General features: G+C 42.2%; 57 protein-coding genes (1 of these 57 running past the window's edge). 30 read left to right on the forward strand and 27 right to left on the reverse strand.

The features are described from left to right. Positions 1-248: 248 nt before the first annotated feature. The 4 genes from dusB to ACEYW6_RS24765 all read right to left on the reverse strand — a co-directional run bounded on the left by dusB (position 249) and on the right by ACEYW6_RS24765 (position 3,666). A complete protein-coding gene (gene dusB, locus ACEYW6_RS24750; protein WP_412981844.1) occupies positions 249-1,304 on the reverse strand; it encodes a tRNA dihydrouridine synthase DusB in 1,056 nt (351 codons plus the stop codon). Positions 1,305-1,381: 77 nt separating this feature from the next. Next, positions 1,382-2,218 carry an Rpn family recombination-promoting nuclease/putative transposase gene (locus ACEYW6_RS24755; RefSeq protein WP_412981882.1) on the reverse strand — a complete coding sequence of 279 codons (837 nt, stop codon included), beginning with the start codon at positions 2,216-2,218 and terminating at the stop codon, positions 1,382-1,384. 129 nt (positions 2,219-2,347) lie between these two features. Continuing rightward, entirely contained in the window at positions 2,348-2,725 is a 378-nt protein-coding gene (locus ACEYW6_RS24760) for a hypothetical protein (RefSeq protein WP_412981845.1), read from the reverse strand. A gap of 83 nt (positions 2,726-2,808) precedes the next feature. Then, the gene (locus ACEYW6_RS24765) at positions 2,809-3,666 is read right to left on the reverse strand and encodes an acyl-CoA desaturase (protein WP_190892989.1); all 858 of its coding nucleotides are present in this window, start codon (positions 3,664-3,666) and stop codon (positions 2,809-2,811) included. 172 nt (positions 3,667-3,838) lie between these two features. On the opposite strand from ACEYW6_RS24765, the gene ACEYW6_RS24770 reads away from it, so the two are divergent. Then, positions 3,839-5,068 carry a TetR family transcriptional regulator gene (locus ACEYW6_RS24770; RefSeq protein ID WP_412981846.1) on the forward strand — a complete coding sequence of 410 codons (1,230 nt, stop codon included), beginning with the start codon at positions 3,839-3,841 and terminating at the stop codon, positions 5,066-5,068. An 80-nt stretch (positions 5,069-5,148) separates the two neighbouring features. Here ACEYW6_RS24770 and ACEYW6_RS24775 read toward each other — a convergent pair whose 3' ends face one another. Further along, positions 5,149-7,056: a DUF1565 domain-containing protein gene (locus tag ACEYW6_RS24775; protein WP_412981847.1), complete on the reverse strand. Its 1,908-nt coding sequence runs from the start codon at positions 7,054-7,056 to the stop codon at positions 5,149-5,151. A gap of 791 nt (positions 7,057-7,847) precedes the next feature. On the opposite strand from ACEYW6_RS24775, the gene ACEYW6_RS24780 reads away from it, so the two are divergent. Together ACEYW6_RS24780 and thiS are read left to right on the forward strand one after the other, a co-directional pair. Continuing rightward, positions 7,848-8,903 (forward strand): thiamine phosphate synthase, encoded by a 1,056-nt coding sequence (locus ACEYW6_RS24780; RefSeq protein WP_412981848.1) that lies wholly within the window; start codon positions 7,848-7,850, stop codon positions 8,901-8,903. Positions 8,904-8,960: 57 nt separating this feature from the next. After that, a complete protein-coding gene (thiS, locus tag ACEYW6_RS24785; RefSeq protein WP_190893000.1) occupies positions 8,961-9,173 on the forward strand; it encodes a sulfur carrier protein ThiS in 213 nt (70 codons plus the stop codon). Here the strand turns inward: thiS and blaOXA are convergent. Beyond that, complete coding sequence (gene blaOXA / locus ACEYW6_RS24790; protein ID WP_412981849.1) at positions 9,170-10,072, reverse strand: class D beta-lactamase; 903 nt, start codon at positions 10,070-10,072, stop codon at positions 9,170-9,172. The genes thiS and blaOXA overlap by 4 nt on opposite strands. Positions 10,073-10,135: 63 nt before the next feature. After that, a complete protein-coding gene (locus tag ACEYW6_RS24795) occupies positions 10,136-11,353 on the reverse strand; it encodes a glycosyltransferase family 4 protein (protein WP_190898487.1) in 1,218 nt (405 codons plus the stop codon). An 859-nt stretch (positions 11,354-12,212) separates the two neighbouring features. On the opposite strand from ACEYW6_RS24795, the gene ACEYW6_RS24800 reads away from it, so the two are divergent. Beyond that, positions 12,213-13,196 carry a DUF1517 domain-containing protein gene (locus tag ACEYW6_RS24800; protein WP_412981850.1) on the forward strand — a complete coding sequence of 328 codons (984 nt, stop codon included), beginning with the start codon at positions 12,213-12,215 and terminating at the stop codon, positions 13,194-13,196. A gap of 449 nt (positions 13,197-13,645) precedes the next feature. Further along, positions 13,646-14,026, forward strand: a complete 381-nt coding sequence (locus ACEYW6_RS24805) for a calcium-binding protein (protein WP_412981851.1) — start codon at positions 13,646-13,648, stop codon at positions 14,024-14,026. Between the two features lie 3 nt (positions 14,027-14,029). Here ACEYW6_RS24805 and ACEYW6_RS24810 read toward each other — a convergent pair whose 3' ends face one another. The 3 genes from ACEYW6_RS24810 to folB form a co-directional block, all read right to left on the reverse strand. Further along, positions 14,030-14,590, reverse strand: coding sequence for a sugar O-acetyltransferase (locus tag ACEYW6_RS24810; protein WP_190898492.1), 561 nt, complete (start codon positions 14,588-14,590; stop codon positions 14,030-14,032). Between the two features lie 156 nt (positions 14,591-14,746). Then, positions 14,747-16,030: a diguanylate cyclase domain-containing protein gene (locus ACEYW6_RS24815; protein WP_412981852.1), complete on the reverse strand. Its 1,284-nt coding sequence runs from the start codon at positions 16,028-16,030 to the stop codon at positions 14,747-14,749. A 791-nt stretch (positions 16,031-16,821) separates the two neighbouring features. Further along, positions 16,822-17,190, reverse strand: a complete 369-nt coding sequence (gene folB, locus ACEYW6_RS24820) for a dihydroneopterin aldolase (protein WP_190898509.1) — start codon at positions 17,188-17,190, stop codon at positions 16,822-16,824. A 182-nt stretch (positions 17,191-17,372) separates the two neighbouring features. Here folB and menD point away from each other — a divergent pair, with 182 nt between their 5' ends. Then, positions 17,373-19,133 (forward strand): 2-succinyl-5-enolpyruvyl-6-hydroxy-3-cyclohexene-1-carboxylic-acid synthase, encoded by a 1,761-nt coding sequence (gene menD / locus ACEYW6_RS24825; RefSeq protein ID WP_412981853.1) that lies wholly within the window; start codon positions 17,373-17,375, stop codon positions 19,131-19,133. 38 nt (positions 19,134-19,171) lie between these two features. Here menD and ACEYW6_RS24830 read toward each other — a convergent pair whose 3' ends face one another. Beyond that, positions 19,172-19,825 carry an alpha-ketoglutarate-dependent dioxygenase AlkB family protein gene (locus ACEYW6_RS24830; RefSeq protein ID WP_412981854.1) on the reverse strand — a complete coding sequence of 218 codons (654 nt, stop codon included), beginning with the start codon at positions 19,823-19,825 and terminating at the stop codon, positions 19,172-19,174. An 83-nt stretch (positions 19,826-19,908) separates the two neighbouring features. Further along, the gene (locus ACEYW6_RS24835; protein WP_412981855.1) at positions 19,909-20,793 is read right to left on the reverse strand and encodes an Rpn family recombination-promoting nuclease/putative transposase; all 885 of its coding nucleotides are present in this window, start codon (positions 20,791-20,793) and stop codon (positions 19,909-19,911) included. 137 nt (positions 20,794-20,930) lie between these two features. Between ACEYW6_RS24835 and menB the strand changes: the two genes are divergently transcribed. Next, a complete protein-coding gene (menB, locus tag ACEYW6_RS24840; protein WP_163936219.1) occupies positions 20,931-21,764 on the forward strand; it encodes a 1,4-dihydroxy-2-naphthoyl-CoA synthase in 834 nt (277 codons plus the stop codon). Between the two features lie 127 nt (positions 21,765-21,891). Here menB and ACEYW6_RS24845 read toward each other — a convergent pair whose 3' ends face one another. Continuing rightward, positions 21,892-22,206, reverse strand: coding sequence for a hypothetical protein (locus tag ACEYW6_RS24845; protein ID WP_196513942.1), 315 nt, complete (start codon positions 22,204-22,206; stop codon positions 21,892-21,894). A 468-nt stretch (positions 22,207-22,674) separates the two neighbouring features. Continuing rightward, on the reverse strand, positions 22,675-23,214 hold the full coding sequence (locus tag ACEYW6_RS24850; protein ID WP_412981883.1) for a DUF721 domain-containing protein: 540 nt from the start codon (positions 23,212-23,214) through the stop codon (positions 22,675-22,677). A 167-nt stretch (positions 23,215-23,381) separates the two neighbouring features. Here ACEYW6_RS24850 and ACEYW6_RS24855 point away from each other — a divergent pair, with 167 nt between their 5' ends. The 7 genes from ACEYW6_RS24855 (at position 23,382) to ACEYW6_RS24885 (ending at position 31,076) form a co-directional block, all read left to right on the forward strand. Beyond that, on the forward strand, positions 23,382-24,749 hold the full coding sequence (locus ACEYW6_RS24855; RefSeq protein ID WP_412981856.1) for a hypothetical protein: 1,368 nt from the start codon (positions 23,382-23,384) through the stop codon (positions 24,747-24,749). A gap of 269 nt (positions 24,750-25,018) precedes the next feature. Next, on the forward strand, positions 25,019-25,774 hold the full coding sequence (locus tag ACEYW6_RS24860) for a PspA/IM30 family protein (protein WP_412981884.1): 756 nt from the start codon (positions 25,019-25,021) through the stop codon (positions 25,772-25,774). 162 nt (positions 25,775-25,936) lie between these two features. Continuing rightward, positions 25,937-26,713, forward strand: a complete 777-nt coding sequence (locus ACEYW6_RS24865; RefSeq protein ID WP_190898533.1) for a PspA/IM30 family protein — start codon at positions 25,937-25,939, stop codon at positions 26,711-26,713. 174 nt (positions 26,714-26,887) lie between these two features. Further along, entirely contained in the window at positions 26,888-27,223 is a 336-nt protein-coding gene (locus ACEYW6_RS24870) for a thioredoxin family protein (protein WP_190898622.1), read from the forward strand. A gap of 64 nt (positions 27,224-27,287) precedes the next feature. Next, the gene (locus tag ACEYW6_RS24875) at positions 27,288-28,490 is read left to right on the forward strand and encodes an LL-diaminopimelate aminotransferase (protein WP_412981885.1); all 1,203 of its coding nucleotides are present in this window, start codon (positions 27,288-27,290) and stop codon (positions 28,488-28,490) included. 412 nt (positions 28,491-28,902) lie between these two features. Continuing rightward, positions 28,903-29,844, forward strand: a complete 942-nt coding sequence (locus ACEYW6_RS24880) for an NF038130 family PEP-CTERM protein (protein ID WP_412981857.1) — start codon at positions 28,903-28,905, stop codon at positions 29,842-29,844. Between the two features lie 809 nt (positions 29,845-30,653). Beyond that, complete coding sequence (locus tag ACEYW6_RS24885) at positions 30,654-31,076, forward strand: response regulator (RefSeq protein ID WP_190898552.1); 423 nt, start codon at positions 30,654-30,656, stop codon at positions 31,074-31,076. Between the two features lie 21 nt (positions 31,077-31,097). Here ACEYW6_RS24885 and ACEYW6_RS24890 read toward each other — a convergent pair whose 3' ends face one another. Continuing rightward, a complete protein-coding gene (locus ACEYW6_RS24890; RefSeq protein WP_412981858.1) occupies positions 31,098-31,277 on the reverse strand; it encodes a hypothetical protein in 180 nt (59 codons plus the stop codon). Between the two features lie 637 nt (positions 31,278-31,914). On the opposite strand from ACEYW6_RS24890, the gene uvrC reads away from it, so the two are divergent. Then, positions 31,915-33,792 carry an excinuclease ABC subunit UvrC gene (uvrC, locus tag ACEYW6_RS24895; protein WP_412981859.1) on the forward strand — a complete coding sequence of 626 codons (1,878 nt, stop codon included), beginning with the start codon at positions 31,915-31,917 and terminating at the stop codon, positions 33,790-33,792. 643 nt (positions 33,793-34,435) lie between these two features. Further along, positions 34,436-34,618 (forward strand): replication restart DNA helicase PriA, encoded by a 183-nt coding sequence (locus ACEYW6_RS24900; RefSeq protein WP_190898562.1) that lies wholly within the window; start codon positions 34,436-34,438, stop codon positions 34,616-34,618. A gap of 77 nt (positions 34,619-34,695) precedes the next feature. Here ACEYW6_RS24900 and ACEYW6_RS24905 read toward each other — a convergent pair whose 3' ends face one another. The 5 genes from ACEYW6_RS24905 to lgt form a co-directional block, all read right to left on the reverse strand. Next, entirely contained in the window at positions 34,696-35,166 is a 471-nt protein-coding gene (locus tag ACEYW6_RS24905; protein ID WP_412981860.1) for a hypothetical protein, read from the reverse strand. 181 nt (positions 35,167-35,347) lie between these two features. After that, the gene (gene rlmN, locus ACEYW6_RS24910) at positions 35,348-36,442 is read right to left on the reverse strand and encodes a 23S rRNA (adenine(2503)-C(2))-methyltransferase RlmN (RefSeq protein ID WP_412981861.1); all 1,095 of its coding nucleotides are present in this window, start codon (positions 36,440-36,442) and stop codon (positions 35,348-35,350) included. A gap of 78 nt (positions 36,443-36,520) precedes the next feature. Beyond that, positions 36,521-36,874, reverse strand: a complete 354-nt coding sequence (locus ACEYW6_RS24915) for a phenylpyruvate tautomerase MIF-related protein (RefSeq protein WP_334770616.1) — start codon at positions 36,872-36,874, stop codon at positions 36,521-36,523. Positions 36,875-37,036: 162 nt separating this feature from the next. Further along, the gene (gene cobM / locus ACEYW6_RS24920) at positions 37,037-37,828 is read right to left on the reverse strand and encodes a precorrin-4 C(11)-methyltransferase (RefSeq protein WP_412981886.1); all 792 of its coding nucleotides are present in this window, start codon (positions 37,826-37,828) and stop codon (positions 37,037-37,039) included. Positions 37,829-38,050: 222 nt separating this feature from the next. After that, on the reverse strand, positions 38,051-38,926 hold the full coding sequence (lgt, locus tag ACEYW6_RS24925; RefSeq protein ID WP_412981862.1) for a prolipoprotein diacylglyceryl transferase: 876 nt from the start codon (positions 38,924-38,926) through the stop codon (positions 38,051-38,053). Between the two features lie 295 nt (positions 38,927-39,221). On the opposite strand from lgt, the gene coaD reads away from it, so the two are divergent. Both coaD and ACEYW6_RS24935 read left to right on the forward strand, forming a co-directional pair. Further along, on the forward strand, positions 39,222-39,773 hold the full coding sequence (coaD, locus tag ACEYW6_RS24930; RefSeq protein WP_190898571.1) for a pantetheine-phosphate adenylyltransferase: 552 nt from the start codon (positions 39,222-39,224) through the stop codon (positions 39,771-39,773). Further along, complete coding sequence (locus ACEYW6_RS24935; RefSeq protein ID WP_190898573.1) at positions 39,683-40,351, forward strand: DivIVA domain-containing protein; 669 nt, start codon at positions 39,683-39,685, stop codon at positions 40,349-40,351. The genes coaD and ACEYW6_RS24935 overlap by 91 nt, the downstream gene beginning before the upstream one ends. A gap of 176 nt (positions 40,352-40,527) precedes the next feature. On the opposite strand, the gene ACEYW6_RS24940 is transcribed toward ACEYW6_RS24935, so the two are convergent. The 3 genes from ACEYW6_RS24940 to cysS all read right to left on the reverse strand — a co-directional run bounded on the left by ACEYW6_RS24940 (position 40,528) and on the right by cysS (position 44,868). Beyond that, positions 40,528-41,874 (reverse strand): TldD/PmbA family protein, encoded by a 1,347-nt coding sequence (locus tag ACEYW6_RS24940; RefSeq protein ID WP_412981863.1) that lies wholly within the window; start codon positions 41,872-41,874, stop codon positions 40,528-40,530. A gap of 95 nt (positions 41,875-41,969) precedes the next feature. Then, positions 41,970-43,409: a TldD/PmbA family protein gene (locus ACEYW6_RS24945; RefSeq protein ID WP_412981864.1), complete on the reverse strand. Its 1,440-nt coding sequence runs from the start codon at positions 43,407-43,409 to the stop codon at positions 41,970-41,972. A 13-nt stretch (positions 43,410-43,422) separates the two neighbouring features. Then, positions 43,423-44,868 carry a cysteine--tRNA ligase gene (gene cysS / locus ACEYW6_RS24950; RefSeq protein ID WP_412981865.1) on the reverse strand — a complete coding sequence of 482 codons (1,446 nt, stop codon included), beginning with the start codon at positions 44,866-44,868 and terminating at the stop codon, positions 43,423-43,425. Between the two features lie 137 nt (positions 44,869-45,005). Between cysS and ACEYW6_RS24955 the strand changes: the two genes are divergently transcribed. From ACEYW6_RS24955 to ACEYW6_RS24975, 5 genes are all read left to right on the forward strand, one after another. Further along, positions 45,006-46,118, forward strand: coding sequence for a CobW family GTP-binding protein (locus ACEYW6_RS24955; RefSeq protein ID WP_412981866.1), 1,113 nt, complete (start codon positions 45,006-45,008; stop codon positions 46,116-46,118). A 249-nt stretch (positions 46,119-46,367) separates the two neighbouring features. After that, entirely contained in the window at positions 46,368-46,820 is a 453-nt protein-coding gene (dtd, locus tag ACEYW6_RS24960; protein ID WP_412981867.1) for a D-aminoacyl-tRNA deacylase, read from the forward strand. A 103-nt stretch (positions 46,821-46,923) separates the two neighbouring features. After that, a complete protein-coding gene (gene psb28, locus ACEYW6_RS24965; RefSeq protein WP_190898585.1) occupies positions 46,924-47,265 on the forward strand; it encodes a photosystem II reaction center protein Psb28 in 342 nt (113 codons plus the stop codon). Positions 47,266-47,369: 104 nt separating this feature from the next. Next, positions 47,370-47,879, forward strand: a complete 510-nt coding sequence (locus ACEYW6_RS24970; RefSeq protein ID WP_412981868.1) for a MogA/MoaB family molybdenum cofactor biosynthesis protein — start codon at positions 47,370-47,372, stop codon at positions 47,877-47,879. A gap of 191 nt (positions 47,880-48,070) precedes the next feature. Further along, complete coding sequence (locus ACEYW6_RS24975) at positions 48,071-49,825, forward strand: diguanylate cyclase (RefSeq protein ID WP_412981869.1); 1,755 nt, start codon at positions 48,071-48,073, stop codon at positions 49,823-49,825. 200 nt (positions 49,826-50,025) lie between these two features. On the opposite strand, the gene mraY is transcribed toward ACEYW6_RS24975, so the two are convergent. After that, complete coding sequence (gene mraY, locus ACEYW6_RS24980; protein WP_412981870.1) at positions 50,026-51,117, reverse strand: phospho-N-acetylmuramoyl-pentapeptide-transferase; 1,092 nt, start codon at positions 51,115-51,117, stop codon at positions 50,026-50,028. 79 nt (positions 51,118-51,196) lie between these two features. Next, the gene (locus tag ACEYW6_RS24985; protein ID WP_196513920.1) at positions 51,197-51,433 is read right to left on the reverse strand and encodes a DUF3134 domain-containing protein; all 237 of its coding nucleotides are present in this window, start codon (positions 51,431-51,433) and stop codon (positions 51,197-51,199) included. Between the two features lie 241 nt (positions 51,434-51,674). Between ACEYW6_RS24985 and ACEYW6_RS24990 the strand changes: the two genes are divergently transcribed. The 5 genes from ACEYW6_RS24990 to mdh all read left to right on the forward strand — a co-directional run bounded on the left by ACEYW6_RS24990 (position 51,675) and on the right by mdh (position 55,334). Continuing rightward, positions 51,675-52,259: a PAP/fibrillin family protein gene (locus tag ACEYW6_RS24990; protein WP_412981871.1), complete on the forward strand. Its 585-nt coding sequence runs from the start codon at positions 51,675-51,677 to the stop codon at positions 52,257-52,259. 307 nt (positions 52,260-52,566) lie between these two features. Next, the gene (locus tag ACEYW6_RS24995) at positions 52,567-52,782 is read left to right on the forward strand and encodes a photosystem I reaction center subunit IV (protein WP_069073932.1); all 216 of its coding nucleotides are present in this window, start codon (positions 52,567-52,569) and stop codon (positions 52,780-52,782) included. Positions 52,783-53,032: 250 nt separating this feature from the next. Next, positions 53,033-53,911, forward strand: a complete 879-nt coding sequence (locus tag ACEYW6_RS25000; RefSeq protein WP_412981872.1) for a DNA-formamidopyrimidine glycosylase — start codon at positions 53,033-53,035, stop codon at positions 53,909-53,911. A 122-nt stretch (positions 53,912-54,033) separates the two neighbouring features. Continuing rightward, positions 54,034-54,249 (forward strand): NAD(P)H-quinone oxidoreductase subunit O, encoded by a 216-nt coding sequence (locus ACEYW6_RS25005; RefSeq protein WP_412981873.1) that lies wholly within the window; start codon positions 54,034-54,036, stop codon positions 54,247-54,249. 113 nt (positions 54,250-54,362) lie between these two features. Next, a complete protein-coding gene (gene mdh / locus ACEYW6_RS25010; RefSeq protein ID WP_412981874.1) occupies positions 54,363-55,334 on the forward strand; it encodes a malate dehydrogenase in 972 nt (323 codons plus the stop codon). 318 nt (positions 55,335-55,652) lie between these two features. Here the strand turns inward: mdh and ACEYW6_RS25015 are convergent, their stop codons facing one another. Further along, the gene (locus tag ACEYW6_RS25015; protein WP_412981875.1) at positions 55,653-55,982 is read right to left on the reverse strand and encodes a translation initiation factor; all 330 of its coding nucleotides are present in this window, start codon (positions 55,980-55,982) and stop codon (positions 55,653-55,655) included. A gap of 93 nt (positions 55,983-56,075) precedes the next feature. Next, complete coding sequence (locus tag ACEYW6_RS25020) at positions 56,076-56,564, reverse strand: hypothetical protein (protein ID WP_196513915.1); 489 nt, start codon at positions 56,562-56,564, stop codon at positions 56,076-56,078. Between the two features lie 339 nt (positions 56,565-56,903). Here ACEYW6_RS25020 and ACEYW6_RS25025 point away from each other — a divergent pair, with 339 nt between their 5' ends. Continuing rightward, complete coding sequence (locus ACEYW6_RS25025) at positions 56,904-57,581, forward strand: hypothetical protein (RefSeq protein WP_412981876.1); 678 nt, start codon at positions 56,904-56,906, stop codon at positions 57,579-57,581. A 38-nt stretch (positions 57,582-57,619) separates the two neighbouring features. After that, positions 57,620-57,671, forward strand: partial view of a hypothetical protein gene (locus ACEYW6_RS25030; protein WP_412981877.1) — the 5' end (the start) only. Its footprint extends 1,823 nt past the window's final position; the window shows 52 of its 1,875 coding nt (coding positions 1-52); its start codon is at positions 57,620-57,622; its stop codon lies off the right edge, out of view.

Genomic DNA, 57,671 nt, shown 5'->3' on the forward strand with positions numbered 1-57,671 from the left:
GACCCTGGTTTCATACCTATCTTTACAGCAATACTAATGAATACTCACACCTGTGTAAAAAACCTACACCTGTCAGAGGGTTAGGGTGGGGTGACGCGGATGGTGATAAGAAGCCAGAGAACTGAATATCACGTCATTACAAGGGTTTCACGTTAAGTTGACACCCATGGGCACTGCCGTGCCCCTACTTTATCAATCGGCCATTGCAGATTTTAATGCTACATCAAGGCAGTGGTAATATCAATTTTTTAAAGCATCACCAAACTACCTTCTGCTTCTTCTTGTAGTTCATAACCATTAGCCAATTTTTCAATTGCTTGGTCAATCATTGCCAAACCCTGATCTACTTTTTCAACTAAACTTAGCTGTCCTCGGAGTTCGGCAGCACCAACGAAACCTTTAGCATACCAAGTCATGTGCTTACGGGCTTGACGCACACCGCGATCGCCTTTATATTCCCACAAGGCTTGTAAATGATCTCTTGCACATTCCAAGCGCTGAATCGGGGTTGGTGTCGGTAATATCTCCCCAGTTTTCAGGAAGTGATCAATTTCTCCCACCAAAAACGGATAACCCAAAGTCCCACGAGAACACATCACACCATCAGCGCCAGTTTGTTCTAAACATTTCACCGCCGCTTCAACGGAAAAAATATCTCCGTTCCCAATCACTGGGATAGAAAGCACTTCTTTCACACGGGTAATCCATTCCCAACGGGCATTGCCATTGTATCCTTGGGCGCGGGTGCGTCCGTGGACTGTGATCATTTTTGCCCCTGCATCTTCCATCCGCTTGGCAAAGTCGAGAATAGTAATTTCGTTGTCATTCCAGCCAATACGGGTTTTTACTGTCACAGGTACATCAACAGCTTTTACCACTTCCCGTACAATTGCCTCTGCTACTTCTGGTTGCCGCAACAACGAAGAACCACCACCGTTTTTAGTAATTTTATTTACGGGACAACCCATATTAATATCAACAGTATCAGCACCTTCTGCAACTGCCTTTATTGCTGCTTCTGCTAGGAAATCTGGACGGCAATCAAATAATTGAATGCTAATTGGGCGTTCGTTAGGGTCTACCTCCATGATTATGGGTAGCTCCTTGACATAATGCAACCCTGTAGCATTGACCATTTCGGTATACATCATCGAATCTGGCGCATAGCGACGCACGAGACGACGAAACACCATATCTGTCACCCCAGATAGAGGCGACTGGAGAACCCGACTTTTTACCTCGAAGGAGCCAATTTTTAAGGGTTGCGAAAGTCTAGCTTGGAGAATGGGAGAGAGCGAAATCATAGAAATAATTAAAAATTAATGGGAATGGAAAATAGCAGGAATATTTAGAGGTATCTGTGATAAATGCTAATTGTAGGTTACGTATCCTGACTTGGAGGCTGTTTTTGCACTTCTTGCTGAATCTCTTCTAGACTCAAACCTAACTCTTTCGCTGTTTCTTCAAAACTCAATCCCAATCTCAACAACAAAGGTATCATTCTAAACTTTTCTTCACGCGCTCCTTCTTGCTTACCTTCTTGATACACTTGTGTTTGTTTCAAATCACTTAACCCAAACATACCTTCAATCTCCTTTCGACTCATCGCCGGAAACTTGTAAACCAAAATTGTCTCTATCAATTCTAGTAACTGCCGCCGTTGTGGTTCAATGTTAATTTCTTGCTGGGTTCTGTCTATTAACTGTCTAGCAGCTGTAATTGCTGTCTCCTCTTCATCCACCACTAATTTCATCGTAGCAATTCCAACTGGCAATGATGCAGTTTCACCTAATTCATTAAGATAAACGCGACTGATACGCTGGCTAGTGAAAAATTCACTGTAATTCTTGATATCTGCTGTATCTAGGCTGCGATTGGGATAGATAACTACTCCTCGCCAAGAATTTTTAGGTTTATTTTGGCGTAAGTATAAATAAATTTCTGAAAATAAGCGGGAATAAATTTCTGTGTCGGTTTGAAACTGGACTTCAACAAAGTAAATCGGATTTTCTTCCCCTTGTGTTGGGATAAAAACACCATCTATACGGAATGCAGTTTGCTTAATTTCAATTGAGGAGAATTTATAAGCCTCTGCAATTTGGGATGGATTACCAATTAATTCAAACAAGATGCCAGGAAATTCTTGAAAAATGCGATAAAAAATACTATCAGTTTTGACGCTTGATGTATTGCGGTGATTTAAACCGTTAGATTTTATCGTGAAATAGCTAGTAACAGATTTTGTTCAATTATACTTAACAAAATGAGGGAAATTTCAGCGATAATTATATATATTATGTTATGTCAATTTGCAGTTGGTGTACTACGCTGCTCTTTCAATACAAGACTAGACCACAGCAAAAAAAACTATCAGTAACAGCCCCATAAATCCATCCAACCAAATTAGGCTATGCATTTTTAAAGATATGGGTGCAACCATCGGGAAGAGATAGTGGACTGGACTGGAGATACTGGTGATTGAGTATAAGGCTAATAAAAAGTACGCCAACCAAAACACGCCTTTAGTGTAAAACCAATATCCCAACAATCCGACTGGAGTCATCACAATCACAGTACTAATTACTCCAATAGAAGTGAACCACTGGGGGCCAGGATATCGACTCAAAAATAGTGCATTGTCTATGTAGTGTAGCCAAGTAGAAATGAGGTTGAGTGTGATGATAGCTAGCAGAATCGTCTGGCGAAACCGAGAAGTATTGATCATGATGTAAAGATGCAAGCAATAGCTTATTAAGCCGACTGCGGGAAGCAATCGGCATAACAAATTCATGATAATTTAGTTGCAATTTAGCCGTGATTTGCACCTTGAGGGGGACGCGAGACAACTTTTTTGGCTAAACCCAAAGTCTGCAAAACTAGGATGCTCCACCAAGTAACATCAATCTCCCACCAAGACAACCCAGATTTTGCCATGTGGGGATAAGTATGATGGTTGTTGTGCCATCCTTCTCCATAAGTTACGATGGATACCCACCAAAGATTACGAGCACCATCATTGGCATCAAAGGTGCGATAACCCCACAGGTGTGATGCTGAGTTCACAAACCAGGTTGAATGCCAAAGTAAGACACATCTGAGAAACACTCCGTAGAACACAAAAGACCATCCTCCTAAAGCATAAAGCAGCAGCCCGAAGGGTATTTGCAACAGCAAGAAGTAACGATCTAGCCAGCGATAATAGGGTTGTCTTGCTAGGTCAGGGGCATATTTTTTATAGGTGTCATAGTCAAAAAATTCTGGACGTGGGTAGAAAATCCACAGTATATGGCTCCACCAAAATCCTTTTTGGGCAGAATAGGGGTCTAGGTCAATATCTTCCGTGTGGGCGTGATGCTGGCGGTGTCCACCTACCCAAAAAATTGGCCCGCCTTGCAAAGCCAGCGCTCCAATGAGGGCGATCGCATACTCTAACCACTTGGGAACTTGGAAACTCTTATGGCTCAGTAATCGGTGATATCCCAAGCAAATACCAATGCTCCCGAATAACCAATGCAGAAACACTAGCAAACCTAATGCTGGCCAGGAGAAAAACCAAGGAGCCAGAAGTGCTAAGGCATGAAATACACCAAAAAATACCACATTTATCCACCTGAGTTGAGGTGAGTTGCCTCTCTCAGGAGCGATCGCCCCAAAATTTGCGGTCATAAAAATTCCTGTTGATGGATGAGAAAGCGATTTGCTTTTTCTTGGGCATAATCCCACAGGGATTTACCCGCCCTGTATACTAGTCCGTTACAGTAGAGTAAAGCAAGTATCACTTACATTTGTTATGCTAGCAGAACTCTGATACCCGTGCAAGTGCCACTTGCATTTTTCTATGTCATCTCAACTCATTCCTACTCGTCAACGCCTGATTCAAGCTGCACTTGAGTTGTTTTCTGCTCAGGGAGTCAGCGCTACCACAACCCGCCAAATTGCTGAAAAAGCCGAAGTTAATGAAGTGACGCTATTCCGCAATTTTGGCAATAAGCATGGACTGCTTTTGGCTGTGCTAGAAGAGTCCGCAGCCTTCAAGGATTTAGGTGAGTCGCTTGTGCGGCGGGCAACACCTCCCGGCAATGTCTACCAAGCTCTTAAAGATTATGCAAGTGATAGCTTACATGCATTAGAACGAGTGCCAGAGTTCGTCCGGTCTGTGGTGGGTGAAGCCGACCAATTCCCGGCAGAAAATCGCCGCGCACTAGGCAGGGGAGTAACAGAGGCAAACCGCTATGTAGCTCAGTATTTAGCTACTGTAATCCAGCAAGGGCACTTAAATACCTACTTACCGGCAGAAAAATTAGCCAGTTTGCTAAATGGGATGATCTTGGGATATGCCGTAATTGAGTTCACTAGCGAATTTCACGAACTTTGGGAAGATCGGGATGATTTTCTGGAAAATTTGGTGGAGTTATTTTTACATGGAGCCATGTCATCCTCAGCAGAATCAGCAATAAACTCCTTACAAGGAGGTTTTATTACCACAGAAGTAGCTGATTTGCCTGCTAGTTTAGTTCACGAAATTCTGCAACAAGCCAGAAAATGGGGAGTACGAGATTATGCCTTGGCTTATGTGTTATTTGGGGCTGGATTATCCGCCACAGAAATAATTAGCTTGGAGCGATCGCACCAAATATACGATACTCAAGGGCACTTCTTGCAAATCACGATTCCAGGATTTGTCCGTCAAGTACCTGTGAATCAGTGGATTCTGGGCAAACGCTACGGCTCTTTCACTAATAATCCTCTAATCAAATGGCTGAAAAGTCGTAAAGATGCTCAAACAGCCATGTTTTTAAATGAAACAGGCAAGCCAATCTCAGAATCAGAGCTTCAGATCCGTTGGCAAGCATGGAGTGAGGGACTGTTAACTCCCCAAGGACAAACGCCAGCCATAGCACAAGCACAACAAACCTGGCGTGTAGAAATGTTAATGCGGGGGATCAGCTTGGAAAACCTGATTATTTTAACAGGTTGCGATCGCGCCCAATTACAACCCTATGCCCGCCGAGCTAGAGAAAAAGCTGCCCTAGAGCAAGCCACCCGTTTAGATCACAAGCCAGGATAGGGTACGCTTAAGCAATTAAAAATTAAAAATTAAAAATTAAAAATGCAAGCGCGGCAAACATTTTGGCGCTGATCAACTGATTAATTCAACGGCTCCATAATGGCTCTTAAACCGTTGCTATAAAGTGTTTTGAGCATTTCTTTAGCGTTATATTCACTGTTAAATACTCCTGCTTGCATAACTCTTTGGCCTTGCCAAACCGTGGGAAACGCATCAGGAGCAAGGAATCGCACTAAATCTTGATCTCTATCAGTGAAGAGTGGAACTACCACGCGATAACGTACACCAAACTGTGTTGCAGAGTTACCACCATAAGGAATACTTGCAGAACTTGTTCGTATATTGCGAGTATTACCAATGGGGATATTGTTGTTAGGAACTGGTAAAAGTGCTGAAGCACCTGGGCCAGAAGCTTCTAGTATTGGTAATGGCTGCTGTGTTTGATCCCTCATACTTGGAACTGGTGGCTGTGCTACTGAATTGGATGGGTACTCAGGAGCAGTAAACTCAATCGTATTAGGATCAATCTGCACATAATTCAACTGTGGTGTATCAGGTGGCTGTGCTGGACTGGGAGTTGCAACTTGAGCGTTAGTTGGTATTTGTCTAGCCGACAAGCTGCTAGGAGTAGGAAAACCGGCAACTTTAGAGGTGGCTTGCTGTTGATTGGATCTGGGCACGGAAAGTGGTATATTGGCTGGCAACAATGGCAGCAGTTGACTGTTTAATTGCCCAGAAACAGGATTATTTGCTGAAATGGTGTTACTGGTTTGCCCGTTTGTAGTTTCAGAGATTTCGGGAGCCGAGAAGGTGATTTCCCCAGTTGGGGGTATTTCTCGTAACACATTGTTGGGGACAGGGGCGGGTTGAGAAGTTTGGGTTGCTAGTGCTGTTGTACCGTTGATATCTACCTTACCAGTGATGCGACTACTCACAAGGTTATTACCAGCAGCTGAAATTACCTGTTTGGAAGCGCTGGCGTTAATGTCGTAGCGGGCATTATTTTGAAATTGATTACCCCCAGGTTCGGATGCATTACCCAAATCTGGCATTGCTTGAGCGATCGCAACTAAACCATCTTCTTTATTATCTTGAATAGAATTATTCCGTAAAATTGGGCGGGCATTTGCTTGTACAACAATTCCCGATCTATTGTTCTGAATTTGATTGCCTATGACTACAGGAGCGGCATTTTGGGCAATATTGATGCCAAAACCCGTTTGGTGAAAGACATTTTCCTGCACTTGAGGCCTGGAGTTACCGGCGATTGTAATGCCATTGGCTCCATTGCGATCAAAATAATTCTTACTAATGGTGGGTGCAGCATCACCACAGACAGAAATGCCATCTTGGGTATTGCCAGTAAATGTATTTTCTGCGACTACCGGATTGCTAGATTCAATCCATAAACCGTAACCACGGCGGTTTGGGTTCGTCACCGTCACCCCAGTGAGCAAGGCTTGGTTTGCTCCAACAATTGCTACGTTTTGACCGGCAAAGCTCCGGCTCAGATAATCACCGCCTCCCTGAATGAGAATCTCCTTACCTTGATTGCTAGGGTTGCCTTGAATTGAAACACCCGGTTTCAGCATTAAGGGAAATTCTTCTCCTGTCTCGGCGCTATAAGTGCCCGTGGAGAGGATAATTACAGTATTGGCCTTAGCTAATCGCAACGCTTGGGTAATCGTTTTCACAGGAGCGGATTCGCTGCCATTGCCTGTGCTGTCATTTCCAACCTTTGGATTGACAAACAGCACGTTCTGAGAATTTGTTTTCTCATTCAGAGGTGCTGAATCTGGTGTCGATGGCATCTGAGCGATGCCTTCTCTACGAGAGGCTTCTCTTTCAGGGACGCTAACGGCGAGCTCCGCTAACGCGCTATCCAGGAACGCCATACTTGCCGCTCCCATGCCTACAGTAAAAGATAATACTGAAAAAATAAAAAATAACAGCCTTGCTGATTTCAGAAACTTCAGCTTTGCAAGCATAAAATCTACTCTACGGTACTTATAAAACATATGATAGTGAATCATATTTAACACAACTCCCTAGAAGTAACAATAAATTCTTATACTCCCTGAAAGTATTATGTCGATAATATTACTCACATATTGACTGATTGGCGATTTTTAATACAGGGTAATAAATGATATTGTGCCTGTTCAGCAATACCTTGTCCTAAAGGACACGCTACCCGAACACCAAGATACCCTCACTCTAAAATTTGTTGACCATTAGTGAGCCAATATATATCAATTCTCATTTGAATCAGGTATACAGGTAGGGACACGGCATTGCCGTGTCCCTAAGAGTATCTGTGTTCATCTGTGGTTAATTATTTTTTCTGTACTTTGCCTATGTGGGAACCGCTATATACTGTGAACTTTAATAATCAATCGGCTCGGATGATATTTTGGGCGAGAAAGCGCTCTATTTCAAAGTTAAGATTTACTTTATAAATGTTCTCTAAATAGTATCCATGCAGTCTCAAATTTAATTTGCCCATTGTGGATTTTCGAGTGTATCCGCTCTAGCTAGTCCTTTGTCAGCTTGTCGTTTACCCTAAAATACTTGACTAACGTTAGTGCGAAACTGTAGCCTCAAACTACCCTTATCACTGCCATTCGGAACATGGGATAATTTCCCGTAACCCTCACTACTACGTTATTTTGCGTGTATTCTGCAAAAATTGAGTAAAAAAAAGCAAATTAATTAACTTATGGTTACTAGGACATATGATAATTCACATTCCGATGAAAGCACTAACGGGGTTGTTGTAATGGTCGAGCCATACAGCCAAAAAGAGCAAATACAACAAGTTGTCTACCGCATTTTAGATGCCAATTTAGACCGTGCTCGTGAGGGCTTGCGAATTATCGAGGAATGGTGTCGCTTTGGGTTAAATAATGCCCAGTTGGCTCTTGAATGCAAGCGGCTGCGACAAGAGGTAGCTAAGTGGCATACCCCAGAATTGCGGGCGGCGCGAGATACACCAGGCGATCCTGGGACTGAGTTAACCCATCCTCAGGAAGAACAACGAGCTAGTATCAAATCGGTGTTGCAAGCGAACTTTTGTCGTATAGAAGAAGCATTGCGGGTGCTGGAAGAATACGGCAAGCTTTACCACTCAACTATGGCTAAAGCTTGCAAGCAGATGCGCTATCAGGTTTATACCCTAGAAAGTAGTTTAATGGGTCATCAGCGCCATCAATTGTTATGGCGATCGCGTTTGTATCTTGTTACTTCCCCACATGAAACTTTGTTGAACAACGTCGAAGCTGCACTTAAAGGGGGATTAACGCTCTTACAATACCGCGACAAAACCGCTGATGATTCTTTACGTCTGGAACAAGCTAGAAAATTACGGCAGTTGTGCCATATCTACGGTGCTTTGTTCATTGTTAACGATCGCGTCGATGTAGCTTTAGCTGTTGATGCAGATGGAGTGCATCTAGGACAACAAGATATGCCTGTTACTGTTGCTCGGCAATTACTCGGTTCGCAGCGTCTGATAGGTCTTTCTACCACGAATAAAGAAGAAATGCAAGCAGCAATTGCTGAAGGTGTAGATTACATTGGCGTGGGGCCAGTTTATGAAACTCCCACGAAAGTAGGTAAAGCAGCCACAGGTTTAGAATATGTCAGCTATGCTGCCAAAAATTGCTCAATTCCCTGGTTTGCTATTGGGGGAATAGATGCCAATAATATCAATGATGTGATCGATGCAGGAGCCGAACGTGTGGCGGTGGTGCGATCGCTCATGCAAGCCGAACAGCCTACCCTAGTAACACAATATTTGCTCTCCCAACTCAATCGCATTAAACCAGAACCTTAAAAGAGTCATTTTTCATTTGTCCATTCCCTAGTCCACAGTCCCCAGTTCCCACATATTATGTCTAATGAGATTACGATTCAGGTAAATGGGGAAACCCATAGCTGTTCGTTTCAAACTCTTTTGCCCGACTTGCTTCAAGAGTTGGGTTTTAACCCGCGCTTGGTTGCTGTAGAATATAATGGCGAAATTTTACACCGCCAGTTTTGGCCGCAAACAAAAGTGCAATCAGGCGATCGCTTAGAAGTGGTAACTATTGTTGGTGGTGGTTAGTTAATTTGAGCCAGCAACCCTAAATCCTTAAGGCTGCGTCGTGTAATCTCAATGCGGACGGGTGCATCTTCTGGTTTTTGCCTATCAAGGGTTGTGGCAAAAAAGTAGACGTTTTTGTTTTGCTCTAAATAACCCACGAACCAACCAACATCTGGTTTTGTACTTGTTAACCATCCCGTTTTTCCGCGCAGTGTGTAGTCTGGAGTTTGTTCACGTACCATAATGTCTTTGACAAGATTTATTGTCCGTTGCGAGAAAGGTAAATCGCCTTGATACAACCGTTGCAAAAACTTAATTTGCTCTTTGGGTGTAATTTGCAATGGCTGTTGTAACCAAAAACGATCAATGTCTGCGGCGGTGCCAATTTGACGATTACCGTAGCCTACTTTGTTAATAAATTGCTGCATCCGTTCATATCCAGCCCTACGTGCCAGTACTTGGTAGAACCAAACAGTTGAATCCTTAAAGGCTTGGCGCAAATTGGTATCATGATTCCAAGCGTCAATCTCTCGATGAATTCCATCCCAAGTGAGAACCGCCACATCATCAGGGACTACACCTATTTCTAGTGCCACCAGCGCGTTAAAAATTTTGAATGTCGAAGCTGGAGCGATCGCAGTTGCATTACGTTGAGGATTATGTTCATAGATGCGGTTGTTTTTTGAGTCGTAAATTACGATAGAGCCTTCACGCCCAAATTCTTGAAAGTGTCGCCCCAAATTGGGCGTTTTAACAGCAGGACGTTCAGATGAGGTTGAAGCCGGTTGAGCCACAACATACATTCCCCCAAAGGTAATCATACTGAATACAGCAAGACATCCAATGGCTGTGAAAATCAGAGGTTGCGTTCGGTGAGTACGCCGAAGGAATTGTGATATGCCAAACAAGATATTTTTCATTGCAGATTAATAGAATCACAAGCGAGATCCTACACTGCAATCTTGCTAGTTTCCAAAGCTATTTCATCCCTCTGATTTGTACAGCGACCGATGAAGGGTTCTACGCTTGGCTAATTCTTTACCTTTGCGACCGAGTTGTTCACGTAGTTGCTGATCTTTGCACAACCGATTGAAAGCTTGAAACACTTCATAACCAGAATTGGGATTAACCAGTATCCCATTTTCTTCATGCTGAACTGTGTCTAGAACACCGCCTAAGCGAGGGGCAATTACAGGCTTACCGAAGTAACTTGCTTCTAAGTAAACCATACCAAAACCCTCCATACTATTAGGCTTAGTATCCAATAACGTCAGCATAGCAAATATGTCACAAGCTGCATAATAACCTGCTAATTCTCGCTCTGGAACATACCCGACAAAGTGGACGCGCTTATCTACCCGCAAACGATGCGCCAAAGATTTCAGTTCCGATTCACTTGGCCCTTGACCGCAGATTATATAGTGGACATCGACCCCAAAAGTTAGCAATAGTGGGATGTTATCAATTATTTGGTCGAAACCTTTATGTTTTACTAGCTTCCCTACTGAGAGAATAACTATCGCTGTTTCGGGAATATTGTACGCCTGACGCACGCGAACACGTAAATCATCAAGGCTACTGGGACTCGCTACATTATTACCAAATTTTTCTGGTCTGATTATTGGGTTAATGACGTGGGTAGGAGTATCTAATCGGAAAGCAGTTCTGAGATAGTCTCGTGTATAAGAACTGTTACAAACAATACCTTCGGCTCGTTTGAGTGTTAATTTAAATAGCGATCGCAGCACGGGATTGTGTAAAGTACAATGAAGATCATTGCCGTGCAGATAGATAAAAAAGCGAATAGGTAACAGATAGCTCAATAGTAACAGTGAAGGAAAGTCATAGCCGTGACCCCACTCTATATAACGATAGTGATAGCGAAAATAGAGTTTGATTGCTAGGACAAATGAGCAGACAATATTTATCAAAGGCTTCAGGATACTTCCCACACAGCCACTACGCCAGTATCTAGGATAAAACCAGCGATACACGGGAAACTGTTGACCTTCATCAAATACTTTATCTCCTGAGCAACTAGCCGCCAGCACAATAACTCGTTCTGGATCTTGGAGACAGCGATTGTAGATATATTCCCCAATTACAGCTTCTTTCGGCAGGAATATCCGGGATATGACTAGGATATCTGGGTATGCAGCTTTGTCTCTGATTTCGGCTGTTAGTTGAGAAATATGTTCCATAATAAAGCTGATAACTTTACTTCAAATAATTTGAATTTATTTACAATTAGGATTAGTTTCAAAGCCATAATTCTTATTTTATTTCTTTTAAAACGAATGTGGTAGACAAATTGGAAGGCTATTTTAAAAGATTAGCCAAGAAGATTGTTTTTTTATTGTGTTGATTTTATTTTTGCTACAAATTTCTCACTAATTGAGAATTTCTGTGCATGATGAACAATAAATAAAAATTAGCACTTGTAGCCAAATTTCTCAGTGCACAACTGTTGGGAAAATTACGAAATTTAGCTACGTTCAATAGAATATCCTGAATCCTCTTGCATGTTGTGCCAAAATGCCAAAAAATTGGATACATATGGGATAGCTATCTAGTGTCTGACTGCTCTTACTGATAAGCATCACAGAGACTTTCCAGCCTGCTACGTATAAGTAAATCCAAAGTCGCCAGATGTAATAAATGCTGTGATGATTTAAAAATATCCTCCCACCTTGCGATCAAATAAGTAGGGTAATTATTAAAAAATTAGTCAAAATAATCATTAAAAATTAAAATAATCTGTATAATCCAAGACTGTAGCCTGGAAGTACTAGTGTAAGAAGTAACAATAATTACCTAATCGCACCTTTCTGTAATTGTAAACATATCTTAAGGTACGGTTCCCCAGTCGAGAAATCCCCCCTGCGATCGCTACCTACCCAGGATGAGACGCGGTAAATTGAATATGTAGCCTTTAAAAGTGAATGCTACGTGAATGCTACAAAGCTTACTAATTAAGGGCTGGCGTTAGCGACAGATCGCAACACTCCTACCAGCATGGGGAGAATTCATAAATAATTCAGTTTTCCAAGCGATTGTATTATGCGTAAAAAACTACAACAAACCATCAAACCGCTGTTAAAAACCTTCTTAGCCCTAGGACTGGTGTTGACTTTGGCTTTTAGTCACGCTGATGGAGCATTAGCGGCCCGCAGTGGAGGTCGGATCGGCGGTGGCTCATTTAGAGCACCTTCCAGCCGCACCTATACACCGCGCACCTATGCACCTCCTGGCGGAGGCGGATACTATCCTGGTGGTGGTTTTGGTGGTGGCTTTGGCTTTCCCTTCCTAATTCCCTTCTGGGGTATTGGAGGAGGATTTGGTGGTCTATTTAGCATCTTAATTTTCTTTGCGATCGCTAATTTCTTAGTGCAAACTTTCCGCCGCGTCTCTAGCGGTGAAAGTGAAGAAGTAGGATACAGCAGCAACCCCTCTGTTTCTGTAACTCGTTTGCAAGTAGGTTTGTTAGCTCAAGCCCGCGAATTGCAAAATGAACTCAACCACATTGCTGAAACTGCTGATACTAACACCCCAGAGGGGAGAGCAGAAATTCTGCAAGAAGCCAGTCTAGCTTTACTCCGCCATCCCGAATACTTTGTATATGCAGGTGGTGGAACTCAACAAGCCAGTTTAAATTCAGCTGAAAGTCAGTTTAATCGGCTGTCACTGGCAGAACGCAGCAAGTTTAACGAAGAAACTCTTTCTAACGTCAACAACCAGCTAAGAGCAGCCCTTGCCAAAGATGCTTTACCCCCGGCTGCTGAACTCGACAACCCCACCCGCCTATTTACTGAAGGCCCTGGCGAATACATCATTGTCACCTTGCTGGCGGCAACATTAGGTAAGTTTGAAATTCCAACAGCAATTAACAGTGCTGATGATTTGCGTCAAGCTTTGCGACAAATTGGTAGTATCCCCAGCGAGAAACTTCTGGCAATTGAAGTTCTTTGGACTCCGCAAGCTGAAAATGATACCTTGACATCTGATGATGTGTTGGCAAATTATCCTGATTTGAGACTTGTTTAATCGCTAAGAAATTTCGCGCTAAAGCGCTAAGAAAAACCTGGGATCTTGGGCCAAAAAATAAATTCCCCCCTGAGGGCAATAACGAGAAAACCGCTTGTCAATGACAGGCGGTTTTTTGTAGAGCTTACATATACTTAACTATATTTTAGAAAAATTATTCTTAAGTCTTGACAAAACAATTAAAAATGGAAAATTACTTAGAAACTTTAGTTGTGGGATACAGAGCTTACTTTAAAAAAGAATTGCTCCGAGACGCATAGCGCGTTAGCGTAGAGGCACGTTCGCGGCAGCATCTCGCAGAGAAGTGCGGCGCAAGGCGTTCTTGTTTCAAGCCTACTGCTTAAGTCGTGGGATTGAATTTTGAATTTTAAATTTTGAATTTTTAATTCGAGCGAAGCGAGTGACTTTGGTAGTATTATCAAAATGCATTATACGCAAAGCGTTATCTTATGCCTAGTGTTGAACTCGACGAAAACCGAGAACATCGTATTAAAACAGAGATCATTGTAGATGCTGAAGACAAAGAAGACCGGGCTATGGGTTGGTACTACTACCTCGAAGAGGTTCTGAATTTTCCCTTTGTGGCTAAATGGACTAAGAAGGGACGCAAATCAGGTTCTGTCGAGGAGAAACAAGTCGAAGTGCTGGGAATGGCCCCAGATGATGAGTGCTTAAAAGATATGTTTGTAGAAGTGGCTTATATTAACGGTAAGGATGATGATGTATATTCTGCAAAGTTATCTGAAATAGCAGCCATTGATGCTGACAGCGAAACTCAAGAAGCGATCGCAGACTGGCTCTATTGGATTGCCAGAGGATATAAGTTTTAAATTCTAGGATAAATATCGAATGACGCGGCAAGGATTACCCGCAGCGACAACATTCTCAGGTATATCTTTGACAACTACACTGCCAGCACCAATGGTTGTGTTATCACCAATAGTTACACCGGGACAAATAATTGCACTGCCACCAATCCAGACATTATTACCAATGTTAATTGGGGCAGCTAATTCTCTCCCAGAAAGACGAATTTCTGGCTCTGTCGGGTGATAAGCTGTATAAATTTGTACATAAGGAGCGCATAAGACATTTTCACCAATATGAACTGGATTGCAGTCTAAAATTACACAGCCATAGTTCATATACAATCTGTCGCCAGCGAAAATATTACTGCCATAGTCACAGTGAAAAGGTGGCACAATTGATGATTTGTGTCCTATTCTTCCAAATAATTCTTGCAAAATTTGCTGCCGTTGCTCTTGCTGCTCTTCGGTTGTAGAATTGTAGCTTCGCAACAGACGACTAGCTCGCTTATTTTCGGCAGCCAATTCTGGATCTTCTGCTAGATATAATTCGCCTGCGAGCATTTTCTGTTTTTCGGTTTTTTCCATGACAGACTTATGTAGCTCCTCGGTTGTGTAGGATACACATTAGTAGCGGCTAGAGTAGTATATTCCATCCATATAAAAATCGCTATAAATCAAAATTCCAGATAATTGTCAAGAAAATCAGAGTAATTTGATTGAAGTGGTAACAGAAAAAACTAATTAACTAAATATGGCATAAGTAGCTTTTCCACCCCGTTTAGCTCGGTACATAGCAATATCAGCATCCCGTAGCAGTGTTGCAGGCTCCTCATAATTACTAAAATTCCAAGTAATACCAATGCTAGCTGTAGTAGATAATTGATATCCATTTAGGTTAACTGGCAATTGCAAGGAGTCTTGAATACGTTTAGCAACATTGGTAGCGTCGGTAATGTCTTTAATATCTTCCAAAAGGACAGTAAACTCGTCACCACCAAATCGTGCGACAGTATCGCCACTGCGTAAGCACGACTCTAAGCGTCTAGCGATCGCTACTAAAAAATCATCCCCTGTTCCATGCCCAAAGCGATCGTTAATCTCTTTAAAGCCATCTAAATCCAAAAATAAAACTGCAAAATAATAATCGCTTCTGCGTTTGCTACGCTCAATTGTTTGTCTGAGCCGATCCAAAAATAAAACACGATTAGGTAATGCTGTCAGCCCATCATAAAACGCATTACGGATCAGTTGTGCCTCTGTCTCCTTGCGTTTGGTGATGTCTTGAAAAACTAAAACAGCGCCAGTAATATTGCCATTTTGATCGCGGATGGGTGCAACATTATCTCCAATCGCTATTTCTTTGCCATCTTTGGTAATCAGTGTACTGTTTTCTGGGAAATTCAAAATTTCACCTGCTTCGATTACATGTGTGGCTAAATTTTCAATTGTTTCTCCTACATCTTTATCAACTAAGTTAACGACTTCTACTAAATCTTTACCAAACGCTTCACTTTGCTTCCAACCAGTGATTATTTCTGCTGTAGGATTCATCATTTCAATACGACCATTTGCATAGGTCACAATCACTGCACAGCCCATACTGTTAATAATTGCTGCCAGCCTCTGTTTTTCTTCGTATAATATTTTTTTGCTCTGATGTTTGTACAAAGCCATTTCAATTGCAAAATGTAAATCACTTTCAATAAATGGTTTAACTATATAACTAAAAGGCTCACTTAGTTGATTTTTATGTAATGGTTTATATTCCAAACAGTCTGTTAGATATACTACAGGCACATGGAAGTGATTTTGGATAATATCGGCTACGTGTACACCGTCAATTTCCCCAGCTAGACATATATCAATTAATACTAAATGTGGAAGAGTTTCTGCTACCTTTTTTATTGCTTCTTCACCAGACTTAGTTGTTTCTGAAACAGAATAGCCTAATTTTTGTAAACTCTTTCTAATATTTGAAGCTAGGATTTTTTCATCCTCAACAACTAGGATTTTGCGGGCGAACATGGTAAAACAACCTGTTTGCTAAGGTTCAGATTTTTGTTGTCAGTGTCAACTCGATCTAAAATTCATTATCTTATCATAAACAATCTCTAACTACTCTGTCTTCTTACTTGATATAAATACTGACTAATGATTAAATAGCCTCATGTTATTAACCTGTAATAATTTCTGTGTTTGTAAAAGCTAATCATGATTAGCTTATGCAGTTAATATCATGTTATTAACATCAGCATCAAATTACCATGTAATTACTAGCAATCAAAAAGTTATTTTCAAAAAAGCAATAATTTTTCTGAATAAAATAAATATTAAGTATAGTGTTTATGCAAAAATTAATCAAGAATAAATTGTGAACAAATCACAACATCCTACGTTGATCTAAGTTGAGAAAATTAATATAGTGCGTTGTATGTAACATAATAGTATCCATTTGCTAGAATACTGCTAAAAATTAAACATTATCTGCAATTAAAGAGTTTAATACCGCTTTGTCTACAATTTTTTTTTGTCTCAGTCGGGGTCGAAATTGCCGTCTGAAACTGTCTTAAATTTTGAATGGCGAGTGAAATGGTATTATCTAGAGCTATTTATCACTTCTTGATTAATCAGTAATCACAAATCCTGTGCTCTGAAAATATGCAAATTAAATGCTCATCAGCAGATCACGTGATTTTTTAGTGTTTTGGGTATGAGCCGGTGCTGGGGGCTATGGCAGAAAATATTCTCTTTGTGAGATACTTCCACACTCCACGGAAACCCCCTCTCTTTGCTAGCTTATGGATAGAAAAAACACTTTAGATATTGGACTTACTTTTAGTAAGTTCAATGCTAATTTTGCCGCCAAAGTCTGGAATAGGTGCAGCAGGTTTACTCAGAATGACTTGGACTTTTGTTACACGATCGCACTCTTGGAGAATAGAATCTGCGATTGTTGCTACCAATTTCTCCACCAAAGCAAACTTAGACGTTTTGATCAGATGTTGTATCAAGCTAATGACGCTGCGATAATCTAAAGTGTCTTCGATCGCGTCAGTCTTGGCCGCTGTGGAGATATCCAACCATAACTTCACATCCACCTCAAACCATTGTCCTAGAACCTGTTCTTCTGGCAGATAACCAGTGTAGCCATAGCCGCGAATTCCTGTTAAATGAATGCAGTCCATAAAAGTTTGAGAGCAAATTGTGCATTTTGTAGAAAGTGGAGTCAGTTTGCTTGGAGATTTTCTTTCCCACAAACTCGCGTGGCGGTGTTGGGTTCCATCTCCGCATTTGTCAAACTTTCCCAGATGGATTTTAAATTGAATTTCCCTAGACAAAATCTAAAATTTAAGATTGTTTTATAGCTATGTTTGATTTAATGCCGATCGCCTATAGGAATGTTAATCAACTTTGGGGTTATATCTTAACAGAGACGCTAAAGCGGTTGGGATTGACTTGTGCCATTATTTGTCCTGGATCGCGTTCTACACCATTAGCGATCGCCTTTGCTCAACAAGTACCTGAGATTGAAGCGATTTCCATTCTTGATGAACGTTCCGCCGCCTTTTTTGCATTGGGACAAGCTAAAGCAACCGGACGACCTGTGGTAATTGTTTGCACCTCTGGTACAGCAGGAGCAAATTTTTATCCAGCAGTAATTGAAGCCTCATATAGTGGCGTACCATTGTTGATATTGACCACCGATAGACCACCAGAATTGCGAGATTGTCACTCTGGGCAAACTGTGGATCAATTGAGATTATATGGAAACTACCCAAATTGGCAAACAGAGTTAGCCTTACCCTCCGCCGATCTGGGAATGCTAGCTTACCTGCGACAAACGGTAATTCATAGCTGGGAAAGAGCGCAAACTCCTACAAAGGGGCCAGTACATTTGAATATTCCCTTTCGCGATCCCTTAGCACCTGTTCCTGATGGAACTGACTTAAGTTATTTGCGATCGCAGTTTCAACCAGAAGACTTTTTTGCAGGAATAACAACTACCACGCTATTCTCCATTCCTCATTCCCCATTCCCCATTCCCCAAGAATGGAAAGAATGCGATCGCGGCATCATTATCGCAGGTGTTGCCCAACCGTCGCAACCACAAGAGTATTGTAGAGCGATCGCGCAACTTTCCCAAACTCTCAAATGGCCCGTGCTAGCTGAGGGACTATCCCCAGTGAGAAATTATGCCGAACTTAATCCTTATTTAATTTCCACTTATGACCTGATTTTGCGAAATCAGCAACTAGCAAAGCAGTTACCACCCGAAATGGTGATTCAGGTGGGTGAAATGCCTACGAGTAAAGAACTGCGTACTTGGATAGATGCAACCCAACCGCGACGCTGGGTAATTGATCCTAGTGACCAAAACCTCGACCCTTTGCACGGGAGAACGACGCATTTACGAATATCTGTAGAAGACATAAAGGCAGAGGAGATAAATTTATCTTTCTCCTCAGACTATTTGCAGCAATGGTGTGATGCGGAAACTAAGGTTAGGTTAGCTGTTGATGAGACGATGGGGAAAATAGATGAAATCATTGAGAGTAAAGCAGCTTGGTTAATTTCTCAGATTTTACCGCCAGGAACGCCCCTGTTTATTGCCAATAGTATGCCTGTGCGGGATGTGGAATATTTCTGGAAACCGAATAATTTAGGAGTGCGATCGCACTTTAACCGGGGTGCAAATGGCATAGATGGCACATTATCCACAGCTTTAGGAATTGCCCATCGCCAGCAAAGTAGTGTGATGTTAACGGGAGATTTAGCTTTATTGCATGACACCAATGGTTTTTTAATCCGCAATAAGTTTTTCGGACATTTGACGATTGTGTTAATCAACAACAATGGCGGTGGGATTTTTGAAATGTTACCCATTGCAAAATTTGATCCACCATTTGAAGAGTTTTTTGGCACTCCCCAGGATATTGATTTTGCTCAGTTATGCGCTACTTATAATGTGCAACATGAATTGATTACTTCTTGGCAGCAGTTGCAGCAAAGATTAAACCCGCTACCAGCTACAGGAATTCGAGTTTTTGAGTTGCAGACAAATCGTAAAGCAGATGCTAAGTGGCGACAGGATAATTTAAGAAAGTTTGCAGGGGGTATTGCGATTTAGTTATTCTGATACTAAGCTAAACCTTGCCTAAAAAAGATTCATTTTATGACTCTGAAAGTTAGGTTTATTCTGGGCGTCACAAGTTTTGAAGTTTTAGGTATCTGATGCTGCCAATATTCCTGTGTTTTATCTTTCATAATTAAAAGGCTACCGTTAGTTAAATTTAATTCTAATTTATCTAAAGTTTTATTAAATTTATGTCTGAACTTTAGTTTTCTTTCACCTCCAAAACTAACAGAATAAATTATTGGATATTTACCTAATTCTGGCTCATCATCAGAGTGCCAAGAAATACTGTCTTTACCATCACGATAAAGATTAAGCAAAACACTATTAAAGGAGATTTGGGCTGTCTCTTCAACTTTATCCTTAATGAACAACAACACTGGTGTCCAAGGTATTGGATTCATCGCAATGTTTGAATATGTATAGGATTTACCAGTGTCGCCATACCAGGCAGTTAACCTGGGTAAGTCTATCTCTTTCCCATAGCATTTGATCTTGTCTTGTCGCCAATTAACTTCTATAAATAACCTTTGGAGTATTTCGTGACTTTCTTCTTCAGTAAAATAGCTTGGGTAGAGGATAATTTCTGCATCAGGAACGGAAAGCTTCTCTACCTGCAAATCTGAAGTAAGTGCAAATTGCCCCCAAAGGTTAAGACTTAATTGAGTATTATTATCGTGTTGCATTAAATAAACGAAATTCCCATTTATTTAAGTTATTGCTTAACGCCAATACAGTACACAACATTCCACGTTAAACGAGGTAAAACTTACCCTCCTGGTTGACGTTGTAACCACCCTTCCAAATCAGCAAGAGTAGAGAAATCCAACAAAGCATCACCTAAAGCTTCTAACTGTTCTAGCGACAACACCTGAATCTGGCGCTGAAGCGGCTCAGGAACCTCACCCACCCGTCGGTTTAACAGTCGTAAGATGAGCGATCTTTCTCCTTCAACCTTTCCTTCCTCTCTTCCTTCAACCTTTCCTTCGATCTTTCCTTCCTCTCGTCCTTCTTCCTTTGCTTCCCGAATCGCCCGTGGTTCTTCCAAATTCAGTCCCAACATTTCTGCAATCTCCTCTCGACTTAAGGTAGAAAACTTGTAGACAATTATCGTCGTCACTAAATCAATTATCGCTTGCTCCGATTGTTGCCGTGCTTGTTGTAGCAAAAACCGCGCCCCTTCCACTGCTTCCGTTTCAGAAGTAACATTTGTCAGCAACATCAAACCCAATCCCAAAGGTTGTTGTCGCAAATCCCCCAACTCATCCAGATAAACCCGCCTGACTTGACCACTTTCCAGCAAAGCGCGGTGAATCGAAGAGGAAGAAGGTTCAAGACTGCGAGAAGCAAAAATTATGACTCCAAACCAGTCATGGTAACGGATAGAGTTGCGGTAGAGAAACAAAAACAATTCGTTAAAGAAGCGGTGATATAAGTCTTCGTCCTTCTGAAACTGCACTTCTGCAAAAAAGACGGTTTTGGAAATTGCATTATCGGGAGGTAAAAACACTCCATCAATCCGAAACGCCGTTTCTTTCACCTCAACTGATTCAAACTGGTAATTTTCCGCTTCTGGGGGTGGTTCATCTACTAATTCAAATAGCAAACCGGGAAATTGCTTAAATAATTTATAGAAGATGGTGTCACGTCGCATTTTTATTCCTCAACACCCAGACAATTACCAGATTGTAAAGGCGACACGAATTTTAGCGTAGGCGTAGCCCACCGCAGGTATCGCATGTCCCTGCGTCCGCGATAAAATTCTCAAGCACAACAGCGCACTCCATACCAATGCAAATTAACTGGCAAACTGCCAAAACCTACGAAGACATCCTGTATCAAAAAACTGATGGCATTGCGAAAATCACCATCAACCGTCCCCACAAACGCAATGCTTTCCGTCCTGAAACAGTCTTTGAGCTGTATGACGCTTTCTGTAATGCTCGTGAAGATACTACTATTGGTGTTGTCTTATTTACTGGTTATGGCCCACACACTGATGGCAAATATGCTTTCTGTTCTGGTGGCGATCAAAGTGTGCGGGGACATGCGGGTTATGTGGATGACACTGGCATCCCTCGCTTGAATGTGTTGGACTTACAACGCCTGATTCGTTCCATGCCGAAAGTGGTAATTGCCTTAGTAGCTGGATATGCGATCGGTGGTGGACATGTCCTACACTTAATTTGCGACCTTACCATCGCTGCCGATAACGCCATTTTCGGACAGACTGGCCCGAAAGTCGGCAGTTTCGACGGTGGTTTTGGAGCCAGCTATCTCGCCCGCATTGTCGGGCAAAAAAAAGCTAGAGAAATTTGGTTTCTCTGCCGCCAATATGATGCACAACAAGCCCTAGAAATGGGCTTAATTAATTGTGTCGTCCCAGTCGAACAACTAGAAGCGGAAGGTATTCAATGGGCGCAGGAGATTTTAGAAAAAAGTCCGATCGCAATTCGATGTCTCAAAGCCGCATTCAACGCTGATTGTGACGGACAAGCTGGTTTACAAGAACTCGCTGGCAATGCCACCCTACTCTATTACATGACAGAAGAGGGGTCTGAGGGCAAACAAGCGTTTCTCGAAAAGCGGCCACCAGATTTCCGCTCTTTTCCTTGGTTACCTTAAAACTGCAAAAATCGCACCTCACTAAAGGGTGCGATTTTTGTAGATGTCAACGTTTACAGCACTAAAAATCTTAAAAACAAATCTTATCTTAAGCAAACTACAAAATCAGTTCAGTAATAATGGATGACTAAATAACCACTGCTTTATTCTTTACCTGTTCAGATACAGAGGCAGCTATTTCCTCTACAGGGGCAAGAGCAGCATTTTCTAAATCTGAGGCTAAGGAGTGAGAAGATGTTAAAACTGGGGCAGCATCTGGCAAACTCCAAGCATCTTCCAAGGTTTCCCAAGAAGGTGCAAAAGGTGGAAGCGCCAAAGAGCAAGCTTTCCAAGTTGCTTGAACTGGTGCTCCCAATTGCTGGCACGTTCCGCCACGGCGACCCTCTGGCTGGTAATGACGGCAATATCTACAGGCAGATGCTAAAAATTTAATGGGTTTCATTTGGATTCATCTTTAGTGCCGTTTCCGGCTGAATTTCATCCTTATATTTTGCTTCTATATATAAAGACGGATAAAAGCCAAAAAGCCATTGTTTTCTATAGGTTTCAGCGATCCCGACGAAAAAATAAACTTTAGGATATTTTTATATTCTTGTTATATTTTTAAATAATGCTTAGAGTGGTTGCCTATAGATATTGGCTAAAACTTATTAGGGATCAAGACTAAAACCAAAGCTTTTGATTTCTCTAGCCTTTTAACTTCCTCCTTAAGGATAGCTTAAGGCAGATAATTTCAGATAAATTGTCTGCCTTTGATACCACGTTAGGCATATTTTAGCGGTGAAATACATTTTTTCTTAAGAATCAGAACTATTTTGTGTAGCAGTAACAAGTTACTTTAGGATAAATTATGCTCAACGAATAATCGCTAAACTATTTAGTTTTTAATTTAGGTTAGGACTGATTCCCTTCAAAACTGTTTAGCCGCACAGACAGAACAGACTTCCCAACGCTGGAGTTCGCCGGGTGGGGTGGGAGATTGACACTGGGGACAAAGGGGTAAGCCATGCGATCGCGATCGCATGATCTTTGTCCAATGCCCAAAAGCAGCATTTACATCCTTAGTGGGTGTAACATCAGGGCGGCTAATCTCATCACCAAGGTAACTGGGATGCTCATGAGGCGAAACCGTTTGTTGCTGTTTTCTCTCCACCGATGGATTCTGCCAGTTAGCAGTAGAGAAGCGAATATCAACCAAAGGTGTTGGCAGGTTTTTATTCAACTTTAAAAGCAGAGACGAGCGGCCAAAAGTCAGGTTTTGCGCCCAAGCAGCACTAGAAGTTGCTACCAACAAAACATCGCGCTGAATCGATAATGGTCGAGTATTGGCGGCAACTACTGGGCCAACAACTTCTGGCCAAAACTTGAGCAGGCGTTGAAATGGTTGCTTCTGCCATTTAGCCTGCTTTTCTAGAACGCCTAAAATATCATTAATTGATTTCAACGACATCATTCAAAGTGCTGAGTGAGGAGCAAGGGAAAAGAGTTTTCCCCTCTGGAAGAGCAGCACCCTACCTGCCCCTATGCCCAGTCTATCTATTTAGATAATTTTCGCTACTATTGTCACAAATATATCTAAAGTTAATTTCAGCAGTCTACGTTTGAGGCACAGAGACAATGACTCAAAACCCCCTGAACGATTCCGGTACTCAATCATCTAAAACACCTGGGTTGAAACCAGCACTAGCAGCAGCACTAGCGAGTTTAGAGGTGCCGCTAGATCAAGAGTTAGCTCGATACCGACGCACGCGAACTGGTTTGGTGTCATCAAAACAGTCCCGTGTCGCAAGTTACATGAGCAGTCAACCCCAGCCGTTGAATGCCATCTCTACAACATCGGGCACAACTCAGTCATCAGTAACGGAAATCAAAACCAACGTGCCGCCTGCATCTGTACCCGTGAATCATCAGGTAACCCCAGCGCCAGCTACGGCAAAAATTGACGTACCACCCGCATCTTCTGTAGCTGCGAATCCTCAAAAAAACCCAGCGTTAGCTACGGCAAAAACTGAGGAACTAAATAATTTCAATGTGCCCTCCACCTCAGATTCTGCTAGAACACAAACTCAACTTCCACCACCACCGCCCAACTTTAGTAGCAGCATTGTGCCAGCAGTTGTTAAAGATACTAAGAGCGAAAATCTCTTACAGCCAGATAACACCCCTAAGCACCCAGATGACTATTTGGAATCCAGTGAAGCACTGCTGCGAAGTCTGACAGAAGAACAACCAGAAACTAAGAAACCGAGCAGCAATTCTAGCGATAGTCTGCTATCACCTTTGGGTATCGGCTCAATGTTGCTGCTTTTGGTGGCGAGTCTTACCTTGGGTTATGTAGTGTTCAATCCCAAAAGCTTGTCACAATGGAATTTAGCCAATTTGTTTAACGGTAACTCGTCTTCTGCACCAGAAAATACTGAAGAAGTTGGCAGTAATATCCAACCTCAGAGCCAGCCACCAAGCACATCTATACCCAAGTATCCCAATCTAGCTGCTAAAGAGTTTCCTGAGGTGAGAGACCCTAATGATGTAGTTGGCTTAAAACCCAAAGTCCAACCAACCCTCGCAGTAGTACCTAATCCAGTCGTTCCCCAAAACCTCGCAAATCCACAAGCGGCATTGCCTGAACCCAACACAGCCCTAAAACCGACAAATCCGATCGCTTTAGCACCAGTACCGATGCTACAGCCTTTGCCTCCCCTAAATTTGCCTCCCACTTCACCGCCAAAAACCTCGCCCAGCCCAATCGCAACCTCACCAAAGCCGGATGCAGAAATCAAACCAGCAACAGATGGGTTCTATCATGTAGTGATAGATAATAAAGACGCGGCTTTAGCCTCAGCACGGCAAGTAATTCCCGATGCTTATTTATCACCCAACAAAGAATTGGTTTATTTGGGTGCTTTTAAGACTAAAGAGCAAGTACAACAACATTTGAAATTGTTACAGGCAAGGGGAATCAAGGCACGGATTCAGCAGCCATAAGTTGCAAAAATCTACGATACGATGAGATAACAGTCCTGAGTCATGAGTGCTGAGTCCTGCGTAAACAGGACATGGGTACAGGAGGACACGAGGACATTTTAATTATCCGCGTTGCCGCATTTACTACTTTCCGCGTCCTCTTGGTAAAGTCAAGAGTTTTAATACTCAGCACTAAGTTTAGTTGGGATGTGGCATCTACATAATCTGCGGTGATGAGTAATTATCAAAACTCATTACTCAGCACTGAATTTCGTGAATGGAGAGCCGACATGGAATTAATCAAGCGTATCCTGCGGGTGATTCGCGCTAATCTCAATAGTTTGATCGGCAGTGCAGAAGATCCAGAAAAGATTCTGGAGCAAACTGTCTTGGAAATGCAGGAAAATCTGGTGCGGTTGCGGCAGGGCGTAGCACAAGCGATCGCTACCCAGAAACGCACCGAACGACAAGCAGCGGCTGCCCAGTCTCAAACAGAAGAATGGTATCGCCGCGCTCAATTGGCCTTACAACAAGGCAGCGAACCTCTAGCACGGGAAGCTTTGACTAAGCGCCAAGCCTATAAAGAAACCACTACAGCCCTCTTTTCCCAGATAGAGCAGCAAAACGATATAGTAGCTAGGCTAAAAAAGGATATGCGATCGCTAGAGTTAAAAATTTCCGAGGCGAAAACAAAAAAAGATATGTATATTGCTCGCGCCCGTTCTGCCGAAGCGTCTTATCGCCTCCAAGAAATGCTTGGCGGAGCTTCTACCACCAGCAGTCTGAGCGCTTTTGAGCGCATGGAAGAAAAAGTTTCGCAAATAGAAGCTAAATCAGAAGCGATCGCTCAACTTAGCAGCGACGACTTGGAAACACAATTTACTTCTTTGGAATCTACTAATGATGTGGATGCCGAATTGGCAGCAATGAAGGTGCAGGCTTTAAACGAGGCAGAAAACATACAGCACAACAGTCTCCTCACCCAGGAGAACCAGAAGACAGAGCCGCCTCCCCAACAGCAGTTACCTAAAACTCAGGACTCTTGAAGTTCTGCTAATGACCCCACTTTGGAGATATCTTAACAATTAAGAGCTGTTAGAAGGTACTGATTCAAACTGGAAAGATTACATTGAAATAGGTAGCTATTAAAAAGTAAAAAAGCTAACTGTCCAACAAAAAGCGTAAACCACACAAGGAAAAACAAAGTTATGGGATTATTCGATCGCATTAAGCGAGTAGTTAGTTCTAACCTCAACGACCTGGTTAACAAAGCCGAAGACCCTGAAAAAATGCTAGAACAAGCCATCCTGGAAATGCAGGAAGACTTGGTTCAGCTGCGTCAGGGAGTAGCCCAGGCGATCGCCGCCCAAAAACGTAGTGAGAAACAGTACAATGATGCCCAAAATGAAATCAATAAGTGGCAACGCAATGCCCAACTGGCCCTGCAAAAAGGTGATGAGAACTTAGCGCGACAAGCTCTAGAGCGCAAAAAAACTTATACTGATACCAGCGCCGCCCTCAAAGCTAGTTTAGATACCCAAAGCACTCAAGTTGAAACCCTCAAGCGCAACTTAATCCAGCTGGAAAGCAAGATTTCTGAAGCTAAAACCAAGAAAGAAATGCTCAAAGCTCGGATCACCACTGCCAAAGCCCAAGAGCAACTTCAAGGTATGGTGCGGGGGATGAATACCAGCAGTGCAATGTCTGCCTTCGAGCGGATGGAAGAAAAAGTCTTGATGCAAGAAGCCAGGGCCCAGGCACAAGGAGAGTTAGCAGGTGCAGATTTAGAAACCCAATTTGCCCAGTTGGAAGGTGGTAGCGATGTTGATGATGAATTGGCAGCTTTGAAAGCGCAAATGCTACCACCTGCTACTCCAGTCACTCAAGCACAACTGCCACCGCAACAAGAAACCACTCCTCCTAAGTCTAATGAGGTGGTTGATGCCGAGTTGGATTCCCTACGCAAGCAATTGGATCAACTGTAAAATTGGTAGAAAACTTAATTGAGCTAGTCCCACACCTATTGGCTGTGGGATTTTACGTCATTAGTCAATAGTTAACAATCAAAATAACTATGAATTATTGACTATGGACTATTGACTACTTTGGGATAAAGTATTGTGTGTGCCAAATTTGATCGCCACCTGATGGAGACTGCAATGAGTAAGGCTGTAATCACCATAACTGATGCTGAGTTTGAAACAGAAGTGTTAAAAGCTGAACAGCCTGTGTTAGTTTACTTTTGGGCTTCCTGGTGTGGGCCTTGTCAATTGATGTCCCCCCTAATTAACTCAGCTGCTATCAAATATAGCGATCGCCTCAAAATCGTTAAAATGGAAATTGACCCCAATCCACTTACTGTTAAGCAGTACCAAGTGGAAGGTGTACCAGCCCTAAGACTATTTCAAGACCAGGAAGTTTTGATCTCCACTGAGGGAGTCATCGGCAAAGAAAAATTACTTGCTCTTTTAGATACACACTTAAATAGTAATTAGTCAAAAGTTCATAGTCCAAATGACTAAATAACTAATGACTAATGACTAATGACTAATGACTAACATGCAATTTGCAAAACGTTTACAACCCCTGCAATCAAATGTATTTGCTGATATGGACAGAGCCAAGGCAGTCGCTTTGGCTGCTGGACAACAAGTAATTGATTTGTCGTTGGGGTCTTCTGATTTACCAGCCGAGGCACATGTCATCGAGGCGATCGCCGAATCTCTTCACGATCGCAGTACCCACGGCTATCTGTTGTTTAACGGTACCCAAGGATTTCGCCAAGCCGCAGCCAACTGGTACGAACAAAAATTTGGACTCAAAGTCGATCCCCAAACTGAGGTACTACCTCTGATTGGTTCTCAAGAAGGCACTGCCCATTTACCCCTAGCAATACTCAATCCAGGAGATTTCGCTCTCTTGCTCGATCCAGGATATCCCTCCCATGCTGGGGGAGTTTATTTAGCTAGTGGTCAAATCTACCCGATGCCACTACGAGCAGAAAATGCTTTTTTACCTGTGTTTGCTGACATTCCCGCCCCAGTCTTGGCCCAGTCGCGGATGATGGTATTAAGTTATCCTCACAATCCCACCGCTGCGATCGCTCCTTTATCTTTCTTCCAAGAAGCTGTCGCCTTCTGTCAGCAACACAATCTCGCCCTAGTTCACGATTTCCCCTACGTAGATTTGGTATTTGAGCGGACTGGGGAGCAGAATTTTTCTGCTCCCAATCCAAAATCCTTAGTACCTTCAATTCTGCAAGCAGACCCAGAAAAAAGCGTCTCAATTGAATTTTTTACCCTCTCCAAGTCCTACAATATGGGCGGCTTCCGTATTGGCTACGCCATCGGTAATGCTGAGTTAATTAACGCCTTACGTCAAGTAAAAGCCGCTGTTGATTTTAATCAGTATCGGGGAATTTTGAATGGTGCGATCGCTGCTCTAACTGGGCCTCAAGCTGGGGTAGAATCTGCTGTCGCTACCTTCCAGCAGCGCCGTGATGCTTTTATCAGTGCTTTACACCGCATTGGCTGGAACGTTCCTACTCCCAAAGCCACAATGTACATCTGGGCGAAATTGCCTTCACCTTGGAATCAAAACTCCATAGAATTTTGTACCCAGCTAGTCAAACAAACTGGTGTAGCTGCTTCCCCAGGTGCTGGCTTTGGCAAATCTGGAGAAGGGTATGTCCGTTTTGCCTTGGTGCATGAGCCACCTTTGTTAGAAACTGCTGTGGAAAGAATTGCCCAATTCCTTCATTGATTTTCTTCTCAAACTAAACGCTAAGGATTTTTGGCGGCAAAGTCCACGAATAGAACATGCGGTAGGGGTGCACATTTGTGCGTCCTTACTAATCACCGTATTATACTGTACATCAAAATATTATATTATTTTTTATACAATATACTTTAAAGAAAATATGTAATTCGACGTATAAAAGCATCAAAATATTCTTCATTTTTTTATTGATAATCAGAAGGAACTTTACCCAATCAAGTCTCCCCGTTTCTTAAACTAGGTTTGTACGCTCAGATACCAAAGATGGCTAACAATGCAGGTCGCGTTTTTAAGCGGTCGTATTGCCAAAAAGCCTGTAGTCAAGACAGCCCAAGCCTAAAAACGGCAGTAGTTTAAAACTTAACTTCCAAACTGACAGAGACTTGAAAAAATGAAGATGACTTTTCAGAAACTTGTAATTGGTGCCTCAATGGCTATTGGTGTGAGCGCTCTTACCACTGTACCAGCACAAGCTGGAACACTCACTGGTGCTAGTATCGGTGGAACAGCAGCAAGTGATTATTCTGTCTATGATGTGTCAGGTAACAGTACTGTACTTGTGCCAAGTACCCAGACAAACGTCCAGAAAGTTCTGGATGGTAATGCTACAAATCCCACTGGAAACGTAGAGTTACGAGCCACCACTGAGCAGCCTGGTTTTGATTTCACCAAAAATACCACCTTGACGGGGCAAATTGGTGGCAAAAGTATTACTCTGAGCAGTCTGACAGCAACAGATTGGTTTAGTACTGGGTCAGGATTGAGTACAAGCTATGGAGCAAATAACTTTGCAAATACCTGGTTTAACGAATTTTATAATGCAGCTGGTCTAGCAACCAATGAATCTGCAATTAAATTGGCAATAGGACTACCAAGTTTTACTCCTAGCTCGGCTATCCGCAAGCTAGCCTTTAACGCGTTTTATGGTATAAGTGGTTTCCAACGCTCCAGCGACCCTAATATCTCTTACGTTAATCAAAATGACACCACTGGCGAAATTAAAATTGGGTTAGCTGGTCACTTCAATTTAAAAGATTACTATGCTCCTCTATTAGGAGGCTTTGGTAATTTTCTCAAAAATGGATTCCAAGCCAGTGAAGTTGTTAAAGTTACCTACAATGACAAGACTGATTTCCTTTACAGCTTTTCTGCTACCAAAAGTGAGCTAACGAACAGTTTAGGATCAGGTGCTGATAAATTTTCTCATAGTGGCAACTATGAAGTTAGCATAAAAGGTGTACCTCCCGCAGCAGTGCCAGAACCATCAATAATCCTCGGTCTGCTGGGTGTTGCTGGTGTGTTTGCTACCCAACGCAAATTTAAAAAAGCATCTATTTAAGATTACGGGTTCAAAACTACAAATAAAAAAGGGAGCTAACAGCTCCCTTTTTTTATGAATACTTTCTTCTAGCTATAGCAATCCATTTTGATTTCTGAACTTACTTGCGTCAGCAAGCAATAGGCAACGGGAAAGAAGGTTTTTTAAATTGGGCTGAGTTTTTTCAAAAATCAAATATGAGTCCTATATTTACAAAAACATTTACAACAAACCGTTTGTAAGGGTCTACATATCTACACCACTACCAACATATTTGTAACGCAATTTCGCAAAATGGTATGGCTTACCTTAACATCCAGATGTAAACTGTTTTAGGAAAGGCAATTAGTCTACCATTAGTTATATATATGTCAGCTTAAATAACCGTCATTGCAACCGTTTGCAAGTACTTCTGCTAAAAAAGGGAAGCAATCACAAAGTTTTTGGGATTGCTAGCCTACGGGAATGCCAAAGGCGAACGTTTTACTTCGTTACACTCGCAATCATAAATGATAAGTAATTAGCTGGGCTTGATATTACAGTACTACTTAAGTAGTTTCACGCATAAAGCTTGGACAGTTCAATTTTTAAAAGTAGTAGTTTATTTAATACTATAAATTGTAAAAAGCTCGTAAAGAAAATATTAATTTTTAATTAATATTTTCTTTAAGCATACTATTATTAAGTATTGAAGTGCACCTAAATTTAATTTATTAATATATTTGGCTAGATTATATAAGCCAAATTTCTATTGTTTTAACAGTTTAAATGCACTACCGTTCTAGTTTATGGTAAGAAGTGTTGGTTTTTACATAAGATAATAGATAGCAATGACAGCACGATTATTCAATATAGACCAGCCATTGCGGTCACACAAAGTTAGACGAGTTTTGCTAGTTGAAGACCATTATCTCAATAGGTTGTTACTGACTGACTATCTAAATTATTGTGGGTACGATGTCCAAAGCTTATCAGAAGGGTCTGCTTTTTTCTCGACTATAGAGAAATTTCAACCAGATTTAATGTTATTAGACTTGAAACTGCCAGATATTGATGGTTATTCACTCTTAAAACAAGTCCAGCAAAAACCTGATTTGTCAAAAATACCTATCATTGTAGTTTCAGCTTTTGCTTTTAAAGCAGATCAAGAACTAGCTCTAAGTTTGGGCGCACGCCGCTATTTTGTCAAACCTCTAAAACTCAAGGAGCTGATACTTACAATCGAAGAAGAGTTGACTTATCTTCACAGATAAACTTTTCTGTTGGGCGTTCATTTATTCAGCTTTTTGCTCTACAATAAATTCTTCAACTTGCTCACTAATATGTTGTATAGAACTACCAATTTTTGAAATTTTATGTTGTATTTGCGCTAACAACAAAACTGCTGTTTGCAGCTCATTAAGCGTTTCAGCCATAGCTTCCCGGTACTGGGATTCAAAGTCTTGCAAATTCATAGTTTAGCTGTTGAATGAAATTATTATAATTGCTATATTTCCAATCATATTCGTAAATTTACCTTACTAAATCCGTTAAATCGCTTAATATTATAAGTTCATACAAAACCCAGGATATTGTATGATATTTATATAATCGATATTTAAAAACAATAATTAACTTTAATAATAAAAATAAAAGCTTAACTCAATCAATAAAAAAATAATTTCTATATAAAAATGAATTTCCAAATAAGAAATCTTTGTTGATTTTAAAATCTTAATTATAGATTCAAGAAGCCAAGTTTTTATTCTGACAGTACCAGCCGCGGACTGAGTTCACGGTTAGACAAACTTTCGTCTGCTCCAAAATTTTGATGCTTACAGCAGGGCATTTAGTACGCTGTGGCAGAAGTTACCTAGCTTTCCTTAAGTACTCCCAGCCTTGTTAATTGAGATGGTAGCTGGATTTACGCCATGCTTGCTGTACTAGGTCGGAAACCAAGCCCCCCTGCGGGAAGCCGCAGAAACGTTTATAGACTTCTCTGTGTGTGGACTAAAAGCCTGCCTACTTTATATTTACTTGATAATAACTCTGTTAAATCGGCACGAAAAAATAATTTTTCTTAAAATAGAGAAAGATTACCTAATTTTGGTTGTGACAATATCTACTCAAATTTTACCACTGGTTAAAGAGCCAGAACGACTGGAAAATCGTCTAGCCGAAATTCCACCGGAACCGGGGGTTTATTTCATGCGGGACAGGAGCGATCGCATTATATATATAGGTAAATCACGTAAGTTGCGATCGCGTGTCCGTTCCTATTTTCGAGATGGCTACAACAAGACTGAACGCATAGCCACGATGGTTAAGTTGGTGACAGAAATTGAATTCATTGTCACTGATACTGAAGCCGAAGCCCTAGCGCTAGAAGCCAATTTGATCAAGCAGCACCAACCATACTTTAACGTGCTGCTCAAAGATGATAAAAAATATCCCTATCTCTGCATCACTTGGTCAGAAGATTATCCTCGAATTTTTATTACCCGTAAACGCCAATTCGGCAAAGAAAAGGATAAATTTTACGGGCCTTATACTGATGCTGGTTTATTGCGAGAGATTGTCCGCATCTGCAAGCGGATCTTTCCACAGCGACAACGACCTCAACCACTTTTTAAAGACCGTCCTTGCTTAAATTATGATTTAGGGCGTTGTCCGGGCGTGTGTCAACAGATGATTTCACCAGAAGAATATCGCAAAATTGTGCAAAAAATAGCGATGGTCTTCCAAGGGCGAACTCAGGAACTGATTGATATTTTGACTCAACAGATGAACGCAGCAGCTGAGTCGCTGAACTTTGAGTCAGCAGCGCGGATTCGCGATCAAATTTCTGGATTAAAGTCGCTGACGGCTGACCAAAAAGTTTCCTTACCAGATGATACAGTTTCGCGGGATGCGATCGCACTGGCAGCCAACGAACAACACGCCTGTATTCAAATATTCCAGATTCGCGCTGGGCAATTAGTAGGACGTTTAGCCTTTGTGGCGGATGCTCATGCAGAACCGGGAGCTATTTTACAACGAGCTTTAGAAGAACATTACCAAACTGCTGACTCAGTGGAAATACCTTTAGAAATTTTGGTACAGCATGAGTTACCAGATGGCGAGATATTGGCAGATGTCTTAACTCAACGTAAAGGCAAAAAAGTTACAATTTTGACTCCTTTGCGGCAAACTAAGGCAGAATTAATTGAGATGGTAGAGCGAAATGCCCAGTATGAATTGCAAAGAATGCAAAAATTTGGCGATCGCAATCACCAAGCAATGCAAGATTTAGCAGCCATTCTCGATTTACCAGATGTACCCCACCGCATCGAAGGTTATGACATTTCCCATATTCAAGGGTCAAATGCTGTAGCTTCACAAGTTGTATTTATCGACGGATTACCCGCCAAACAGCACTATCGCCACTACAAAATAAAAAATCCCACTGTAACGGCGGGACATTCAGATGATTTTGCTAGTCTTGCTGAAGTTATTGGGCGGCGGTTCCGCAAGTATGGAGAAGATCCTCAGTTATCACGTTTGGGTAATCCAGATTGGCCTGATTTAATCATGATCGATGGCGGTAAAGGTCAATTATCATCAGTTGTCGCCGTTTTGCAAGAGATGAATTTATTAGAAGACTTGCGAGTTGTAAGTTTAGCGAAGCAGCGAGAAGAGATTTTTTTACCGGGAGAATCTAAACCCTTGACAACTGATGCAGAACAACCAGGGGTGCAGTTGTTGCGGCGGTTGCGGGATGAAGCGCATCGATTTGCAGTGAGTTTCCATCGTCAGCAACGCAGTGATAAATTGAAGCGATCGCGTTTAGATGAAATTCCTGGCTTAGGACATCATCGACAAAAGCAGCTACTAGGGCATTTTCGCTCAGTTGATTATATTCGGCAAGCAACAACCCCACAACTCGCTGAGGTTCCAGGAATCGGGCCGCGTTTAGCTCAAGAAATTTACGATTATTTTCATCCTGCTTGAGGAGATTAGTACAACACGGCGTAAATCCAGTTACCATCTCAACAAGACTTGGGGTTTAAACAAGGGGATTTTGCCCCTTGTTTAAGGTAGGTAAACTTCTGCCATAGTTTACTAGTTCCACTCTCACAGATGATTTAATTAAGGTTGTCTGTGAGAATTTAAGCTGTATAGAAACCGTAAATTTACGGTCTTTGATAAGTGCGGTAGTTTTGATTAAATTCTCTCACCACAATTTAATCTCATAAATCTTGTTAGCGAATATTAACTAAATCTTAAGATAAATATTTTGTTACTAAATATACAGTAATTTCCTGGTTTTAATTTTTGAATACAAGAACGGCTTTTTTTGTATTCGTCTGAACTGACTATAAATAAGGCTTTCTCAAGGCATTCCTCATAGGGATCAGTAAATAACTAAACAGCATTTAATTAAAAATTAATTTATGTATCTAAAGTAGGAGGGTAAGATCACTTAAATTAGAGGATAATAGACAGAGATATGAAAAAGTTTTCAAACCTGAAATTTTGTTTAAAATAATCAGCCAATATTAGCGCCGTTTGTTAAGTTGGGTCAAACCAAAATTTTTGCTAGTTTAACTGGCAGTTTTCTCAAATAAAAATAGTTACAACCAGGGGTTTTCAAATGCAGACAGTACAAAAAATTTACTGCCCAAATTGCGGCTGCCAAGCAGAACGTTATTATATTTCTGATAGTCAATTAACTCGGACACAATGCCCTAGTTGTGACTACTTGATGATTAGTTGCACTCGCACTGGCAAAGTGATCGAGGCTTACGCACCAGGAATTTATGCACAGCAGCGCTAGTAATTAAAGATTAAAAATTGGAGAAAATATTCTCTAATTTTTAATAATAAAGTTACTTATCATAAACTTTGAACACTTCACAGGTTGTCCTTCTGTTGTCTAAGTTGTTGCTGTCGTCTCTGTTCTTGTAATCTCAATTCTTGCTGTTGTCTAATTTGTTGATCTTGTCTGAGTTGTTGCTGTTGTATTCTTAGTTGTTGCTGTCGTGTAAAATCTTGGCGTTGTCGTGTAAATTCTTCTTGTTGTAGTCTCAGTTGTTGCTGGCGTCTCAGTTCTTGCCGTTGTTGTGTAAATTCCTGCTGTTGTATTCTCAGTTGTTGTTGTAATTGTGGTTGCTGGAGGTATAGCCGTAGCCATGTTTCCTTAAATTGCTCTTGTGTTTGCTGATTTCGCTCCTCTTGTTGTCGCCTCATTCTTTGTTGAAAGGACTCAGTTTGTTGAGGATTTGGCTGAATTACTTGTGCATAGGCAGGAGAATTAATCGATAAAGCTTTGGCAAGCACAATCAATAGTAGCCATGCTTTAACCATTAATAAGCGGTTCAACATGCAGTTATTTCCTCAATTGTTATAGGTTGGGTTGAGCGATCGCTAAACCCTTAAAACGTCAACATTATTTATAAAGGATTTCAGGCGGTTTTACACCATAGATAAACAGAGATCAGTTCTCAGAAGACATCTGTCTTGATCTGCGGTTCCATGTTTATTCATAAAATTGGCTGCAAGAGGTTTAATTCTTACTTGCTCTCAGTTGTCCACAAGCCGCATCGGCTTCTAAACCACGGGAATAACGGACACTAACAGCAGTATTTTGCTGCTTGAGGACGTTGACAAATGCTTGAATGCGATCGCGGTTGGGGCGTTTGTAGTCTACTTCTTGGATGGGATTATAAGGAATCAAATTCACATGACTTTGAAATCCTCGCATACATTTTGAAAGTTCCAATGCGTGTTCTGGTAAATCGTTGACACCAGCCAGGAGAACATATTCAAAGGTAACGCGGCGGCCAGTGATTTCTACATATTCTCGACATTCAGCCAATAAATCTTCTAGAGGATAGGCGCGGGCGCTGGGGATGAGTTTTTCTCGCAGTGCTTGGTTGGGTGCGTGGAGACTAACAGCGAGAGTGATTTGCAAATTGTTTTGCGCGAACTGACGGATGCGATCGCGAATACCAACTGTAGAAACTGTAAGCGATCGCTGCCCAATACCGATATCTTGATTCAGGGATTTCAGGGCTGCTAATACATTCTCAGTATTCAACAACGGTTCACCTAGTCCCATGAACACGACATTGCTAACCCGTTGCTGAAAATCTTCTTGCACAGTTAACACCTGATCGACAATTTCATGCCGTGCTAGGTTGCGCTTGTAGCCTCCCTTACCAGTAGCGCAGAAATCACACGCCATTGGGCAACCCACCTGAGTAGAAACGCAAACTGTCAAACGGGCTTTTGGGCCTTCTCCCCTTTCTGCAAAGGTGGGGATACCAACAGTTTCAATAATTTGATCGTCTGCTAATCGCAAAAGATATTTGACTGTGCCATCGGGTGCCTCAGAGCGGTAATGTAAAGTTGAGCGCCCAATGGGGATTTCTGCTACTTGTGCACGCCATTGCTTGGAGAAGACAGAAATATCAGCTAGCGATCGCACTCCCTTGTCATAGATCCATTCATGCAGCTGCTTTGCTCTGTAAGTAGGTTGTCCTTGCTGCTCCACCCAAGTACTTAACTCCGCAAGAGAAGCACCGAGAAGAGGGGGAATTAATTCTGATTTTACTGGGTTGTGTAACTCAACTTGAGATACAAAAGGCGTAGCAGACATAAAAAATCAAGAGTTGATGTAGGATCTCTATCCTACACCTGCGAGATTAACTTAGACTTGACCAAAGAAGACGGGAAATTACCCAAAGGTTGTGCCGTTCCAGCCCCACATTGCACCTTTAGCGTCTGCAAATTCTATATAAATTCGATTTTTCGGCACACCTAGAGTTTGGTTAATCTGCTGGCAAAAGTCCTGACTCATTGCTGCGGTTTGATCTGGCTTCATTGTGCCGATGCTTTTAATTTCAATGTAGCAAACTGGGTCTGTATTCCCTGCAAAAGTCATAGGAATTTCTGGCTCAAAAGCAGTCATTACATAGGATTCTGGTTTTCCCAAATGTTTTGCTAACTTGGCTGATAGGTTTAAAAGCATTGATTCAATTTCAGCTTTTTGAGGAGCCGATGCAGAAGTTTGCACTTTAATTAATGGCATAATACTGAATTGGGATTTGGGATTTTATTCACATTGTTAAGTTTATCGTTAGGTGAGGCAATGGGGAGATGTAGGGAAGCAAGGAAGAAGAGTTTTCCCTCTGCAAGAGCAGCACCCTGCCCCTTTGTATTTTTTCAATGCCCAATGCGCCATGCCCAACATTTAGTTATGAGATGAGCGAAATAGATGACTATGTTCGGGATGGTATAAACGCGATCGCCCTTTTGTTGTCGAGAGGGCTGGACTGATTATATAAAGTGTAGTGCGAATTAGTTTTTCTTTATGAGTGCAGTCGGCCATTTCATTCAGGGGAACAACCTTAATTTTTTCATCGGGCCATCCGATGCGAAAGCAAATTGCAATAGGGGTTTCGGCTGGGTAATGTTCGAGTAGTTTAGCTTCGGCATTTTCGACGTGACGCGCACTGAGATATAAGCAGAGGCTAGCCTGATGTGCTGCAAGAGTAGCTAATTCTTCAGTGGCGGGGACTTCTGTACGTCCACTAATGCGTGTCAAAATTATGGTTTGGACTAAACCTGGGACAGTTAGTTCTACTTTGAGTTTGGCAGCAGCAGCTTGAAAAGCGCTGATACCAGGTATGACTTCAAAAGGAATATTTGCCTCTGCGAGGAGGTGCATTTGCTCGTGGATGGCGCTGTAGAGACTAGGATCGCCAGAATGGAGACGGACTAGAGATTTATTTTGCGATCGCACCCTATCGATCATGATTGACAAAATCTCTTCTAAAGTCTGATTAGCAGTCCTAATTATTTCCGCATCTTTTCGGCAAAGTTCTAAAATCTGTTCAGGTACTAAAGAATCAGCAAATAAAATCACATCAGCAACAGCCAGTAGCTTCTGCGCCTTCACCGTTAATAAATCAGGATCTCCAGGGCCTGCTCCGACAATATACACAGACGGTTCTATGGCATATAGTGTTTTTTCATAACTCAGGTTTTCTGTATATTCACTTTTAGAAGAACACACGGCAATCCCTCAAAAAACTTTTTTGATATTTTCTCAGTATCTTTCCGGATTTACCCTCTTTCCCTAGTAGAGAGTAATGGTAGATGCACCCTGGTTAAGCCCTAGAGAATACTCTGGGGCATTTTTTATTTTTTGAATATTGAGCATTGGGCATTAGTTATTCTTTCTTCCCTTGCTCCCCCTGCTTCCTCATCCCCTCATCTCCCCATCTCCCTTAGGAGTAGGAACTACATCGGGTAAAGGGCGTTTGAGTAAGTAAAGCCAAGCTAATCCAGCTAATCCAAATAAAATTCCTAGACTACTGACTACTTGTGCCATCCGTAACGGCCCCAGCATCAAGCTATCAGTGCGAAAACCTTCGATCCACAAGCGTCCTAAGCTGTAGGCTGGCCAGTAAACTAGAAACAGCGTGCCTACCTTCAAACGTAGCTTACCGGATAAAGACCGGAAAAACAATGTTATGAGCAGTGCAAACACCGCTAAATCCCATAGAGATTCGTACAGGAAGGTGGGATGAAAGTAATCAAAACTCGCATATTCTAGAGGACGATGGTCTGGTGGAATATACAGCTTCCAAGGTAAATTAGTAGGATCGCCAAAAGCTTCAGAATTAAAGAAATTGCCCCAACGCCCGATCGCTTGCCCTAAAATCAGCGAAGGCGCTACTAAATCTGCTAGTTGCCAGAAAGAAACCTGCTTAATTTTGGCAAAGATTAATGCAGCCAAAACGCCACCAAGAATTGCTCCATGAATGGCAATACCTCCTTCCCAGATAGCAAAGATTTTTCCTGGAGTTGGGGCATATTTTGACCACTCAAAAAAAACGTAATATAGCCGTGCGCCAGGAATCGCCCCAATCAACAACCAAAAAAACAAATCGCCTAGCAACTCAGGATTAACATTACGGCGCTTTGCCAAATGCTGGGAAAGGATGACGCCAATTAACACTGCTGTGGCAATCAATAAGCCATACCAGCGGATAGTTAATGGCCCTAATTTCACCAGAATCGGTCCTGGAGAAGTAAATTGAAATGCCAAAGGCAAGGTGGAAAAATCCAGTGCCATGAAAAATTACCTAGAAAAGTTCGTTAACTACCCGCGCACTTTGCTAAGTACGGAGTTTCTTTGGTCTTGAATACTGGAACTGCACTTCAATTCTCCACAAAATTGTGGGGACATAGGTAAAAAACCAGTATCCATATTTAGGAGTCTAGTTCCTAACGCCTAGTTGAGCATAACTTGCGCCACTAAAACAATTGAGTTTAGCATCCTTACTCAGAGCGCAAGATGGTAGATTTGAGTAAGTTACACAAAAGAGTTTCGATATAATCACCTAAACAACTTTGATATATCTAAAATTGTGATTGCTATTTATCCTGGTAGCTTCGACCCCATCACCTTGGGACACCTTGACCTCATTCAGCGCGGTAGTCGGCTGTTTGAGCGGGTAATTGTCGCTGTACTGCGGAACCCCAACAAAATGCCACTTTTTAGCGTGCAGCAACGGCTAGATCAGATTAGTCTTTCTACACAACATCTACCTAATGTAGATGTAGATAGCTTTGATGGTCTTACCGTTAACTATGCCCAAATGCGACAAGCACAAGTTTTGCTGCGGGGTTTACGGGCTGTGTCAGATTTTGAAGTGGAACTGCAAATGGCTCACACCAATAAAACTCTTTCTACCCAAATAGAAACAGTTTTTCTTGCAACCTCAAATGAGTATAGTTTTTTAAGTAGTAGTGTGGTAAAAGAGATTGCAAGGTTTGGTGGCTCTATCGATCATCTCGTTCCCCCACACATTGCCCTAGATATATACCAATGCTACAATCACAAATCTCCAATGTTGAACCCAATCTCAACGGAAGCAATCCCCCCCCTCAAGAGTATCTCAGTGGAGAGGGAAGCATAGATATTCAGCAGGAACTCAACCGCCTAGAGGAAATGGTTCTCTCTAGTCTCAGGATTCCGCTGACGGGACGCACTCTCATAGATGAAGAAAAGCTACTGGATCAGCTTGATTACATCCGGCTTGCCTTACCATCACTTTTTCAAGAAGCAGCAGCTATCCTCGACCAAAAGGACGAAATTCTCCTGGAAGCGGAAGAGTATGGACAGCAGGTTGTTGAGGCCGCGCAAGCAAAAAGAGCGCAAATTTTAGCTGAAAGCGATATTATTCACCAAGCAGAACAAGAAGCTGAACAACTGCGGCGACAAGTACAACAAGAGTGTGAAGCAATAATGCAAGAAACCCTCGCCGAGATTGACCGTAAGCGGTATGCTTGTCAGCAAGAGTTAGACCAAATGCGACAAACTGCGATCGCTCACGCTCAAGAAATTGAAGATGGGGCTGATGCATACGCCGATGGCATCCTGGGAAATATTGAGCAGGATCTCAAGGATATGTTGCGAATTATCACCAACGGACGACAACAATTGCAAATTGATAACCTCACACAGCGCAATTCACCTCCTGGCAAAAAAAGATAGGAGTTTTAACGAGAGATGGGGAAAAATTATAGGTTGGGTTTCGCTATTGCTTAACCCAGCAATTTTTATCAAGGAAGACTTTTGGGTTTTGATACTCGAAGCTAAATCTACCTCTGAATAGGTTTAAAATTTTAGCTTACGCCAACACCTACCCATTGACGCAATTTAATATCTAATTACAGGGTGTAAGTAAAATCTTCTACCAGCATACCTGGAACTAAACTACCTCCAAGTTGACGACTATCATATGTACCTACTTCGGGAATGAATTCTTGAAAATCTGTCAAAGCTACTAAGTTTTCTCCCCAGAAGCGATAGAGACTTTCATCAAAACGTAAGTTTTCAATGGGAGCAATAATTTCTCCATTTTCTACCCAAAAACAAGCATAACGGGTCATACCTGTGATTCTACCAGTTTGGCGATCGCTCCAATTCAAGTAATGTAAATTCGATACATATAATCCTGTATCTAAACTCGGAAGAATCTGCTCAAATACTAAATTTCCAGTACTCACTTCTGGTGCTCGTAAAGTCTCTGAACTATTAGCACCGTTGGCAATTTTTTGATATTCCTTAGCAGTCCGAGAATTCACCAGAGTATTTACCAAATGTCCTTTTTCTATTACAGGTAACTCCGGTGCTGCTATTTCTCCTAATTCATTAAATCGCGGCACTAATCCCCGCTGAAAGTTTTCTTTCAAACTAAATCTTGGAGACAGTTGTTTTTCTTGACGCGATAAAGCAGCTAAAGCGCTATTTCCTTGTTGGATATCAGCTTCGCTTACTGCTCCCCAAGAAAGCATTAATAATAAATCTGCAACAGCAGCAGGTGCAAAATAAGTTTTGTATTGTCCCCGCGGCAATTCTTTCGCTGGGCGAGAAAGCAATTCGAGTTGCTTTTTGCCTTCGCTGATTTTGGCTATATAAGCAGATTCATCCCAGTCACTTCCTGCAAATGTGCCCTTAACTGCTTGTCCAGAGTTGGAAAATAGAGAATAATCTAAGGTAAAAGAATCAGTAGCAAACCAGTGTTTTTGTCCGTTGGAATCACCATAAGCTTTAACTACCACTCCCCCTGCATATATCCCTGTAAAATCCAATTCAGCAACTAATTCTAGCAGAGTTGGTACTACTGCTTCCGCCGCTAATAAATTCCCAGAATGTATTTCTCGACTGGAATTATTTCCTGATGGCAAAACTAGATATGGATCGATGGGTAATAGAATAAGTTCGTCACGTAGTTCTTGCAAAGCGGCATATGCTAACTGCCAATCTACGTCCCAATTTCCAGTAAACGGAAACTGCCGAACACTGCTACGCTGATCTGCCATCAAAGTCAGTTCGATCCAACCATCAGCAACACAACCAGTTTGGCGCACTTTTGCATGATTAAAACGAATAAATTGACTTCTTTCACTGCTGAGTTTCACAGTAAATTGTTCACTTTCGCCTTTTTTAATCAGCAGAGTTTCAATCAGTTGATTAAAGCTGACTTCTAACGCAGATAATTCCTCAATTTTCATGGATATTAAATATTAATAGGGAAATAAAGAGAGGGGATGAGAGTTAGGAGCGAAGCCGGACATTCTCCGCTCCTAACTTTGCAATTAGCACTTTTTCAAGTTCCTCCACCAAAAACTTCGACATTAGCAAATACACAAACAGGTGAACCATGTCCTACCCAAATAGCCTGATTTGGTTCTCCTTTACCACAATAAGGAGTACCATACATTTGCCAGTTGTCAGCATTTCCTACTTGGATTAAGCTGTGCCAAAACTCTGGTGTTGTGGCGCGATAGTTAGGATTGCGGAGGGTTTTGGTGAGTTTACCATTTTCAATTAATTTAGCGTACTCGCAACCAAATTGAAATTTGTAGCGGCGATCGTCAATTGACCAAGAACGGTTAGATTCCATGTAAACGCCGTGTTCTATCCCGCCAATAATGTCTTCAAAGCTGGCGTTTAGAGGTTCTAAATTCAAGTTACCCATGCGATCGATCGCAGGTCGATTCCATGAGGAAGCACGGGCACAGGCAACTCCTGGTACACCTGCTCTTGCTTGACTCTCCAGACTGCCTACACCTCGCTGGAGTACACCTTCTTTAACCAAATACTCCCGCGTTGCTACAGCACCAGTATCATCAAAGCCATAGCTAGCAAATTCACCAGGCACGGTGGGATCAAAAGTAATGTTCATCAGCGGCGAACCATATACTAGGTTGCCAAAATCACTTTTATTAACGAAGCTGCCCCCAGCATAATTACGCTCATCTCCCAAAATTCGGTCAATTTCTAGGGGATGTCCGACACTTTCATGGATTTGCAGCATCATTTGATCTGGGGCTAAAACTAAATTGGTACGGGTGCTAGGACATTCATCTGCTGTCAATAGTTCTACTGCTTGTTCGCCAATTTGCCGCACCCGATGCCATAAGTTTTCTTGTTTTAAAAGTTCTAATCCACCTTGATAACAGTTTGCCTGAGAACCATTGTTACTGCGTTGCTGTACAACCACCCCATCTTGGGCGGTGGCTCCATAATGAGTGCCTATAGATAGAGTTTTTTGATAGACTTCTGAGCCGTTGCTGCTAATAAACCAAGACTCCCTCTCAATGGTGCTAGCACTGGCTATAGTTTGCACAATCTTGTCGTCAACTTTCAGCGTTTGGCAAATTCGAACCAGTAAATCGTTGATTTCTCCAGGACTCAAAGCATCTAATGGCTCAAGGAATGGAGATTTATATTCACCAACCACTTTCGGGCGCTCACTTTCACGGAAGGGATGTATCCACCATTCAGTGGCCGCTAGTGCCTGTTTATAAGCTGTTTGGGCAGCAGCTTGGAGGGAAGACAGTTCCAGGGAGTTAGTTGCTGCATAACCCAGACAGCCATTTACCAAAACTTCCAGCATGGCTCCTATGGTGAAGGATTTGCTATTTACCTGGGGTAAGCCGTCACGGACTGAACGGGTTGTAGAAGTCTCCTTTACGGCTCTGATACCGATCCAATCAGCAGGAATGTCGAAACTAGCGATCGCTTTTTTTAGAGTAATCCACATAACAATTTAAAATTTAATTCCGGTGCCAGCGTGTACCATCACGGCTATCAATTAGCGTAATACCTTCTGCTTGGAGTTCGTCACGAATGCGATCGCTTTCGGCAAAATTTTTGCCTTTACGTGCTTCTTGCCTTTGCTGAATTTTCGCTTCAATTGCCGCATCGCTTAAACCATTACTCTTGCAATTTTCCGCTTCTATCTCGGCTTTTAAGCCCAAAACTCCAGCCAATGTAACAAGAGTTTGCCATTGACGCTTTAATTCATCAGGTGAAGTTTCGGTTTTCCCTTCATGCACAATAATATTTCCTTCACGGCGCAGTTCTTTGGCTAATTCAAACAGAACTGTTAACCCACCAGGAAAATTAAAGTCGTTATTCACAGTTTCTTGAAAGCGTTCAACAGTTTCAGCGAGTAGTGGAGCAGTTTCCACTCCCCAGCCTAGTTGTTTGCCGTATTGGTAGCCGAAGAGTAAACCTTCTTTAATGGTGTGCCAACCGTTGGTTGCTGCGGCGATCGCTTCGTCGGTAAAATCTATGGGTGTACGATATTGAGCCGTTAGCACGAACAACCGCACTGCCATCGGGTCAACTCCTCGATCCAGTAATTCTCGAATAGTGATAAAGTTGCCCAAAGATTTGGACATTTTTTCACCATCTACTTTCACCATGCCGTTATGAAGCCAGTAACGCGCCAGAGGTTTTCCTGTCACAGCCTCAGATTGGGCAATTTCGTTTTCGTGATGAGGAAAAATTAAGTCAGCACCACCAGCATGAATATCTATGGTATCACCCAAGCGATCGCGCACCATTGCCGAGCATTCAATGTGCCACCCTGGACGACCTGCGCCCCAAGGTGATTCCCACGCTGGTTCTCCTGGTTTTGCTGCCTTCCATAAAGCAAAATCGAAGGGGTCTTTCTTTTTCTGGTACTCTGGATCTTCTACATTGACGCGCTCGCTTTTCCCTGCTTGCATATCTTCTAACTTGCGTCCCGAAAGCTTGCCATACTCAGCAAACTGCCGCACTGCATAATACACATCGCCGTCAGCAGGGTAAGCAAAACCCTTATTTTCTAACTCATGAATTAACCGCTGAATGCCATTCATCGTATGGGTAGCACGCGGATATTCATCAGCTTCTTTGATTCCCAGCCGCGCCATATCCTCAAAATATGCTTTGATAAAGCGATCGGCTACAGCTTCCATTGATGAATGTTCAACACAGGCTCGATTGAGAATCTTGTCATCAATATCGGTAAAATTTTGGATATATCGGACTTCATAGCCGATAAACTGGAGGTATCGGCGGATTACGTCCCAAACAATGCAAGCTCTCGCATGACCCAAATGGCAGTAGTCGTAAACCGTTACGCCGCAGTAATACATCTTAACCTTGCCTGGTTCGACTGTTTCAAACGGTTCTTGACGACGGGTGAGGGTATTGTAAAGGGTTAGGGTCATAACAGAGTAATGCTGAAATAAGAAGATACGTAATAATAGGGTAAAGCAGCTGGGATGACAGTCCAGCATCCCTATGCTAGTGTTTTCTGGACTATCTGCGCTACATTACTATTTTTTGACTATTTGATAACAGCGCTATGCAATCAGCAGTTACACCCGAATCTTCGGCAATGGATACGCCTAAACAAGGAATGCCAGTAACAATTATTACGGGCTTTCTCGGTAGTGGCAAGACGACTTTACTTAATCATATCCTCAACAATCAACAGGGTTTGAAAACCGCTGTTCTAGTGAATGAATTTGGCGAAATTGGCATCGACAACGAGCTAATTGTTTCCACTGGTGAGAACATGGTGGAGTTAAATAATGGTTGTATTTGCTGCACTATTAATAATGATTTGGTAGATGCAGTTTACAAAGTTTTAGAACGCCAAGAAAATCTAGATTATCTAGTAGTGGAAACAACTGGATTGGCAGATCCGCTACCAGTAGCTTTAACATTTCTGGGTACAGAATTGCGAGATTTAACTCGTTTAGATTCGATTATTACAGTAGTAGATGCGGCAAATTACAGCCTAGATTTATTTAACTCTCAGGCAGCATACAGCCAGATTGCCTATGGTGATGTAATTGTGCTGAACAAGACTGATTTGGTTGATGAAGCCACTTTGAATGAGTTAGAAACAAAAATTAACGAAGTTAAGGAAGGAGCGAGAATTCTCCGCACCACGCGATCGCAAGTGCCACTCCCGTTAATTCTCAGTGTTGGTCTGTTTGAGTCTGATAAATATTTTGACACAGTGGTGGATGAACACGACCATCACGATCATCATGATGATCACGATCACTCCACATGCGGTCACGATCATCATGACCATGACCACCATGACCACCATGACCACCATGACCACCATCATTCTGACCATTTAGAAAATGATGGTTTTACTTCCATCTCTTTCCAAAGTGACAAGCCTTTTTCTATTAGGAAGTTTCAGTATTTCTTAGATAACCAGCTACCCTCAAATATCTTCCGAGCGAAGGGGATTATGTGGTTTGATGAAAGTCCGAAGCGTCATATTTTCCACCTTTGCGGTAAACGCTTCACCTTGGATGATGATGAATGGCAAGGTAAATTGAAAAACCAGCTAGTGCTGATTGGTCAAAATTTGGATCGCGAGGCTTTAATTACTCAACTCGAAAACTGCATTTGTCTACCTTCAACCTCTCGCGGTAAAGGGTTTGGCAAATAAAAGTTAGGAGTTAGAGACGCGATTAATCGCGTCTGTACAAACGTTAGGAGTTAAAAGTTTATTAATTATACTCGTTCCCAGGTAGAACCTGGGAATGCATTCCTAATGGCTCCGCCATCGATTTTGAACAATGAAAATCAAAGAATAGCGTAGGCGTAGCCCGTCGTAGACATCGCTTCCTCACTCCCCTGCGTTTACGAGCGAGTGTTTCGCCAATCATTACGAATTACGAATTACGAATTAGTTAAAATGCGCGTTGTTATCCAGCGAGTTCAATCATCTCAAGTTACAGTTAATGGTGAAATTGTCGGTAAAGTTGGGCGGGGGTTAAATTTGCTCGTGGGTATAGCCAATACCGATACTGATGCTGAAATCGACTGGATGGTGCGTAAGTGCTTGGAATTACGGCTGTTTCCTGACCAAGAAGGAGACGACCGTTGGCAAAAATCTATACAAGAAATTAGTGGCGATTTGTTAGTCGTCAGTCAATTTACACTTTATGGTGACTGTCGCAAAGGTCGCCGTCCTTCTTTTGACCGTTCAGCTGCTCCCCAATCAGCAGAAGATTTGTATAATCGTTTTGTTATCAAGTTAAGAGCTAGCGGGTTGCAGGTAGAAACAGGTAAATTTGGTGCAATGATGCAAGTTACAATAGAAAATGATGGCCCCGTAACTTTATTACTTGAAAAAGAAGCGATTTAAGTATATACACTAAAAACTGAATAACAGTAGTCTCTAGACCGTGGTGTTCTAATTGATGAGAGAATATTAAATTAACCATCACAAAAGTTTAAATTCATTCATCATGGCGAAAATCCAGTTTTCTAAAGGTCTTGACGAAGAGGTAACTCCAGAGGTGCGCTTGACGCGATCGCGCACTGGCGACAGTGGTACAGCGACATTTATTTTTACGAATCCGAAGATTTTAGATCAAGGTAGCACCGAAGATATTACCGGGATGTACCTGATTGATGAAGAAGGGGAGATAATTACCCGTGAAGTTAAAGCTAAATTTATCAACGGTAAACCGGAAGCATTAGAAGCACTTTACGTGATGAAATCTGCCCAAGAATGGGAGCGCTTTATGCGTTTCATGGAGCGGTATGCTGAAGAAAACGATTTGGGACTGAGCAAAAATGAGGCATAGGGCATAAGGCATAGAGCATTGGGTCATAGGTAATTATTGTCATGCCCAATGCGCCATTCGCCATCCCCAATTATCCATGCTCAAAAGTTCATGACTGACCTACAATGCCACAACCCCACCCAGACTCGTCTAAAATTACGGTAACTTGTGCTGTGGTTACTGTCAGCGATACACGCACTTTGGAAACAGACAAAAGTGGTCAACTAATTAAGCAGTTACTCCTTGGTGCAAATCATGCTATAGGAGCCTACACGATCATCAAAGATGAACCAACACAAATTCAAGGGCAGATAGAAAATCTAGGTAAAAGCTCAAATTTGGATGCTGTAATTTTCAGTGGTGGTACAGGTATTGCACCAAGAGATACCACCTACGATGCTATTGAGAAGTTATTAGAGAAAACTTTACCGGGATTTGGTGAGTTATTTCGTTTTTTAAGTTATCAAGAAATTGGTTCGCGGGCGATCGCTTCTCGCGCTGTTGCTGGTGTTTATCAAAATAAATTAATCTTCTCGCTTCCTGGTTCTAGTAATGCTGTGCGACTGGCTATGGAAAAACTGATTTTACCCGAACTCACTCACTTGGTAAGTCAGGTTTGTAAGGAAGTGAAATAAGCAGCCTTTCAAAAAGTTACCATGATAACTTTTGTGAACTAGCTATACTGACCTGACAGTTCAGTGTAAGCCTTCTTGCTGAATCAGGTAAAACTAAGGCATGAGGAAGTGAAATCATCCTTTCTATGCTTACATTTTCAGGCTACCCAGAATTATAGTGAATCGGATGAAATATTAATATCAGGTCAACAATGGAGCCTATTTACTGGAATTGCATAATTGCTCACAGCATTACTGCATTTTCATACTTTGGCATCCCTACAGTAATAGGGGTTTTCTTTGCTAAAACTAAGGCAACTATACCTTCTAAGTTTTGGCTAGCCTTTTTCTTATCAGGTGGATTCGTACTATTTTGCGGATTTCATCACCTTCTGGCGATCTTTGAACCACATTCGGTAGTGTCGCTGTTGCACTTAGGTGTACTTGATGTAATGGCGTTTGTTTCCTTGTCTGCTTTACTCTACATGATGCCAACTGCTTATCAAATTGTAGAGGCGATCGCGAAATCTCAAGAAGATACCCGCGAACTTCAACGCAGCCAGCAGATGCAACGGCTATTCCTAGATCAGGGGCCATTTCTAGCCTATATCAAAGATGAGCAATCCAGAATGCTCTACTACAACCAGGAAATACAGTCTAGATTTTCGGTAAATCCCCAAGAATGGGTGGGAAAAACAGATAGTGAAGTTTTGACAGATCCAGAAGAGGCGCGACGGGTAATGGAAAACGATCAAGTCGTTTTGAGGACTGTACGCCCCTTAAGGCTGATTGAAGAGGTAAAGATGCCTGGTCATGATCAGCCGTGCTACTGGCTATCGTTTAAGTTTCCGTTTAACGATTACGCAACGGGCGCTTACCGTATTGGTGGGATCAGTATCGATATTACAGAATCTATAGAAGCACAGCGATCGCTAACTGACTTAAATCGGCAGTTAGAAGAAAAAGCACTGGAATTAGAGGCAAAAAAACGAGAACTTATATATCTCTCAGATATGGCGGATATGCTTTATTCCTGCGAGTCTGAAGATGAGATGTATCAAGTGGTCGCTTTAACCTGTTCTAAGCTATTTCCTAAAATGAGTGGTTCTATCTATATAACTGCTAATTCCAAGAATTATGTTCAGATGAATAGTTTTTGGGGAGGTCAAAGAAGCAGTAAAGAAATATTTTCATTATCCGATTGTTGGGCATTGCGGAGAGGAAAATTAAACCTTTTATCGCCCCATAATAATTCAGGACTAATGTGCAGTCACTTAATACAGCCTCTTAGCGGCACACATTTGTGTGTTCCATTGTTTGGACAAGGCGAAGTAGTTGGGATCTTACACATCGATACGCTTGAAGAAATCAGTCCAGAAGCTCAACAAATTACTGAGATTATTGCTAGAACATTAGGTATTGCACTGAATAATCTATCGATCAAACAACGTCTAACCCATGATAGCTTGCGGGATGGGATGACCCAACTATTCAATCAAAGCTATATGCAAAGCATAACGGAACAGAGGCTAGCCGAAGCTGAAAGGTTGGGACAACCTCTTAGTGTTATTTTCCTTGATATTGATAACTTCAAATCCTACAACTCGCGCTATGGGCACGTAACTGCCAACATTGTTCTCCAAGGATTAGCAAAGCTGCTGTTAAAATCTATTCGCTCTTTTGATATTCCTTGCAGATGGGGTGGTGAAGAATTTGTGATTGTGATGCCTAATATGACGCTGGAAACCCTCAGAAAGCGAGTAGAACAACTCAGGATAGATATTGAACAAATGCAATTGAAGGACGGCGATCGTATTCTCGAAAGCATTACTGCTTCTTTTGGAATAGCTGTATCAGAACCAGGGATTACGGTTAAGGATTTTCTAGATCGGGCAAATCAAGCGATGCTTGAGGCAAAGCGAACAGGGAAGAATCGGGTTATGGAATATGTAAACAACTATTATTAATTGATAATTCAAAAAACCTCAAGTGGTAAATAAGCAGCCCTTCAGTCGGTATCAAATGTCAAACTTTCCAGTATGAAATCAGAAACTCATAAATTTTCTGTATAAAAAAACAACTCCTTGAAGATGTGGGAGTTGTCATTTTGTATTCGAGCAGTTTTTTAAACGATTCAGAATGGAGCGATGCTTGCGGCGGGCTGCGCCTACGCCAAGCAGATGGCAGCCAATATAGCAGCGATGACATAGAATACTCCAACCACTTGCAATTCTGACCAGCCAGTCAGTTCTAAATGATGGTGTAAGGGTGCCATTTTGAAGAGGCGCTTGCCTTTGCCATCAGGGCCTTTGGTGGCTTTGTAATAACTTACCTGCGCCATCACTGAAAGAGTTTCTACGAAGAAGATACCACTGAGAATGAACAGAGCTACTAAGGTGTTTGTCAATAGTGCTACAGCCGCTAAAGCGCCCCCCAGTGCTAAAGAACCGGTATCTCCCATGAAAACGCGGGCTGGGTTACGATTATGGGCTAAGAAACCTAAGCACCCACCGCTTAAAGCAGCACAGAAAACCATTAACCCTGGTGCTGTAGGCGCGACTAAAGCACCTAAAGCCAAAAGTGCGATCGCTACTGTTCCTGCTGCCAAGCCATCAATACCATCTGTTAAATTAGTCGCATTACTTTCTGCAACTAACACAAAACCTGCTAAAGGCCAAAATAGGAATCCTAAGGGTAGTGTGAAGCTCACCCAAGGCAAAGCAATATTTGTAATATTAGAAGGTTGATTAAACATCAGCCATAGACAAAACACAGCCGCAAAGCTTACCTGCAAAGCCAGTTTCGTTCGGGGAGATATACCTTTATTTGATTTCCGGCGCAGAATTTGCCAATCGTCGAGCCAGCCAATCAATCCATAGCTGATTGTCAAAGCCGAAACTGCAAGTACGTCTGTAGCAAAGTCAGACAATATGCAAGCAATTATCACACCTACAGGTATAAAAAATATACCGCCCATTGTTGGGGTGCCTGCCTTTTTTAGATGTGCTTGGGGCCCATCTTCGCGAATTATTTGTCCAGTTTTGAGTGCTTGGAGTAGGGGTATTACCCAATAGCCCACGACACCTGAACCCAGCGCACATAAAAGTAGTGGCAGGGTTAACGACATACTTTGCCAGGGTAGCCTATTGGCCATCGAATCTAAGAAAAATGCTGTTGTACCTAGCCCTACGGCTAATAAAGAGGCTAGAACGATTCCAGAAATGTTTAATCCTTGCTCAGGAGATAATTTAGCGTCCACAGAAGTTTCCCTTCACTCCACACTTATAAAACTGAATACCAGGAACTAGGGATACTACCAAGTCCCTAGCCTGAAAAGGCTAATCCTCGGCGATTCCTATATCGTCATCATCATCCAGGTCGTAGCCAATTCCATCTTCTACACCCATTAGGGAGTCTATTTCTTCTTCGTCATCTTGAAAATCCGGTTCGTGAACGTCACGCGTGATGATCCTACCGTTGGTTTGCAACCAGTCCAATAAAGAGGACTCTTGCTTTAAGGGGATGACATCAGCTCGCTGATTACGGGGTACTTCACGTAATGGAGAGTTCAACATATCGAGGAGGACAAGAAAAGGTTTACGTAAGTTGACATTTAGAGTCTATCACTTGACACGGATTAATTTAGTTATCCTTTCAACCCTTTAGTTGATAAATCCGCATTCAGATAGAAATTTTTTATTTAATAGGCATATCGCTTAGGTCAAGCGATTATTAGTAATTTTTATGGCACTACACATAGGTCATGAATATCTTGTTTATGCTGATGGAAAGGACTGATTTTTGAGGTGACAGGCGATGATGGGAAAAGCGGCTCTAATAGATGCGATCGCTGGTACAAATCGCGGTCTACTGGCGACCCAAGCACAGAAACAGGCTATCTTAGCAGCGATCGCCAATTTAGAAGATTTTAATCCTACACCCCGTCCGGTAGAAGCTAACAATTTGCTAGATGGCAATTGGCGATTACTATACACCACTAGCAAGGCTCTTTTAAACTTAGATCGTTTACCTTTGTGCAAACTGGGTCAAATCTATCAGTGTATCCGGGTAGATACTGCCAGTGTTTACAACATAGCTGAGATTTATGGCCTACCTTTTTTGGAAGGATTAGTCAGCGTTGCTGCAAAATTTGAGCCAGTTTCAGGTCGGCGTGTCCAAGTGAAATTTGAGCGTTCTATTATCGGCTTACAACGTTTAATAGAATACAATTCTCCGGTAACTTTTATCCAACAAATTGAAGCAGGTAGAAAATTTCCGGGGATTGATTTTGCAATCAAGAGTGATAAACAGCAAGGCTGGTTAGATATCACCTATATAGATAACGATCTGCGGATCGGCAGAGGTAACGAGGGGAGCGTGTTCGTACTGAGTAAAACATAAGTTTATGCAAAAATACTGTTTGCGAACGAAGGTAAGCTATAACGTGTACCTTGTCAAGTAGGTCTAATACAGTTTTAAATTTGGGTAGGGAGTGGGGAGTAGGGGGGGTGAGGAAGATAAGGGAGATAAGGGAGAAAGAATAACTAATATTCAATGCCCAATCCAATCCCTAGTCCCCAGTCCCCAGCCGCTAATACCCAATTCAGACAAATAACTTAACAAAGACTCTAGCAGCGACCTTCAGGTTGTAGAGTGAAATCAATTAGCCCTCTAGATTGGCGATTGATAACTAAAAGGGAAAATAATCATGGTTCAACGTGGTTCTAAAGTACGTATTCTCCGCCCTGAATCCTACTGGTTTCAGGATCTAGGAACTGTGGCTTCCATTGACCAAAGCGGCATCAAATACCCTGTAATTGTCCGCTTTGAAAAGGTCAATTACTCTGGTATCAATACCAACAACTTTGCTCAGGATGAATTAGTAGAGGTAGAAGCACCAAAGGCTAAACCACCTAAAAAATAGCAGCAAAGCTACAAGGGGGTTGTTTGATGCGATGATGAAGGGTAGTCTTAAGTCTGAAGTATGAAGTCTGAAAATTTCAGTTCATTCATCTTTGATCCAAGCCTACCCTAATCTATGAGAAGCTGCCCTGCGGGTATTTACGGTTTCTCTTGGGTAGTAATACGATCCACTTACGGATGTGTAAGTACTACTTCATCTCTTCTTTCTTGAACCCTCAAATACATCAAAATTGCCTGCTTAATCTGCTTGAATGCCTGAACTGCCTGAAGTTGAAACAGTCCGCAGGGGTCTAAATCAATTGACCCTTAACCAAGAAATCACGGGTGGAGATGTGTTGCTCGATCGCACCATCGCCTACCCGTTTTCTGTCGGTGAGTTTGTTGATGGAATTAAAAAGAATGCGTACCCCGGAGGGGTTGGCGCAGCTATTGCTACTTGGCATCGTCGTGGTAAATATCTCCTCGCAGAACTCTCCTCTTCCTCTTCCACAGGTTGGCTAGGGGTTCATCTGCGAATGACCGGTCAATTACTGTGGCTGCATCGAGATGAACCATTACATAAGCACACGCGGGTTAGATTATTCTTTGGGGAACACCAGGAATTGCGTTTTGTTGATCAGCGTACCTTCGGTAAAATGTGGTGGGTTCCACCTGGTGTTGCTGTAGAAAGTATTATTACTGGTTTGGCAAAACTTGCAGCAGATCCATTTTCACCCGAATTCACTGTCGAGTATCTAGCAAGCAAACTTCAAAATCGCCGCCGTCCAATTAAGACTGCGCTACTGGATCAATCGGTGGTGGCGGGATTAGGTAACATTTATGCTGATGAAGCATTGTTTAAGAGTGGAATTTTACCTGAAACTTTGTGTATAGATTTACAGCTAAAGCAAATTGAGCGTTTGCGAACAGCCATAATTCAAGTGTTAGAAACCAGCATTGAGGCTGGTGGTACGACTTTTAGTAATTTTTTAAGTGTTAAGGGTGTCAACGGCAACTATGGTGGTGTTGCTTGGGTTTATAACCGCGCTGGAGAACCCTGTCGAGTTTGTGGTACAACAATTCAACGGATTAGGTTAGCTGGGCGATCTAGTCACTTTTGCCCCCAGTGTCAAACAGGAGAGACGCGATGAATCGCGTCTGTACAAGAGTTAGAGACACGATTAATCGCGTCTGTACAAGAGTTAGGAGTTTTTACCTCGGAAGTCTCTTAAAATGCGGATAAGTCTAATCTAGAAATTTGAGAGGGGAATTCATGGCAGTCAAAAAAGGAGATATGGTTCGCGCTATCCGCGAGAAACTGGAAAACAGTCTGGAAGCAAAAGCCAGTGATGCTCGCTTTCCTTCCTATTTGTTTGACAGCAAGGGCGAAATTTTAGATGTCAAAGGTGATTACGCCCTTGTTAAGTTCGGGAAAGTACCAACGCCAAACGTTTGGTTACGTGTGGATCAACTCGAAGAATTTAAATAATAAGCTCATCAATAAGCTCATCCCACCCCTAAAAGGGGATGGGATTTCACTTTAACTGTTAACCGTCAACAGTCAACTGAATTCTTGTTGATAAAAATTGCACTTTAATAATTATGTCTTCTTCCCTTAACTCCCCAATTGTGTGTAATTTACCCCGTGTAACCATCGTGGGTGCGGGTAGGGTTGGTAGTACTTTAGCTCAACGCATTGCAGAGAAAAATCTAGCAGATGTAGTTTTACTAGATATTATCGCGGGAATGCCCCAAGGTTTGGCGCTGGATTTGATGGAAGCCAGGGGAATTGAAATACATAATCGCCAAATTATCGGCACAAATAATTATGCTGATACATCTGGTTCCCAAATCGTGGTAATTACCGCAGGACTTCCCCGCAAACCAGGGATGAGTCGGGATGACTTGCTAAAAACCAATGCCAAAATTGTGGTGGAAGCGGCAAAAAATGCGATCGCTCATTCTCCCAATGCTATTTTTATTGTCGTCACTAATCCGTTGGATGTGATGACTTATTTAGCTTGGCAAGCAACTGGTTTACCACGCGATCGCATTATGGGTATGGCTGGCGTGTTAGATTCCGCCCGTTTTGAAACCTTCATTGCCCTAGAATTGGGAGTTTTGCCCGCCGATGTCAAAGCGATGGTATTGGGTAGCCACGGCGATTTAATGGTGCCCTTGTCTCGTTATGCTACCGTTAACGGCATTCCTATCACTGAATTGCTGGATGCAGCCACAATTGAACGTTTGGTTGAAAGAACTCGCAACGGTGGCGCAGAAATTGTGGAATTGATGCAGACGGGTGGTGCTTTTTTTGCTCCGGCATCGGCTACTAGTGTAATGGTAGAATCGATTTTGCTAAATCAGTCGCGGTTGTTGCCTGTGGCGGCTTATTTGCAAGGTGAATACGGTTTAGAAGATGTTGTGATTGGTGTTCCCTGTCGGTTGGGATGCGGTGGAATTGAAAGTGTTTTGGAATTAAATCTCACTGATGGCGAAATAGAGGGTTTGCATACTTCGGCTCAATCTGTGCGTAAAAGTATTGAGCGATCGCAGGAAATAAATAATTCGTAATGATGCTCGTTCGCCCTTGGCGTGCCGTAGGCAAGACTCGCTAACGTAATTCGTAATTCGTAATTTGTCGAAATAACTGCAAAAACAAAAGGCAGTAGGTTCACATCCTGCTGCCTTATACCAATTCAATTAATTATTGCAACACATCCTTGGGTAAAGACGCGATGAATCGCGTCTCTACAAATGGTCTATTTGTCGCATTCTTTTTTCAAATTGGTATTACAAATCAAATTGGGAAAACCTCTCTTTTTCTAGGTGAGAGGCTTGGAATTTTCCCCATTTCCTACTAGGGAAGGGGGCTGGGGGTTAGGTTTAGCGTTAACGGCGGTAATCCTGATCTGCGGGGTCGCCGTAGGGGTCTTCACTAGCTGGGCGGACGTTACCAAACTCCCCTTGGTCTGCGGGATCTCCGTAAGGGTCTTCACTAGCTGGGCGAACGTTGCCGTAAGAGGCGATATCTGCGGGGTCGCCGTAGGGGTCTTCACTAGCTGGGCTGATGTTGCCATAAGATGCCGGGTCTGCGGGATCACCGTAGGGGTCTTCGCTGGCTGGACGTACATTGCGATTGCGGTATTCGTTATCTTCAGCTTGATCGCCGTTTCCTCCAAAGAAGAGATCCTTCGCCTTTCGCAAAAAGAAATTTACCATGATCTATCTCCTGTTTTAAGTTCGTGTCTCCCACGTGCGCGATCGGCGTTATCCTTCGGGAAACCCGCTTTAGATTTACACACGCTTCGCTATCTAGAGTGCTGGAGCTGCGGATGAAGTTATGCCAGTTAGATCGCGACCTGAAGAACTCCTGTTATAGCCTTGGAATTCCCGATACTTTTGCGCTTCAGATTCCGGTACTCGAATTCCTTCTGGTGGTGGAGTAACCCAGTGAGCACGATGTTCAGCATCGCGGTAATATACACGCCCGTTCTTGGAAAGATAGTACTTACCTTGCGCTCCTTCTTGTGGAGCATTCTTATGCTGGTTGTAGAGGTAATAAAGTGCCGCAGCTCCTGCCAAAATAGCCACTTTTTGTCCTGTACCCATTCCCTTCTTAACTTCGGGTTGGTTTGTGGTGCGATCGCTCACTGTTCTACCAATGGTGTCATCAACAGGTGGTGGCGTAGCAGTTTTAGAACCACCTCCGCAGCTACTCAGCAGAGGAACCATAAGCAATGCGGAAAGCAGCACTGCAAATAGACGCGAAACTATTTTACGTTCTTTATATATTGTGTTCATCGGATTTCGTCATCACCTGTATTTACTAAAAGCCTTGCTGTTGCAAATACAAAGTTGGAATTCCTGTTATTTCACCTGGAATTGAAAGAACATCTACCACTTAATTTACAACTGCATAGCTACAACGTTTCACTGTCATGATGATCGATTTTCTCAAGTATTCCATCCCGCCTTTGAGAGAAACTGCATTCATCCTAAGGAAATAACTTGTTGATTTTTGATTAATCAATTTAGCTGAAACGCGGAAATATTCAGCAATTTCTCGGTTATTTTTTTGGTGTAAATAAATTAAAAAGATACAGCTACTATGATGATCTTTGCCAAATAATACACACAAATATGACATCAAAAAATACACCCCAAACTAGAACTCGTCTCCTTTTGGCTTTGTGGGATTTGGGAGGAACGCAGCAGGAAGTTAAGAAGGGTCAACTCACTAAGCGGATTGTATCCAAAAGCCAGAAGGTAGCAGATTATCAGGGTTCATTTGAAGAATTACAGAATCAGGGTGCGATCGCAATCTCCAAAAAAGGATACTCTCTAACATCTCCCAAGGGTTTCGAGGTGTTAGGTGAGGGTTTGAGAAGTGGCGATTTTAAATTTGAAGGGACGATTGTCGGTACTTGGGCGGCGAATGCGTTGGTGAAGTGGATTAGTCAGATTGATGTTGCGGTAACTGGTGCAGATGTACCAGTTAATGGGAAGAGTGCGTTAGCGGAGCTTTCCAAAGGAATCGCATCTTACGACGAATTTAAGTCAGTGGCGTTGGAAGTCTACGACAAGCTGAACTATGAATACAACTTTAACAATCTAGTGCCAATTTACCGCATTAGGAGAACAATAGGCGATCGCGTGAGTCGTACAGACTTTAATGATTGGCTGCTGGAAACGCAAGCCGACGACATTTTGCAACTGCAAGGCGGAAGTGTAGAAGACAGCGCACCCGACAAAATTGAAGATTCGGTAGCTACAGAATTAGATGGATTACGTTGCTACGCCACACGCCTGAAACCTTAAACCTTATTTGACTCTTCACATATTAACTTCACAACACTATGACTCTTACCACATCTACCATTGATGATCTTATTAGAAATCAAAACCCTT

Origin of the sequence: Nostoc sp. UIC 10607 (assembly GCF_047228265.1) — a bacterium.
Classification (GTDB): Bacteria; Cyanobacteriota; Cyanobacteriia; order Cyanobacteriales; family Nostocaceae; genus Nostoc; species Nostoc foliaceum_A.

Excerpts from the sequence above, each read along its gene's own strand:
- dusB (WP_412981844.1), bottom strand. The coding sequence starts at position 1,304 with ATGATTTCGCTCTCTCCCATTCTCCAAGCTAGACTTTCGCAACCCTTA.
- ACEYW6_RS24760 (WP_412981845.1), bottom strand. The coding sequence starts at position 2,725 with ATGATCAATACTTCTCGGTTTCGCCAGACGATTCTGCTAGCTATCATC.
- ACEYW6_RS24765 (WP_190892989.1), bottom strand. The coding sequence starts at position 3,666 with ATGACCGCAAATTTTGGGGCGATCGCTCCTGAGAGAGGCAACTCACCT.
- ACEYW6_RS24770 (WP_412981846.1), top strand. The coding sequence starts at position 3,839 with ATGTCATCTCAACTCATTCCTACTCGTCAACGCCTGATTCAAGCTGCA.
- ACEYW6_RS24775 (WP_412981847.1), bottom strand. The coding sequence starts at position 7,056 with ATGCTTGCAAAGCTGAAGTTTCTGAAATCAGCAAGGCTGTTATTTTTT.
- ACEYW6_RS24780 (WP_412981848.1), top strand. The coding sequence starts at position 7,848 with ATGGTCGAGCCATACAGCCAAAAAGAGCAAATACAACAAGTTGTCTAC.
- thiS (WP_190893000.1), top strand. The coding sequence starts at position 8,961 with ATGTCTAATGAGATTACGATTCAGGTAAATGGGGAAACCCATAGCTGT.
- blaOXA (WP_412981849.1), bottom strand. The coding sequence starts at position 10,072 with ATGAAAAATATCTTGTTTGGCATATCACAATTCCTTCGGCGTACTCAC.
- ACEYW6_RS24795 (WP_190898487.1), bottom strand. The coding sequence starts at position 11,353 with ATGGAACATATTTCTCAACTAACAGCCGAAATCAGAGACAAAGCTGCA.
- ACEYW6_RS24800 (WP_412981850.1), top strand. The coding sequence starts at position 12,213 with ATGCGTAAAAAACTACAACAAACCATCAAACCGCTGTTAAAAACCTTC.
- ACEYW6_RS24805 (WP_412981851.1), top strand. The coding sequence starts at position 13,646 with ATGCCTAGTGTTGAACTCGACGAAAACCGAGAACATCGTATTAAAACA.
- ACEYW6_RS24810 (WP_190898492.1), bottom strand. The coding sequence starts at position 14,590 with ATGGAAAAAACCGAAAAACAGAAAATGCTCGCAGGCGAATTATATCTA.
- ACEYW6_RS24815 (WP_412981852.1), bottom strand. The coding sequence starts at position 16,030 with ATGTTCGCCCGCAAAATCCTAGTTGTTGAGGATGAAAAAATCCTAGCT.
- folB (WP_190898509.1), bottom strand. The coding sequence starts at position 17,190 with ATGGACTGCATTCATTTAACAGGAATTCGCGGCTATGGCTACACTGGT.
- menD (WP_412981853.1), top strand. The coding sequence starts at position 17,373 with ATGTTTGATTTAATGCCGATCGCCTATAGGAATGTTAATCAACTTTGG.
- ACEYW6_RS24830 (WP_412981854.1), bottom strand. The coding sequence starts at position 19,825 with ATGCAACACGATAATAATACTCAATTAAGTCTTAACCTTTGGGGGCAA.
- ACEYW6_RS24835 (WP_412981855.1), bottom strand. The coding sequence starts at position 20,793 with ATGCGACGTGACACCATCTTCTATAAATTATTTAAGCAATTTCCCGGT.
- menB (WP_163936219.1), top strand. The coding sequence starts at position 20,931 with ATGCAAATTAACTGGCAAACTGCCAAAACCTACGAAGACATCCTGTAT.
- ACEYW6_RS24845 (WP_196513942.1), bottom strand. The coding sequence starts at position 22,206 with ATGAAACCCATTAAATTTTTAGCATCTGCCTGTAGATATTGCCGTCAT.
- ACEYW6_RS24850 (WP_412981883.1), bottom strand. The coding sequence starts at position 23,214 with ATGTCGTTGAAATCAATTAATGATATTTTAGGCGTTCTAGAAAAGCAG.
- ACEYW6_RS24855 (WP_412981856.1), top strand. The coding sequence starts at position 23,382 with ATGACTCAAAACCCCCTGAACGATTCCGGTACTCAATCATCTAAAACA.
- ACEYW6_RS24860 (WP_412981884.1), top strand. The coding sequence starts at position 25,019 with ATGGAATTAATCAAGCGTATCCTGCGGGTGATTCGCGCTAATCTCAAT.
- ACEYW6_RS24865 (WP_190898533.1), top strand. The coding sequence starts at position 25,937 with ATGGGATTATTCGATCGCATTAAGCGAGTAGTTAGTTCTAACCTCAAC.
- ACEYW6_RS24870 (WP_190898622.1), top strand. The coding sequence starts at position 26,888 with ATGAGTAAGGCTGTAATCACCATAACTGATGCTGAGTTTGAAACAGAA.
- ACEYW6_RS24875 (WP_412981885.1), top strand. The coding sequence starts at position 27,288 with ATGCAATTTGCAAAACGTTTACAACCCCTGCAATCAAATGTATTTGCT.
- ACEYW6_RS24880 (WP_412981857.1), top strand. The coding sequence starts at position 28,903 with ATGACTTTTCAGAAACTTGTAATTGGTGCCTCAATGGCTATTGGTGTG.
- ACEYW6_RS24885 (WP_190898552.1), top strand. The coding sequence starts at position 30,654 with ATGACAGCACGATTATTCAATATAGACCAGCCATTGCGGTCACACAAA.
- ACEYW6_RS24890 (WP_412981858.1), bottom strand. The coding sequence starts at position 31,277 with ATGAATTTGCAAGACTTTGAATCCCAGTACCGGGAAGCTATGGCTGAA.
- ACEYW6_RS24900 (WP_190898562.1), top strand. The coding sequence starts at position 34,436 with ATGCAGACAGTACAAAAAATTTACTGCCCAAATTGCGGCTGCCAAGCA.
- ACEYW6_RS24905 (WP_412981860.1), bottom strand. The coding sequence starts at position 35,166 with ATGTTGAACCGCTTATTAATGGTTAAAGCATGGCTACTATTGATTGTG.
- rlmN (WP_412981861.1), bottom strand. The coding sequence starts at position 36,442 with ATGTCTGCTACGCCTTTTGTATCTCAAGTTGAGTTACACAACCCAGTA.
- ACEYW6_RS24915 (WP_334770616.1), bottom strand. The coding sequence starts at position 36,874 with ATGCCATTAATTAAAGTGCAAACTTCTGCATCGGCTCCTCAAAAAGCT.
- lgt (WP_412981862.1), bottom strand. The coding sequence starts at position 38,926 with ATGGCACTGGATTTTTCCACCTTGCCTTTGGCATTTCAATTTACTTCT.
- ACEYW6_RS24935 (WP_190898573.1), top strand. The coding sequence starts at position 39,683 with ATGCTACAATCACAAATCTCCAATGTTGAACCCAATCTCAACGGAAGC.
- ACEYW6_RS24940 (WP_412981863.1), bottom strand. The coding sequence starts at position 41,874 with ATGAAAATTGAGGAATTATCTGCGTTAGAAGTCAGCTTTAATCAACTG.
- ACEYW6_RS24945 (WP_412981864.1), bottom strand. The coding sequence starts at position 43,409 with ATGTGGATTACTCTAAAAAAAGCGATCGCTAGTTTCGACATTCCTGCT.
- cysS (WP_412981865.1), bottom strand. The coding sequence starts at position 44,868 with ATGACCCTAACCCTTTACAATACCCTCACCCGTCGTCAAGAACCGTTT.
- ACEYW6_RS24955 (WP_412981866.1), top strand. The coding sequence starts at position 45,006 with ATGCAATCAGCAGTTACACCCGAATCTTCGGCAATGGATACGCCTAAA.
- dtd (WP_412981867.1), top strand. The coding sequence starts at position 46,368 with ATGCGCGTTGTTATCCAGCGAGTTCAATCATCTCAAGTTACAGTTAAT.
- psb28 (WP_190898585.1), top strand. The coding sequence starts at position 46,924 with ATGGCGAAAATCCAGTTTTCTAAAGGTCTTGACGAAGAGGTAACTCCA.
- ACEYW6_RS24970 (WP_412981868.1), top strand. The coding sequence starts at position 47,370 with ATGCCACAACCCCACCCAGACTCGTCTAAAATTACGGTAACTTGTGCT.
- ACEYW6_RS24975 (WP_412981869.1), top strand. The coding sequence starts at position 48,071 with ATGGAGCCTATTTACTGGAATTGCATAATTGCTCACAGCATTACTGCA.
- ACEYW6_RS24985 (WP_196513920.1), bottom strand. The coding sequence starts at position 51,433 with ATGTTGAACTCTCCATTACGTGAAGTACCCCGTAATCAGCGAGCTGAT.
- ACEYW6_RS24990 (WP_412981871.1), top strand. The coding sequence starts at position 51,675 with ATGATGGGAAAAGCGGCTCTAATAGATGCGATCGCTGGTACAAATCGC.
- ACEYW6_RS24995 (WP_069073932.1), top strand. The coding sequence starts at position 52,567 with ATGGTTCAACGTGGTTCTAAAGTACGTATTCTCCGCCCTGAATCCTAC.
- ACEYW6_RS25000 (WP_412981872.1), top strand. The coding sequence starts at position 53,033 with ATGCCTGAACTGCCTGAAGTTGAAACAGTCCGCAGGGGTCTAAATCAA.
- ACEYW6_RS25005 (WP_412981873.1), top strand. The coding sequence starts at position 54,034 with ATGGCAGTCAAAAAAGGAGATATGGTTCGCGCTATCCGCGAGAAACTG.
- mdh (WP_412981874.1), top strand. The coding sequence starts at position 54,363 with ATGTCTTCTTCCCTTAACTCCCCAATTGTGTGTAATTTACCCCGTGTA.
- ACEYW6_RS25015 (WP_412981875.1), bottom strand. The coding sequence starts at position 55,982 with ATGGTAAATTTCTTTTTGCGAAAGGCGAAGGATCTCTTCTTTGGAGGA.
- ACEYW6_RS25020 (WP_196513915.1), bottom strand. The coding sequence starts at position 56,564 with ATGAACACAATATATAAAGAACGTAAAATAGTTTCGCGTCTATTTGCA.
- ACEYW6_RS25025 (WP_412981876.1), top strand. The coding sequence starts at position 56,904 with ATGACATCAAAAAATACACCCCAAACTAGAACTCGTCTCCTTTTGGCT.